This window comes from Streptomyces zingiberis, from assembly GCF_012034935.1.
GTDB classification, from domain to species: domain Bacteria; phylum Actinomycetota; class Actinomycetes; order Streptomycetales; family Streptomycetaceae; genus Streptomyces; species Streptomyces zingiberis.
The window spans coordinates 402,885-460,555 of the sequence record NZ_JAATEN010000002.1 but is presented as its reverse complement, the minus strand read 5'-3'; the positions used below and the strand labels follow the sequence as shown (position 1 = coordinate 460,555).

Here is a 57,671-nt window from a genome sequence, read left to right as displayed (position 1 = left end):
GGCGGCCTGACGGGAGCGCCACCGGCATCCGGCCCGGGCGCACGGCAGGGGCGATCCGGGCCCTGCCCACACGGACGAGCCCAAGGGCGGGCAGAGGGCGGCAGTGGGGCGGGCGCGGGTGACGGTACCCGCCCCGCGCCCGCCGCCCGCCCCGGTCAGAACGCGGCGACCCGCTCCCGGTAACCGCGGACGGCCGCCGCGTCCCGGAAGGGCTCCAGCCGCCGCTCGAACTCCCGGACGTACTCCAGCGCGCGCGCCGAACGGATCTCGGACGCCTGGCGCGCCGCCTCCGCCCCCAGCACACACGCCTGTTCGAGATCACCGAGGCCGAGCCGGGCCGTGGCCAGCACCACCCGGCAGAAGATCCGGCTCCGGACGTAACCCGCGCCCCGGAGCTGGAGCGAGCGTTCGGCGTGCTGCGCGGCCGCCCGGTACTGGCCGAGGTCCCGGTGGCAGTGGCCGAACTCGTCGGCGAGCTGCGCCTCGTCGAAGAAGCGTGCCCAGTACGGCACCTCGTCCCCGGGCCGGGCAGCCTCCAGCGCCCGCTCCGCGCGCGCCAGCGCGGCCGTGCACGAGCGGGCGTCGCCCAGCAGGCCGTGCGCCCGGGCCTCCGCGGCGTGCAGCAGCGACTGCACGACCGGCGGCGGCCCGGCGCCCAGGCCCTGCTGCGCGACCCGGGCGAGCTGCGCCGCCTCCCGGCCGTGGCCCAGGTAGACGGCCTGCCGGCTCATCGTGACGAGGACGTAGGCGCCGTAGCCCCGGTCCCCGGCGGCCTGCGACAGCCGCAGCGCCTGGACGAAGTAGCGCTGGGCGAGCCCGTGGGCGGCGATGTCGTACGAGGTCCAGCCGGCGAGCCGGGTGAGGTCGGCGACGGCGCCGAAGAGGCGCCGCCCGGTCGTCTCGCCGTAGGTGCCGCGGAGCATCGGCTCGGCCTCGTGTTCGAGGTAGCGGACCAGGGCCTGACGGGCGTGACCGCCGCCGTACGCGTGATCGAGGGAGCGGAACAGCTCGCTCACCGAGCGCAGCGCCGCGATGTCGCCCGCCGTGACCCTGGCGCCCGCGGTGGGCTCCGCGCGCTCGCGCCGGCGGGGCACCGGCACGCCGGGCACTGCGCCGCGCGCGTCACCAGGGGCGGCGCCCGGGCCGGTGGCCGCGCGGAGCCCACCGCGGGGGACGGGACCGCCGTTGCCCCGGATACGGACGGCGCCCGGGACCCCGGGGGCGGGCCGCGGCCCGGGGATCGCGGCGTCCCCACCAGGCCCACCAGGCCCACCAGGCCCACCGGGCCCGCCCGGAGCGCCCGGCCCGCCGGGGGGCCGGGCCGCCGCGCCCTCGGCGGACGGCGCCGGCGGCGCGGGGCGGGCGACCCGCTCCTCCGCCCGCCCGATCAGCCAGTCCCGGCTGGGGACCACCAGCCCGGCGGGGGTGAAGGCGATCTTGCGCAGCTCGGCGTGGCTGCCGGAGTCCTTCCGCCAGAGCCCGCTGACGATGTCCACGGCCTCGGCGGGTGTCTCCGCGAACTCCAGGCCGGCGTAGACGGGCGCGCAGGCGTCCAGCCCGAGGTCCTGCGCGGTGAGGCGGCGCCCCAGGCGGCGGGTGAAGACCTCGGCGATCAGCGCGGGGGTGGTGCCGCGCGGCTGCTGGCCACGGAGCCAGCGGGTCACCGACGTTTTGTCGTACCGCAGGTCGAGGCCGTGCTCCAGGCCGAGCTGGTCGACCCGGCGGGCCAGACCCGCGTTGGAGAAGCCGGCTTCGGCGATCAGGGCGGCGAGGCGGCGGTTGGGGATGCGCTGAGGGATGGCCCCGTCACGCAGCCCGGGAGAGGGTCGATCCGTCATCGGTTGTGCGGTCTCCTGCCTTCCGGACCGGAGGGCGGACGGGGCCGCAGGCCAGAGGACCCACGCTCCCCCGAATCACCCTCGTCGGACCGGCGCGAATCTAGCGAGAGACGGCGCCTCCGCGCTGGCCTCGCCCGCCCGCCTCATCCGATCGTGTGAGTGGAACCGCTATTTCGCCGTGAAACGCCCCGATGTCAGGCTAGTGCCGTGACCCGGAAGGGTCCGCCGGGCGGCCCGGCGGCGCCCGGCACGGCGCGTCCCCGGGCGGGGCGCCACCGCGTCCCCCGCCCAGCCCCCGCGCCCACCCGGCGGCCGGCGGCCGGCGGCTCACCGTCCCCGGGCCGCCCGCCGCCGGGCCGTCGCGGCCCCCGGCCGCGCGTGGCCGGGGCGGCCCCCGGTCGTACAGTGGCGGTGGGCGCAGTGGGCGCCGTCTTGGGCATCCGGAGGGGAGCCACCGTGAGTGAGCTGCGCTGTGTCCGTCTCGGCTTCGGGGCGGACGCCGTCGAGTACCAGGCCGCCTGGCAGGAGCAGCGCCGGGTGCACGCCGCCCGGTTCGCGGACGAGATCCCCGACACCTGCCTGCTCCTGGAGCACCAGGCGGTCTACACCGCGGGCCGGCGCACCGAGGACAGCGAGCGCCCGCTCGACGGCACCCCGGTGATCGACGTGGACCGCGGCGGGAAGATCACCTGGCACGGCCCGGGCCAGCTCGTCGGCTATCCGATCCTGAAGCTGCCGCGCCCGGTGGACGTCGTGGCGCACGTCCGGCGGCTGGAGGAGGCGCTGATCCGGGTCTGCGCCGACTTCGGCCTGGAGACCACCCGGGTCGAGGGCCGCAGCGGCGTCTGGGTACTGGGTGACCCCCTGGACGCCGCGCCCGGCGGCCCCGGAACCTCCGGCGGCCCCGGCGGCCCCGGTGACCTGGGGGGCCTCGCCCTCGACTTCGCCCCCCGCCCCGCCCCCGTACGGGACGAGATGTTCGACCCCCGGCTCGCCGGCCCGGAGTACGCGCCGTCCAACGCCGGGCAGCGCGGCGAGGACCGCAAGCTGGCCCAGATCGGCATCCGCGTGGCCAAGGGCGTCACGATGCACGGCTTCGCGCTCAACTGCGAGCCGGACAACACGGCGTTCGACCGGATCGTGCCCTGTGGCATCCGCGACGCCGGCGTCAGCTCCCTCTCGGCGGAGCTCGGCCGGCCGGTGCCGGTCTCCGAGGTGCTGCCGGTGGCGGAGAAGCGGCTGCGGGAGGTGCTGGAGGAGGCGGCTCCGCTGCCGCGCGCGGTCTGACGGGCGCCCGGGCGCCCGCCCGGGGCGGTCCCGGGAATGCGCGCCCCCGCGGCGGAGGTTGCCGGTATACGGCCCGGCCGTTCCCGCACCGCGGTGACGGCGGCCCGGGCCCCCGCGGCCCGGGGGTCGGCCCCGGGGCGGCGGCCGTGGAAAACACGGGCGTACCCTGGTGTTCGCCGAAGATTCGAAAGTCGCACACGAGCCACGCGAGAGCCACGCAGGGCCCAGCTGAGAAAAGGGGAGTGCCGGACGTGTCCGCAGTCGCACCCGACGGCCGCAAGATGCTCCGTCTGGAGGTCCGGAACAGCCAGACCCCCATCGAGCGCAAGCCCGAGTGGATCAAGACCAGGGCCAGGATGGGCCCCGAGTACACCGAGCTGCAGGGGCTCGTGAAGCGCGAGGGCCTGCACACCGTCTGCCAGGAAGCCGGCTGTCCCAACATCTTCGAGTGCTGGGAGGACCGCGAGGCGACCTTCCTCATCGGCGGCGACCAGTGCACCCGCCGCTGTGACTTCTGCCAGATCGACACCGGCAAGCCGCAGGCCCTGGACCGGGACGAGCCGCGCCGGGTGGCCGAGTCCGTGCGGACCATGGAGCTGCGCTACGCCACGATCACCGGTGTCGCCCGGGACGACCTGGACGACGGCGGGGCCTGGCTGTACGCGGAGACGGTCCGGCAGATCCACGGACTGATGCCGGACACCGGTGTCGAACTGCTGATCCCCGACTTCAACGCCGTGCCCGAGCAGCTGGCCGAGGTCTTCTCGTCCCGCCCGGAGGTCCTGGCGCACAACGTCGAGACCGTGCCCCGGATCTTCCGGCGCATCCGCCCCGGCTTCCGCTACGAGCGCTCCCTCGACGTCATCCGGCAGGCCCGGGACGCCGGGCTGGTCACCAAGTCCAACCTGATCCTGGGCATGGGCGAGGAGCGCGAGGAGATCAGCCAGGCGCTGCACGACCTGCACGACGCGGGCTGCGAGCTCATCACCATCACCCAGTACCTGCGGCCCACGCCCCGCCACCACCCCGTGGAACGGTGGGTGAAGCCGCAGGAGTTCGTGGAGCTGCAGCAGGAGGCCGAGGAGATGGGGTACGCGGGCGTCATGTCGGGCCCGCTGGTGCGCTCCTCCTACCGGGCCGGGCGGCTCTACCGGCAGGCCATGGAGCGGCGCGGCGAGGCCCCGGCCCGGGGCGCGGGCGAGGAGACGGCGCGGCGCTCGGCCTGAGCGCCGGGCCCGCGGCTGCCCGGTCGCGGCTGCCCGGTCGCGGCTGCTGGTCAACGGCGGCCGCCCGTGGCCCGTTCCGCGCCGGCGCCGTGGCCGGCCCCCGGCGGCGGGGCGGCGGTGCGGTGTCCGCGCGGCGACGCGGGACGCCGCGCGGCGAGCCCGCCCGGACCCCGGTCACCGGGCGTTCACTCCGGCGAATCCCCACGGGCCGCACGGCCCCCGTGTGAGGGGCGCCACGGCCCGTTCCGTGTGATGTCCGTCCCTCTCACCGCCCTGACGTTTCCTGGGGTTTGACCCTTCGGTCACGCGCTGGTAACACCTTGGGGTGACGCTGGTTCAGTACACCGTGGCGCACGCGAACGCACGGGTCCCGGCCGCCTCCCCGGCCCAGGCCGGGTCCGGTACCCGCGAACGGCGCCCGGTGCGGCCCGTACCACCGGCCACGGCACCACCCGCGCCACCGCCTTGACCCGTTCCTGCCCGTCCGCACGCTCCGAGGTGATCCGAGACCATGCAGGGCACTCACATCCGCGCCACCGCGATCCCGTCCCTCACCGGCACCCTCCGCACCGTGGAGGGCCTGCTCCTGCGCCGTGGGCACCTCACGGCCCGCCGCAACGCGTGGACAGCGGTGCTGGAGGACCGGCGCCGGGCCAGGGCGCGCACCGAGGCCGAGCACGTACTGGAGGCCGTGGCGACCCGCGCTTCACAGGCGACGTAGACTCGCCCGCATGGCGCGGAAGGATTCAACCGAGAACCCGGGGCGGCTCAAGCAGATCGCCCTGACCTACAAGATGACCAAGCGGTCCGACCCCCGGGTCGGGCTGGTCGTCGCGGCTGTGGGAATCGTCACCCTCGGGGTGCTCCTGGGGATCGGTTTCCTCGTCGGCCACCCGGTCTACCTCGGCATCCTCGGCGCCCTGCTGGCCTTCCTCGCCATGGCGATCATCTTCGGCCGGCGCGCCGAGCGGGCCGCGTTCGGGCAGATGGAGGGCCAGATCGGCGCCGCCGCCGCCGTGCTGGAGAACATGAAGCGCGGCTGGTCCATCACCCCCGCGGTGGCGATGAACCGCAACCAGGACGTCGTCCACCGGGCCGTCGGCAAGGCGGGCGTGGTGCTGGTGGCCGAGGGCAACCCGAACCGGGTCAAGTCCCTGCTGGCCTCCGAGAAGCGGAAGACGGCCCGGATCGTCTCCGACGTCCCCGTGCACGACGTCCTCGTGGGCCACGGCGAGGGCCAGGTGCCGCTGAAGAAGCTCCGCACCCACCTGCTGAAGCTGCCGCGGGTGCTGCCCGGCGCCCGGGTCACCGCCGTCAACGACCGGCTGCGGGCCATGGGTGACCTGATGAGCAACATGCCGATGCCGAAGGGCCCGCTGCCCAAGGGCATGCGGATGCCCAAGGGCGGCCGGATGCGCTGACCGCCCGCGCCGTCCCGCTCCCGCGGGCGGCTCCGGAACACCTGCGCCCAGGGGCCCGGCCTCGGTACGTCCACCGAGAACCGGGCCCTTCGGCATGCGGGCCCCTCGGTTCGGAGACTCCCCCGGTTCGGTTCGGAGACTCCCCCGGTCCGGTTCGGAGACTCCCCCGGTCCGGTTCGGAGACTCCCCCGGTCCGCGCCGGACCAGGGCCGGGTGACCTGATGAGCGACGTGCCTGTGCCGAGGGGCCCGCCGGCCAAGGGCAGGCGGGCCCCTCGGCCCGGACGCTCCCCCGGTCCGCGCCGGACCGGGTCGTCACCGGCCGGGCCACCCGGGGCCGGGCCGCCTCAGATCCGGACCTGCACCGCGCGGGAGAGCCGGTCGTGGAGGCCGCGCCCGTCGCGGTCCCAGACCAGGGCCGGGACGACCAGCACCAGCAGCAGGGTCCGCAGCGCGGCCCACGGCGCGCCGAGCCGGCTGCCGTCCTCGGCGATGACCCGCAGCCCCAGCAACCGCTTGCCGGGGGTGAAGCCGAGCGTCCCCACGGTGGTCAGGCTGAGCAGCGCGAAGACGACGAGCGCCCAGTTGTTCGCGGACCGCAGGTCCCCGCCGGAGAGCAGGCCGTAGCCGATGAGGACGCAGAGCGCCCAGTCGATGAAGATCGCGCCGAAGCGCCGGCCGATCCCCGCGACGGAGCCGGGGCCCTCCCGGGGCAGCCCGAGGCGCTCCCCCCGGTAGCCGAAGTCCACACCCATGCCCTCGGCGGCCGCGCGGGGGCCGGAGATCCACGATCCGATTGCCTGCCTGTTGTCCACCCGTCCACGGTACTGCGGCCCGGTGGCAGCCCCGGGAGCGGCCCGCTGCGGCCCGCTGCGGCCTGTCGGGCCCCGTGCCCGTGCCGTGCGGGGAGCGGCCGGGGACGGGCCCGGCGGTCGGGCAGAGACGGCCGGGGAGCACGGGGCGGCCGGTCACCGGCGCCGGTGGACAGGGAAGGGAGAGGCCGGAGACGGAGACGGGGACGGGGCCGGGGACGGGGACGGGGACGGGCGGAGCGGGCCACGGCGAGGGGGGTGGGAAGGGCGCGGGCGACGCGGCACGGAGGGGCGCCGCGGGGTACCGGGAGGCGGCGGGGACCGCATACGTTCCGCACCGTCCGCCGGGCCCCGGCGAGGCGCCGCGGCGGACCTCGCGATGCCCGTCACACCGCGTTTCAGCAGGCATGACAGGCGGAAATCCGGTTAACCTCTGCGAAACAATCGGGTCACGCTCGGGAAATCCCCCGAACCTATGGTCGATGCCAGCGTGCCACCGCACTGGCCGCTTACCAGGCAATCCCGCCCACCCCCGGAGCGGCGGGCTAGGAGGAGTTGCATGTTCCAGAACGCCGACGACGCGAAGAAGTTCATCGCGGACGAGGACGTCAAATTCATCGACGTCCGCTTCTGCGACCTGCCCGGCGTGATGCAGCACTTCACGATCCCGGCCGAGTCCTTCGACCCGGCCGAGCAGCTCGCCTTCGACGGCTCGTCCATCCGCGGCTTCCAGGCCATCCACGAGTCCGACATGGCACTCAAGGCCGACCTCTCCACCGCCCGTGTCGACCCGTTCCGCCGGGACAAGACGGTCAACGTCAACTTCTTCATCCACGACCCGATCACGGGCGAGCAGTACAGCCGTGACCCGCGCAACGTCGCCAAGAAGGCGGAGGCTTACCTCGCCTCCACCGGCATCGCCGACACCGCGTACTTCGGCCCGGAGGCCGAATTCTACGTCTTCGACAGCGTGCGCTTCTCCACCGCCGCGAACGAGGCGTTCTACCACATCGACTCCGAGGCGGGCGCCTGGAACACCGGTTCCGCCGAGGACAACCGCGGCTACAAGGTCCGTTACAAGGGCGGCTACTTCCCCGCCCCGCCGGTGGACCACTTCGCCGACCTGCGCGCCGAGATGAGCCTGGAGCTGGACAAGGCCGGCCTGAAGGTCGAGCGCCAGCACCACGAGGTGGGCACCGCCGGCCAGGCGGAGATCAACTACAAGTTCAACACGCTGCTGGCCGCCGCCGACGACCTGATGCTGTTCAAGTACATCATCAAGAACGTCGCCTGGCGGAACGGCAAGACGGCCACCTTCATGCCGAAGCCGATCTTCGGCGACAACGGCTCCGGCATGCACGTCCACCAGTCCCTGTGGAACGGCGGCGACCCGCTCTTCTACGACGAGGCGGGATACGCGGGCCTCTCCGACACGGCGCGCTACTACATCGGCGGCATCCTCAAGCACGCCCCGTCGCTGCTGGCCTTCACCAACCCGACGGTGAACTCCTACCACCGCCTGGTGCCGGGCTTCGAGGCGCCGGTCAACCTGGTCTACTCGCAGCGCAACCGTTCCGCGGCCATGCGCATCCCGATCACGGGCTCCAACCCGAAGGCCAAGCGCGTCGAGTTCCGCGCCCCGGACCCGTCCTCCAACCCGTACCTGGCCTTCTCCGCCCTGCTCCTGGCGGGCCTGGACGGCGTCAAGAACAAGATCGAGCCGGCCGAGCCGATCGACAAGGACCTCTACGAGCTGGCTCCCGAGGAGCACGCGAACGTGGCCCAGGTCCCGACCTCCCTCCCCGCGGTGCTCGACGCCCTGGAGGCGGACAACGAGTACCTGCAGGCGGGCGGCGTCTTCACGGCCGACCTGATCGAGACCTGGATCGACTACAAGCGCACCCAGGAGATCGCCCCGATGGCCCTCCGGCCGCACCCGCACGAGTTCGAGATGTACTTCGACATCTGATCCCACATTTGCCGCCGCACCCCGTCCCGACCTGCTGTTCAGCCGGCCGGGACGGGGTGCGGCGGCATGTGTGGGACGTCTCGGGGCCTTCGGGTCCGCGGTCGGCCGCGAGGACCGCTCGACCGGTTCCACCGGCCGGCGACAGCCACGACCGTTCGAGGATCACGCGATGGCGCCGCGCTGTCCCGTGCCCCCGTGCGAGGGGGAAGTGACGCAGGAGCCCCGCCGGGGCAGGATGACCACGTGGGTCCCCTGCCCCGGCGGGGCTCGGCCGGTACGCATGGAGCACGGCGCGGCCTCGTGCCGGCGCCCGGACGCCCTCCTGGTACTCCGCGCGGATCTTTCCGATCGGCCCGGCCCCGGCCACCCACCGCGACCGGGTCACCGCGGGCCGGGGGCGCGGTCGCGTCCGGGGACGTGCACGCCGCCGGGGAGCCCGAGAGCCCCCGGGGGGAGACGTCGCAGTCCCCGGGTGGGCGCCGGATCACGGACCGTCCGCGCGCGTTCCCGCACATGCCGCCGGGAGCCGGCGCACCACGCGGGCGGCGGCGCCGGTGCCCCCACCGGGTGACGGCACCGGCGCCGGGAGACCCGGGCGAGGAGCGGGCCCGGGTATCCCCCGCGGCCGGCGGGCCTGCCGCCTCGCGCCTCGCCCGGACTCACCGGTCACACCGGGATGCCGCGCCCCCTGTCATGCGGCCGCGGCCGGTTCGCGGTCAGGGCCGCAGTTCGCAGGTCGAGAGCAGGCAGAGGTTGCCGCCCTGCACCAGCCCGACGCCGTTCCCGCCGCGGTCCTCCGATCCGGTCGAACAGGTGGAGAGCAGACACAGGTTGAATCCCTGGGTCCCCCGGTAACCGCCGGCGGCCTGCGTGAGATGGCGGGCGGAGGTGTCCTGGCGGGACACCGTGGTCCCGGAGGTGCCGGGCGCGTCGGCCGCCGACGCGGTTGTGGCGCCGGTGAGTGCCAGGGCCACCACGCCGCCGGCCACGGCCGCGCCACGGAGGGTTCTCACAAGTCCTGGACGTTTCATCTTCGGTGCTCCTTCACTCGCGGACCGGCGCGTGTGCGACACGCTCACCGGGTCCGGCTTCTTCGATCCGTACCAGGTGATCCGTAGCCGCTCCCCGGTCCGGATGGGCGCGTCACGGCCCGGCCGGCGAGGCGCCCGTGCGACGGCGGGGCGGCCCGTGAAGCCCGCCGGGCAACGGAGTGACCCGGCCCACATCGCCAATCCGCCATCCCGCGTGTTTCGGATCAACCATGACGGAGGGTGCGGCGACGTCATCGCGCCGGCACCTCTCGACGCGAGATCCGGAAGGGTGGTCGACGGTGTCGGCACGCATCACATTCGTACGGGGGCGGGCCCATGACTGAGCGGAACGCCGTACAGCTGCCCCTGACCGCCGCGCAGGAATCCCTGTGGTTCGCGCACCACCTCCAGCCGCTGAACGCCGACTTCACGATCGCCGAATACGTCGACATCGAAGGGGAGTTCGACCACGACCTGCTTCGGCGTTCCGTGGCCCGCGTGACCGAGGAGACCGGGGCACTGCGCGCGACAGTGTCCGACGGCGAGAACGGCTCCACGGGGAGTCAGTGGGTCCATCCCGGTCTCACCACCGACGTGCGCCGCGTCGACCTGACGGCCGCCGCGGAGGGGGAGGCGGACGCGCACCGGGCGATGCGACAGGACCTGGCCACCCCCCTCGACCCGGCGCGGGGCCCGGTGACGGCATTCACGCTGTACCGGCTCTCGGAGTTCCGCCATCTGCTGTACCTGCGGACGCACCACCTCGTGCTGGACGGTTACGGCGCGGCCGTGGCCCTCGGCCGGATCGCCGAGGTGTACGGCCTGCTCGCCGCCGGAGCCGGGGTCGCGCCCGCCCCGCTCCCGCTCGAAGACCTGGTGACCGAAGCACGCCGGTACCCGGATTCGCCGCAGTACGCCGAGGACGGGGCGTACTGGCGCGGGCAGCTCGACGGCGCCCCGCCCGCCACGCGGCTCGCGGACGGCACCGCCTCGCGGAGCACGGGCGTGGTGAAGCGGTCGGTCACCCTGGACGAGGCGCGGTGGCAGCGGCTGCGGGACGGCGCCCGGCGCGGCAGGGCGTCCTGGGCCGCGCTGTTCGTGGCCGGCACGGCCGCCTACACGCACCGCATGAGCGGTGTGCCGGACCTGCTGCTCGGCATGCCGGTGACCGGCCGCCGGACCCCCACCGCCAGGCGGACACCGGGAATGATGTCCCAGGTCGTGCCGCTGAGACTGCGTCTGACGGCGGCGGACTCGGCCCGGGACCTGCTGCGGCGGTCGACGGCGGTCATGCGCGGCGCGCTGCGGCACCAGCGGTTCCCGGCGGAGGAACTGCGCCGGGACCGCGGCCTGGTCCGGGGGGAACCGCTGACGGGCCCCTCGGTGAACGTACTGGCCTTCGACGGGAACCTGCGGTTCGGTGCGGCGACCGGCACCCTGCACCACCTCTCGCTCGGCCCCGTGGACGACCTCACGCTGGCCGTCCACCCGGCCCCCGGTGGTACCGGGTGCCGCGTCGACGTCCTCGCCGACGCGGCGCGCTACGACGAACGGGCCGCGGCCGGGCACCTGGAGCGGATCCTGCGGCTGTCCGAGGAGCTCGCCGGAGACCTGGAACGGCCGCTCGGCGCCCTGGAGCTCACCGGCCAGGGCGAGCGGCGCCGCATGCTGGCCATGGGGACCGGCGCACCGGGTCCGTCGCCGGGTACGGAGCTCTCCCCCGCTTCCGGGACGGCCGGCGACCCGACCCTGCCGGAGGTGCTGGCGCGGCTGGCGCGGGAGACGCCCGACGCGCCGGCCGTCGACGACGGCACACGCCGTCTGACCTTCGCCGAGCTGGACCGGGCCGTCGACGCCGCGGCCGCGGCGCTGCGGAGCGAAGGGGCCGGTCCCGGGACGACGGTGGCCGTCGCCCTGCCGCGCTCGGTCGACACCGTCGTCGCACCGCTGGCCGTGCTGCGCAGCGGCGCGGTCTACCTGCCGGTGGAGGTCGCCTACCCGGCGGAGCGCATCGCGTACCTCCTGGCGGACGCCGCCCCGGTGATCCTGATCTGCGCCCCCGACGGGCCGGTCGCGGGCATGGCCCCCGCCGGCACGGTGGTGCGCCCGCTGCCGCGGCACGACGGCTCCGCGCCGCCGGCCTCGCCGGCCGGCCTGCCGCGCGGGGGCGACGCCGCCTACCTCATCTACACCTCCGGCTCCACGGGACGGCCCAAGGGCGTCCTGGTCGAGCACCGGTCCCTCGGCAATCTGCTCGCTCATCACCGGCAGGAGTCGCACACCGCCGCGGAGGGGGCCGAAGGCCGGCGCCTGCGGGTCGCCCTCACCGCGGCCACCTCCTTCGACGCGTCCTGGGACCCGCTGCTGTGGCTGCTGGGCGGACACCATCTGCACGTCGTCGACGACGCCACGCGCCGGGACCCCGAGGCGCTGGCCGGATTCCTCCGCTCCGAGCGGATCGACGTCATCGAGACGACCCCCAGCTTCCTGCAGCAGCTGCTGGCCGCCGGCCTCACCGACGGTGGCGACCGCGCGGACGGCGGGCCCGGCCACCGGCCCACAGTGATCGCGCTGGGCGGCGAACCGGTGAACGACGAACTGTGGCAGCGCCTCGCCGCAGACCCGGACCTCCTCGCCCACAACTTCTACGGGCCGACGGAGACGACGGTGGACGCCGTCACCGCCCGGATCTCCGGTGAGGCACCCGTGATCGGGCGCCCGGTGCGCGGCACCCGCTGCTACGTGCTCGACGCGGCCCTGCGGCTGCTGCCCCGCGGCGCGGCCGGCGAGCTGTACCTGGCGGGCCAGGGGGTGGCCCGTGGCTACGCAGGGCAGCCGGGCCCGACGGCGGACCGGTTCCTCGCGGACCCGTTCGGTGAACCGGGGGCGCGCATGTACCGCACCGGTGACCTGGTGCGGTGGCGCGAGAACGGGACCCTGGAGTTCCTGGGCCGCGGCGACGGACAGGTCAAGATCCGCGGGCACCGGGTGGAGACGGGGGAGATCGAGTCGGCGCTGACCGCGCTGCCGGGGGTGGAGCAGGCGGCGGTGACGACCGCCGGCGCGGAACGCCTGGCCGCCTATCTGGTGCCCTCCCCCGACGAGGCGGGCACAGAGCTGAGGCGGGACCGGCGTCCCGTGCGGGACGCGCTGGCCGCGTCGCTGCCGGCCCACATGGTTCCCGCGCTGTACGCCGTCACCGGCCGGCTGCCCCTGACCCCGAACGGAAAGCTGGACACCGGCGCACTCCCGGAGGCCACGGCTCCCGCCGCGGGCCCGCGGAGCGCTCCGCGCACGCCCGTCGAGGAAGCGGTCGGCGCGGCGATGGCGGACGTCCTCGGTCTGGCCGAGGCCGGCCGGGAGGACGACTTCTTCGCGCTCGGCGGCCACTCCCTGCTCGCCACCCGCCTGCTGGCCCGGCTGGCCGAGCGGACCGGCACCCGGCTGCCGGTCCGGGCGCTCTTCGGGGCGCCGACCGTGGCCGGTCTCGCGGAACTCGTCGAAGCGGACCGCCGGTCCGGGCGTCCCGGAGCGGCCGGCGCCGGTCCGGCCGATGGCCCGGCCGATGGCCCGGCCGATGGCCCGCGTCCCGCACGGCTGCCGCTCTCCGCGGCCCAGCGGCGCCTGTGGCTGCTGGAACGCATGGGCGAGGGCGGCGAGCGGTATCACATACCCGTCACCGTCCGCCTCGACGGGGATCTCGACGTTCCCGCCCTGCGCGCCGCGTTCCGCGACGTGGTCGCGCGGCACGAAAGTCTGCGGACCGTCTACCCGGAGGACGCGCAGGGGCCGCACCAGGTCGTGCTGGCGGCCGCGGACTGCGGCGTGGAGCTGCGGTCCGCCCCCGTACGGCCGGACGACCGGCCCGGGGGCCTCCCGGCGCCAGAGTTCGACATCGCACGACGGCCGCCGGTACACGCCGTCCTGGTCCCGACGGCCGGGCACACGGGCCGCCCGGACTCGCATCTGCTGTCGCTGACGCTCCACCACATCGTCACCGACGGCTGGTCGATGAGGCCGCTGGTGGACGACCTGTGCGCGGCGTACCGGGCCCGCATCGGCGGGCACGGGCCGCGGTGGGCGCCGCTGCCCGCCCAGTACGCGGACCACGCGCTGCGGCAGCGCGCCCGGCTGGGTGACCGGGAGGACCCGGGCTCGCTCGCGGCGCGGCAACTGGCGGGCTGGCGGACGGAGCTGGCGGGCCTGCCCCCGGAGCTGCCCCTGCCCCACGACCGGCCGCGCCCGGAGCGCGCCACCTTCCGCGGGGGCCGGGTACCGGTGCGCCTGGACGAGGCCGAGCACCGCGCTCTGGCCGAGCTCGCCCGGGAGGCGGGCGTGAGCCCGTTCATGGTGCTGCACGCCGTGCTCGCCACGCTGCTGCACCGGCTGGGCGGGGGCGAGGACATCGTCGTCGGCACCCCCGTCGCGGGACGGGACGAGGAGGAGTTCCACGAGGTCGTGGGGTTCTTCGTCAACACCCTCGTGCTGCGCGTGGACACCGGCGGTGACCCCGCCTTCCGCGAGCTGCTGGCCCGGGTGCGGGAGGCGGACCTGAGCGCCTACAGCCGGCAGGACCTACCGTTCGAACAGCTGGTGGAGGCGCTGGCGCCGCCGCGGTCGCTCGCCCGGCACCCCCTCTTCCAGGTGATGCTCGCCCTGAACAACACCCGTTCTCCCCGGCTCGACCTGCCCGGCGTCCGCGCGGACGTGCTCCGGCCCGCCCGGACGACCGCGAAGTTCGACCTCACCTGGGACTTCACGGAGCTGCACGGCCGGGACGGCCGGCCGGCGGGGCTGGACGGCGAGGTGGAGTACAGCGCCGACCTGTTCGACGAGAGCACGGTCCACCGCTTCGCGGGCCACTTCGTCCGGCTGCTGCGCTCGGTGCTCGCCGACCCCGCCGCGAGGCTGAGCGCGCTGGAGATCCTGACGGAGGACCAGCGCCGCGCGGCCCTCGACACCCGGTGGCCGGACGGCTCCGCGAGCGAGCGGCACGGGCTGGTGCACAGCATCTGCGACGTGCTGGAGACCCAGGCCGCGGTCACCCCCGGCCGTACCGCGGTGACGGACGGGTTTCGCACGCTGTCCTTCGGCGATCTGACCACGGAACTGCACGGGACGGCCCGGCGCCTGGTGGCCGCGGGCGTACGCCCCGGTGACCGGGTCGCCGTCGCGGTGCCGCGGTCGGTGCGGCAGATCGCCGCCGTCTTCGGGGTACTGCGTGCCGGCGCGGTGTACGTGCCGCTCGACCCCTCCCACCCGGCCGCGCGCAACGCCCACATCCTGGAATCCGCGCGGCCCGTGATGATCCTGGCCGAGCGGGCCGGCACGGCCGCGCTGCCCGTCTCCGGCATCCCCGTGCTCCACCTGGACGACCCCTTCACCGCGGGCCCCGGGCCGGCGGCGGCGCCGCCGGCGGACGGGCCCCGGGGGTCCGACCCCGCCTACGTGCTGTACACCTCCGGTTCGACGGGCCGGCCCAAGGGCGTCGTCGTCGAGCACCGCGCGCTCGCCAATCTGCTGCGGCACCACGGGCGCCGGCTGATCGACCCCGCCGAACGGGAAGGCGGCGGACGGCCGCTGAAGGTGGCCTTGACGGCCGCGGCGACCTTCGACGCCGCCTGGGACCCCCTGTTGTGGATGACCTCCGGACACGAGCTCCACCTCGTGGACGACCGGAGCCGTCATGACCCTCAGGCGCTGGTGGAGCTGGTGCGCCGGCGGCGGATCGACGTGATCGAGACGACACCGTCCTTCCTCGAGCAGCTGCGCGCCTGCGGGCTCTTCGCGCCCGGCGGACCCTGGCCCCGGGTCGTCGCCCTGGGCGGGGAGCCGGTGCGGGAGAAGCTGTGGCGGGAGCTGGCGGAGCTGTCCGGCGTGACCGTGTGGAACCTCTACGGGCCGACCGAGGCGACCGTGGACAGCGTGACCGCCAGGGTGACCCCCGGCTCCGTCCCCGGCATCGGCCACGCGGTCAGCGGCATGCGGGCGCGGGTTCTCGACCCGCGGCTGGGCCCCACGCCGCCGGGCGTCACGGGAGAGCTGTACCTGGCCGGGGCCGGCCTGGCACGCGGTTACGACGGGGCGACGGGATTGACCGCCGACCGGTTCCTCGCCGACCCGTACGGCCCTCCGGGCAGCCGGATGTACCGTACCGGCGATCTGGTACGCAGACGGCCCGACCACTCCCTGGCCTTCGTCGGCCGAACGGACTCGCAGGTCAAGGTGCGCGGATTCCGCGTCGAGACCGGCGAGGTGGAGGCCGCCCTCACCGCGCATCCGGCCGTGCGGCAGGCGGTGGTGACGGTCCGCGCCACGGCGGACGGCGGCGGCAGGCTCGTCGGCTGGGCCGTGCCGGAGACCGGCACCGGGACGACGGCCGCGCGGCTGAGATCGTTCGTCGGCGACCGGCTCCCGGCGTACATGACGCCCTCACACCTCGCGCTGGTGGCGGACATTCCGCTGACCACGCACGGCAAGACGGACTTCGCCGCGCTCCCGGACCCCGGACCGGCGGTGGCGGACCAGGGCGAGCGCCCGCGCACCCCGCAGGAGGAGATCCTCTGCGAGCTCTTCGCGGAATGCCTGGGCACCGGGCCCGTCGGCCGCGACGCAGACTTCTTCGCTCTCGGTGGTCACTCGCTGCTGGCCACCCAGGTCGTCAACCGGATCCGGGGCGCGTTCGGGGTGGAGATCCCGGTTCGCGCGCTGTTCGAGGGCCCCACCCCGGCCGGACTCGCCCGGCACCTCGACGGCGCCGCGCGCGGCCGCCCCTCGCTGCGCGCGCGAGCCCGACGGCCGGCGGACCTGCCCCTGTCCTTCGCCCAGCGCCGGCTCTGGTTCCTCAACCGCATGCACCCCGGGGACGCCTCCTACAACCTCCCCATGGCGGTCGCCCTCCGGGGGCGGCTGGACGTCGCCGCGCTGCACGGCGCGCTGGGTGACGTGACCGGCCGGCACGAGAGCCTGCGCACCGTCTTCCAGGAGGCGGCGGACCGGCCGGGCACACCGGTCCAGCGGGTGCTGCCCGCCGGCGAGGCCCTCCCGGACCTCACCGTGACCACCTGCGGGCCGGACGACGTTCCGCGGTTGCTGCGCGCGGCGGCTCGCAAGGGGTTCGACCTCGCTCGCGACCTGCCGTTCCGCGCCGAGCTGCTGCGGACCGGCGAGGAGGAGCACGTCCTGTCGCTGACCCTGCATCACATCGCCGCCGACGGGTGGTCGATGGGTCCGCTGGCCCAGGATCTCGCCGCCGCCTACACGGCCCGGGCGGCCGGCCGGGCACCGGAGACGGCCCCGCTGCCGGTGCAGTACGCCGACTACGCCCTCTGGCAGCGCGACCTGCTGGGCGACCCCGAGGACCCCGGCAGCCCGCACGCGCGGCAGCTGGACCACTGGCGGGACACGCTGTCCGGTGCCCCCACCGAGCTGGCCCTGCCCGCGGACCGGCCGCGCCCGGACACCGGTTCGGGGCGCGGCGGCAGCGTCCCCCTGCCGCTCACGCGGGACGACGGCCTGCGCGTCGCGGAGCTGGCCCGGCGCGAGGGCGCCAGCACCTTCATGGCCCTGCACGCGGTGCTCGCCGCGCTGCTGGACCGGTACGGCGCGGGAGAAGACATCGTCATCGGCAGCCCGGTCGCCGGCCGCACCGACGAGGCGCTCACCGGTCTGGTGGGCTTCTTCGTCAACACCCTGACGCTCCGGGTGAACACCGGTGGCGACCCGGACTTCCGGGCCCTGCTGGCCCGGGCCCGGGAGGCCGACCTGGCCGCGTACGCGCACCAGGACCTGCCGTTCGAGGTGCTCGTGGAGGATCTGGCGCCGCCGCGCTCCCTCGCGCGGCATCCGCTGTTCCAGGTGATGCTCTCCCTCAACAACGCGGGGCGGCCGGCGCTCGACCTGCCGGGCCTGCGCACCGCGGTGCGGCCGGTGGACACGGCGGCCGCCAAGTTCGACCTGTCGTTCAGCTTCTCCGAGCAGGCCGGCGACGGAGAGCTGGCCGGAGAGCTGGAGTTCGCCCGGGACCTCTTCGACGAGGCGACGGCCCGGAACCTGGCCGAGTCCTTCGTCGCCCTGCTGCGGCTCGCCGTGGCGGATCCGGGGGCCCCGCTGTCCCGGCAGGACCCCCTCGGCCCCCGGCAGCGCGCGGAGTTGCTCGCGCGCGGCCACGGGCCGGAGGCCGCCCCGCGCCACCCGACGGTGACCGCCGGCTTCGCGGCCACCGTGGCGGCGGCGGGGAGCGGCGATGTCGCGGTGCGCTGCGGCGCGCACGCCCTGTCCTTCGCCGAACTGTCGCGGGACAGCGCCCGCCTGGCCCATCTGCTGCGCGCGCACGGCGTGGGGCCGGACCGCACGGTGGCGGTGCTGCTGCCGCGGTCCGCCGGCTCGCTGACCGCGCTGCTCGGTGTGCTGGCCGCGGGGGGCGCCTACGCCCCGCTCGACGACTCCCTGCCGCAGGCCCGGGTGGGCGCCGTCCTGGAGGACGCGCGGCCCGCCGTGGTGCTGGCGGACTCGGCGACCGCCGGCCGGGTCCCCGAGGGGCCCTGGCGGACGATCCTGCTGGATTCCCCCGGCACCCGCACGGCCCTCGCCGCGCTCCCCGGCGAGCCACCGCCCGGCGGCGCGCCCCACCCCCGGCACGCGGCCTACGTCCTGCACACGTCCGGCTCCACCGGCCGCCCCAAGGGCGTCGTCGTGGAACACCGGTCGCTGGCACAGCTGTGGGAGCACCACCGGCGGGCGCTGTTCGCGCCCGCGCGGGAGGCGACCGGCAGGCCGAGGCTGCGCGTGGCGCTGACCGCCTCGCTCTCCTTCGACGCCTCCTGGGACCCCGTGCTGTGGATGCTCGACGGGCACGAACTGCTCGTCGTCGGCAACGACACCCGCCGCGATCCGGCGGCGCTCGTCCGGGCCGTGCGCGAGGAGCGGATCGACGTGCTGGAGACCACCCCGAGCCACGCGGCGGTCCTGCTGGACGCCGGTCTGTGCGATGCCGGGCCGTCCGGCCACCGGCCCGCCGTCCTGGCGCTCGGCGGCGAGGCCGTGCCGCCCGGCCTCTGGCAGCGGCTGCGCGACATCCCCGGCCTCACGGTGTGGAACCTGTACGGCCCCACCGAGGCCACCGTCGACACCCTGTACGCGCCGCTGCACCACACCGACCGGCCCGTGCTCGGCGAACCCGTCGCAGGGACCCGCTGCCACGTCCTCGATCACCGGCTCCGGCCCGCGGCGCCCAACGCGACCGGAGAGCTGTATCTGGCGGGTGAGAGCCTGGCCCGGGGTTACCTGGGGCGGCCCGCCGAGACCGCCGCCCGTTTTGTCCCGGACCCGTTCGGCCCGCCGGGCGGGCGGATGTACCGCACCGGGGACCTGGCGCGCCGCGCCGCGGACGGGCGGCTGGAGTTCCGCGGCCGGGCCGACGGCCAGCTCAAGGTACGCGGCTTCCGCGTGGAACCCGGCGAGATCGTGGCCGTGCTGGAGCGGCAGCCCGGTGTCGCCCGGGCGGCCGTCGTGCTGCGCTCCGCGGGCCCGGGGGACACGGACGGGGCGGAACGGCTGGTCGCCTACACGGTGCCCGGCACGCGTGCGGCCGGCGCCGGAGGGACGGCGCCGGACCCCGACGCGCTCCGCGCGGCCGTCGCGGCCGAACTGCCCGGGTACATGGTTCCCGCCGCGTTCGTCACCCTCGACGCGCTGCCGCTCACCCCGAGCGGCAAGCTCGACGGCGCCGCCCTCCCGGCACCGGGGGACGAGCACCTGGCCCGGACGGCGGGACGTCCCCCGGGCGGACCGCGCGAGGATCTGCTGTGCGCCCTGTTCGCGGACGTCCTGGGCACCGAACAGTGCTGGGCCGACGACGACTTCTTCGCCCTCGGCGGCCACTCACTGCTCGCGGCCCGGCTGCTGGCCGGCGTCCGTGACGCCACCGGGATCGAGCTGGGCATCCGGACGCTGTTCGAAACGCCGACCCCGGCCGGTCTCGCGGCCGCGCTGGCGGCGCGCGAGGCGGACTCCGGCACCGCCCGTCCGGACGCGGATCTGGCCTCCCTGCTGCCGCTGCGCGTGAGCGGCGGCCTCCCGCCGCTGTTCTGCGTGCATCCGGCCGGTGGTCTCGCGTGGCCCTACTCAGGACTCCTCCAGCACGTCACCGGCCGGCCGGTGTACGGGCTCCAGACCCCCAACCTCGACGGCGGCCGGCCCTTCCCGGAGAGCATCGAGGCGATGGCGGCCCACTACGTCGCCCAGCTGCGCACGGTGCAGCCGCACGGGCCCTACCGGCTGCTCGGCTGGTCCTTCGGTGGAAATCTGGTCCAGGAGATGGCCGTGCAGCTCCAGGAGGCGGGTGAGGAGGTCGCCCTGCTGGCGATCATGGATGCCTTCCCCGTCCCTCCCGCCGACGGGCTGGAGGACGCCGGGCACGACATCGTCTTCCGGGCGCTGCTCACCGCTCTCGGTCTCGACCTGTCCGCCTGGGACGCCGACACCGCGCTGGACGCGACGGCCGTACGCGAGTCGCTGCGGGAGGCGGGCAGCCCGCTCGGCGCGCTGGAGCCGGAGACCATCGAGACCATGGTCGGCAACTTCGCCGCCCAGGCCCGGCTGATGCGGCGGCACGTCCCGCGTCCCTTCCGCGGCGGCGTGCTCTTCTTCCGCGCGACGGAGGAGGACCCGGCGAACGGTCTCGTCCCCGCCCTGTGGGACCCCTACGTGGACGGCGACCTGGAGGTGCACGACGTGCCGTGCGGCCACGCCCAGATGCTCCGTCCCGACTCCCGGGCCCTCATCGGCCCGGTTCTCGACGGCGCCCTCCGCGCCACATGACCCACGCCCCGGAAACCGACCGGTCGACCCGATCGACCCCTACCGAGCAGGAGAGCGACCTCACCATGACCAATCCCTTCGACGACCCCGCCGTCCTCCACCGTGTCCTGGTCAACGACGAAGGACAGCACTCCCTGTGGCCCGAGTTCGCCGAGGTCCCCGCGGGGTGGCACCCCGTCCACGGCCCGGCGTCCCGCGAGGCCTGCATCGCCTACGTCGACGCCCACTGGACGGACCTCACCCCGCGCAGCGCGCTGGCCTCCCGGTGAGCGCGGCCGGGGCGAACCCACGCGGACCCGGCGAGCAGCCTCCGCCGGGCCGGGGCGGGGCCGCCGGCCCCGCCCCGGGCGAGCGGGACATGATCGTGGCGGAGGGCCTCACCCGGAGCTTCGGCGGCCGGCAGGCGCTGGCCGGCGTCGACCTGCGGGCGCCCGCGGGCAGCGTGCTGGCCCTGCTCGGCCCCAACGGCGCCGGCAAGACCACCACCGTGAGGATCCTGACCACCCTGCTGCGCGCGGACGGCGGGCGCGCCACCGTCGCCGGGCACGACGTCGGTGACGCGCCGGAGGCCGTGCGCGAACGCATCGGCCTGTCCGGCCAGTACGCAGCCGTCGACGAACGGCTCACCGCGCGCGAGAACCTCCAGCTGGTCGCGCGGCTCCACGGCATGAGCCGCCGGGCCGCCCGGCGGCGCACCACCGGGCTGCTGGACCGCTTCGCGCTCACCGAGGCCTCCGACCGGCCCGCCGGCGGCTTCTCCGGCGGCATGCGCCGCCGGCTGGATCTGGCGGGCGCCCTGACCACACGGCCCGCCGTCGTCTTCCTCGACGAGCCGACGACCGGCCTGGACCCCCGCGGCCGCGCGGACACCTGGCGGGCCGTGCGGGATCTCGTGGCGGACGGCACCACCGTTTTGCTGACCACGCAGTACCTGGAGGAGGCCGACCAGCTCGCGGACTCCATCACCGTCATCGACCACGGCCGCGTCATCGCCCGCGGGACCGCCGCGGAGCTGAAGGCCGCGGTCGGCGGCGAGCGGATCACCCTCAGTCCCGCGGTGCCCGACACGCTCGGAGCGGTCGCCGGCGTGCTGGGAGGACTGGGCCCGTACCGGCCGGAGGTGGACCCGCGCGCCGGTCAGGTCACCGTCGCCACCGACGAGGGGGCCACCGCCCTGCGGCACGCCCTCGCGGCCCTGGAGGCGGCGCGGCTCACCGTACGTGACGTGTCCCTCGCCCCGCCCACCCTTGATGACGTGTTCCTCGCGCTGACCGGGGGCCCCCGGCGCCCCGCCGTTCCGGGGGCGTCGCCGGACGGCGCCGGTCCCGGCGGCCCCGGGCGTCCCGTGGCCGTGGACGGCGCGGACCGCGAGGAGGCGGCCGGCGGCGCGGGCCGGAGCGGTGGCCGGAGGAAGGGAGCCCTCGCATGGCGACGATGAGCCTCACCGCCCGGCGGCGCTCCGGGCCGCTGCGCACCGTGCGCGACGGCCTGCTCATCGCCGGGCGCAACCTGGTCAACCTGCGGCGCACACCGGGAGCGGTCATCGCCGCTCTCGTCCAGCCTCTGATGTTCGTCCTGCTGCTCGCCTACGTCTTCGGAGGCAGCCTCGGCGGCGCCGAGTACCGCACGTTCCTGATGGGCGGCATCTTCGCGCAGGCGGTCACCTTCAACGCCTCCTTCACGGCCATCGGGCTCGCCGCCGACATGGACAAGGGCATGGTCGACCGTTTCCGCGCGCTGCCCGTACCCCGTGGGTCCGTCATCCTCGGCCGCACCCTGTCCGACCTCACCATGAGCGCCGTGACACTCGCCGTGACCTCGCTGTGCGGGCTCCTCGTCGGCTGGCGCGTCGAGGGCACCGTGCCGGAGGCCGTCGCCGCCTATCTGCTGATCCTGCTGTTCGCCTTCGCCATGTCCTGGGTCGGGGCCACCATCGGCCTGCTGGCCCGCAGCGTCGAGGTGGCGCAGAGCGCCGGGCTCGTCTGGCTCTTCCCCGTCACCTTCGTCTCGGGCGCCTTCGTCTCCGTCACCACGATGCCCGGTCCGCTCCGCGCCGTCGCCGAGTGGAACCCGGTCTCCGCCACCGCCACGGCGGCCCGCTCCCTCTTCGGCAACGAGGCCCCGCCCCAGGTCGTCCCCCCGGATTCCTGGCCGGTCCAGCACGCGACCGGATACGCGCTGCTCTGCGCCTGCGCGATCATCGCGGTCTTCATGCCCCTGGCCGTCAGCCGCTACCGCCGTATCGCGCGCGGCTGAGGCGGCCGCGAGGGGGCGGGGGAGGATCCGAGGGAGCCGGGGGGTGACGGCTGTGCCGCCGGCCCCGGGGGCACCGGCCGACGATCACCACATCGGGTGAATCCGGCCCCCTCGTACCGCACCGGCCACCGATGCTGTTTCCGCAGGTCAGAGGCGTCTTATCGGAGATGACAACGGTCACCGGTGCAGCCTTTGCCCGGGTATGCCACCTCGTGCTTTCCTGCGGGGGACGAGCACGGGAAACACGAGGGGGAACCCGGTATGGGCAGCACGCACGGTCACGGCGGCGGTCACGGTCACGGCGGTGGCGGCGGTGGCGGCGGTGGCGGCGGTGGCGGCGGGGTGAGCGGTCACGCGGGAGGACGGCACCGCCGGCGGCTCGCCGTCTCCTTCGCCATGATCGGTTCCTTCTTCGTGGTCGAACTCGTCTACGGGCTGCTCTCGGGCTCGCTCGCGCTGCTGTCGGACGCCGGGCACATGGCCGCCGACGTCGTGGCCCTGGGCGCGGCCCTGGTGGCCACGCGGGTGGCCACCAGGCCCGACACCACCGGCCGCCGCACCTACGGCTCGTACCGCGCGGAGGTGTTCGCCTCCCTGCTCTCGGTGCTGCTGATGTACGGCGTGTCGGTGTACGTGGTCGTCGAGGCGATCGGCCGGATCGGCGGTGGCGCCGAGGTCGCGGCCGGCCCGATGCTCGTCGTGGGCGCGATCGGCCTGGCGGTCAACGTGGTGGCGCTGCTCCTGCTGCGCTCGGGCGCCTCGGAGAGTCTCAACGTCAAGGGCGCCTACCTGGAGGTGGTCGCCGACACGGCCGGCTCGGTCGGGGTGATCGTGGCGGGCTGGCTGGTGGCCACGACGGGCCGGCCCGTGTGGGACACGCTGGTCGCGCTCGCCATCGGCGTCTTCGTCGCCGTCCGCGCGACGGTGCTGGGCCGGGAGGTCCTCTCCGTCCTCGGCCAGCACGCGCCGGCGGGTATGGACCCGGCCACGGTCGCCGACGACCTGTCCGCCGTGGACGGCGTCAAGGACGTGCACGACCTGCATCTGTGGACCCTGACCTCGGGCATGCACGTGGCGACGGCCCATCTGGTCACCACCGACCGCGCCGACGGCCACGCCGTCCTGGACCGGGCCCGCGACGTGCTGCGGGACCGGCACGGCGTCGAGCACGCCACGCTCCAGGTCGAACCCGCCGACCACGCCGGCTGCGACCGCGTCGGCTGGTAGGCCCGGCCCGGCAAGGCCCGGCAGGACACCGAGCCTCCCGGGGCGTCCCGCGGATTCCCCACCCCGTCCCCTCCCACCTGGGAAAGTTCCCCTCCTGGCCAATCCGCCCCCGCCGTCACTCCGGATTACGCGCGAGACCGCGTAACCGCGGCGGCTGGGAGGAGTGGCGATGGCAGGCCGGTCAGGAGAGAGTTCACCGGAGCGGGAGGGGCCGCCGGACGGCGCACGGCGGCGCACGGCCGTGATCGGCAGCGGGGTGGCGGGGCTGACCGCCGCCCACGTACTCCGCCGCGCGCACCACGTCACGCTCTACGAGGCCGACAACCGGCTCGGCGGGCACGCCCACACCCACGAGCTGACCTCGTCCGACGGCCGGACCCACCGGGTCGACTCCGGCTTCATCGTGCACAACCGGCGCACCTATCCGCATCTGCTCCGCCTCTTCGGCGAACTCGGCGTGGACACCCGGGAGTCGGAGATGAGCATGTCCGTGCGGTGCGAGGGCTGCGGTCTGGAGTACGCCGGGGCCCGCGGCCCCGCGGGGCTCCTCGCCCGGCCCGGCAACGCCCTGCGCGGCGCCTATCTGCGGATGCTCACCGAGGTGCCGGCCTTCCACCGGGCCGCCCGGCGGCTGCTGGCGCGCGGCGCGGCGGACACCTTCACCCTGGACGCGTTCCTCGACCGCGAGGGCTTCTCCCGGTACTTCCGCACCCACTTCATGACCCCGCTGGTGTCGGCGGTGTGGTCCTGCGACGCCACCACCGCCGGGCGCTATCCGGCCGCCTACCTCTTCCGTTTCCTGGCGCACCACGGGCTGCTGTCCGTGAGCGGCTCCCCGCTCTGGCGCACCGTGACGGGCGGTTCGGGGACCTACGTCGGCCGGGTCGCCGAGCGGCTGGACGCCGTGCGCGCCGGGACGCCCGTCCGGGCCGTGCGGCGCCACCCGGACGGGGTGGAGGTCACCGCGGACGACGGCACCACCGACTCCTACGACGCGGTGGTCGTGGCCGTCCACCCCGGCCAGGCGCTGGAGCTGCTGGCCGACGCCACCCCACGGGAGAAGGAGGTGCTGGGCGCCTTCCGGTACGGGCGCAACAGCACGCTGCTGCACACCGACACCGGGCTCCTCCCCCGCTCCCGCGCCGCCCGCGCCTCGTGGAACTACCTGATGCCCTCGTGCGGGGCGGGCGCCGACCGCGTCCGGGTCAGCTACGACATGAACCGGCTCCAAGGGCTGGACGCCCCCGAGACCTACGTCGTCACCCTGGGCGGTGGTGACCGCGTGGACCCGGGGCGGGTCCTCGCCCGCATGGAGTACGAACACCCGGTCTACACCCCGGAGTCGGTCGCCGCGCAGCAGTTCCTGCCCGAGCTGGACACGGCCGTCACCGCGTTCGCGGGCGCCTACCACGGCTGGGGCTTCCACGAGGACGGCTGCCGCTCCGGGGTGCGGGCCGCCGCGGCGCTGGGGGTGCGGTGGTGACGACCGCGCCGGCCCTGTACCCGTGCACCATCGGCCATGTGCGGACGACACCCTTCCGCTACGCCCTGCGGCACCGCACCCACCTGTGGCTGATCGACCCCGACCACCCGCCCCGGCTGCCCTTCTGGCTGCGCCCGCTGGCGCGCTTCGACGCCCGGGACCACTTCGGCGGCGAGGGGCCGTCCCTCCGCGCGGGGCTCGACGCCTTCCTCGCCGCCCACGGCGTGGAGCTCGACGGCGGGTCCGTGCTGATGCTCACCCACGCCCGGGTCTTCGGCCACGTGTTCAACCCGCTCACCCTCTACTGGTGTCACGGTCCCGGCGGCGAGCCGCGCTGTGTCGTCGCCGAGGTGCACAACACCTACGGCGGGCGCCACTCCTACCTGCTCCGCCCGGACGCGACGGGACGGGCCGAAGCCGGCAAGGAGCTCTACGTCTCGCCGTTCTTCCCCGTCGACGGCCGCTACCGGATGCGCGTCCCCGTCCCCGGCGACCGGCTCGACCTCACCGTGCAGCTCGAACGGGACGGCGGGCGGCCGCTCACCGCGACCGTGCGCGGCACGCGCCGCCCGGCCCGCGCGGGCACGCTGCTGCGGCTGGCGCTGCGCCGGCCGTGGTCGACGCTCGCCGTCTCGGCGGCCATCCGGATGCACGGCATCCGGCTGTATCTGCGGGGACTTCCCGTACAGCCCCGTCCCGCCCGGAGCCGCCCGGACCGGCCCGGTCCCGGTGACCCCCGCCCCGCGCGACGCCCCGGCCACGATCACACCCCGGAGAACGTGACATGAGTACCACCCGTCCCCGGCCCGCCGTCCCGCCGCGCGCCGTCCCCGTGGGCCGCGCCACCGTCGACGCGGCCCGCTGGCCGGACGTGGCCGCCCCGCCGCGGTCCTCCGCCGCGCGGACCGCCCTCACCGCGGCCGTCCTCCGCCGCTCCCTGGACCGGCTGCCGCTGCGGGTGCGGTTCGCCGGCGGCGCCCCGGCGGGCAAGGGCGGGCCGCTGCTGGACGTGCGCGACCCGGCGGCGTTCCACGGCCGGATCGGCAGCCAGGGGCTGGTCGGTTTCGGCGAGTCGTACATGGCCGGCGAGTGGGACTCCCCCGACCTGGTCGCCGTCCTCACCGTGCTGGCCGGCCACGCGGACCGGCTGATCCCCGGCCCGATGCAGCGGCTGCGCGGACTGTGGGCACCGCGCCGGCCGGACGCCCAGCGCAACACCCCGGGTGGCTCCCGGGACAACATCAGCCGCCACTACGACCTGTCCAACGAGCTGTTCGGGCTCTTCCTCGACGCCACCCTCAGCTACTCCTCGGCCGTCTTCCGGGGGTTCCCCGCCCACCGGGACCTGCTCGCCGCCGCCCAGCAGCGCAAGATCGACCGGCTGCTGGACCTGGCGGAGGTGCGGGAGGGGAGCACCGTGCTGGAGATCGGCACCGGCTGGGGCGAGCTGGCGATCCGCGCCGCCGCGCGCGGGGCCCGCGTCACCTCCGTCACCCTCTCCCGCGAGCAGCGCGACCTCGCCCGGGAGCGCGTCGCCGCGGCCGGTCTCGCGGACCGGGTCACCGTCGAACTGCGCGATTACCGCGAGGTCCGCGGCCGGTACGACGCCGTGGTGAGCGTGGAGATGATCGAGGCCGTGGGCGTGGAGTTCTGGCCGGCCTACTTCCGTACCCTCGACGCGCGGCTGGCCCCCGGGGGCCGGGTGGCCCTGCAAGCCATCACCATGCCGCACGCGCGGATGCTGGCCGCCCGGTCCACCTTCACCTGGATCTCCAAGTACATCTTCCCCGGCGGCCAGATCCCCTCCACCGAGGCGATCGAGCGGACCGTGGGCGAGCACACCGGGCTGGCCCTCGCCCACCGGGACGCCTTCGGCCCGCACTACGCCGAAACGCTGCGGCTGTGGCGCGAACGCTTCACCGAGCGGGCGGACGAGGTGGACGCCCTCGGCTTCGACGCCACCTTCCGCCGCATGTGGACCTTCTACCTCGCCTACTCGGAGGCCGGGTTCCGCTCGGGCTACCTCGACGTCCAGCAGTACGCGTTCACCAAGGAGGCCGCCCGATGAGTGCCGTTCCCGCCCCCCGGCCCGCCGGTGCCGCGTCCCGGCTCGCCTCCCTCGTCGAGACCGCGCTCGGCGGCCCGCTCCCGCTGCGGCTGCGCGCCTGGGACGGCAGCGAGGCGGGGCCGCTCTCCGGCCCCGTCGTGGTGCTCCGCTCGCGCCGCGCCCTGCGCCGGCTGCTGTGGTCGCCCGGCGAACTCGGCCTGGCCCAGGCGTACGTGACCGGCGAGCTGGACCTGGACGGCGATCTCGGCGAGGGGCTGCGCACCCTGTGGGCCGCCGCGCGGGAGCGGCGCGCGAGCGCCTTCCGCCCCGGTTACGGCGACCGGGCCCGGGCGGTCCGCACGGCCGTGCGGCTCGGCGCCGTCGGACCGCGCCCGGCGCCGCCGGCCTCCCAGGCACGGCTCCGCGGCGGCCTGCACAGCAAGGCCCGTGACCGGGCCGCCATCAGCCACCACTACGACCTGTCCAACGCGTTCTACCGGCTGCTGCTCGACGAGACCATGGCCTACTCCTGCGGTTACTGGCCGGACGGCGAGCCGGACCTCACCCCGGCCGCCGCCCAGTACGCCAAGCTGGAACTGATCTGCCGCAAGCTGGGCCTCTCGGCAGGTTCCGGCAGCTCCGGCGGCAGCCGCCTCCTGGACATCGGCTGCGGCTGGGGCTCCCTCACCCTGTACGCGGCCGAGCGGCACGGCGCCCGGGTCACGGCCGTCACCCTCGCCCGGGAGCAGGCGGCGTACGTGCGCGAACAGGTCCGGGAACGTGGGCTGACCGACCGTGTCGAGGTGCTGTGCCGGGACTACCGGGACCTCGCGGCCGGCGAGCGGGGCGAGCACGGCGCCCGCACCGGTTACGACGCGGTGGCGACCGTCGAGATGGGTGAGCACGTCGGGGACGCCGAGTACCCGGCGTTCGCCGCGGCCCTGCACCGGCTGGTACGCCCGCGCGGCCGGGTGCTCGTCCAGCAGATGTCCCGCGGCCGGCGGGCGCCGGGCGGCGGGGCGTTCATCGAGGCGTACATCGCGCCGGACATGCACATGCGCCCGCTCGGGGAGACGGTGGGGCTGCTGGAGCGGGCCGGGCTGGAGGTTCGCTCCACCGAATCGCTGCGCGAGGACTACGTCCGCACCATCAGCGCCTGGCACGGCACCCTGGAGAGCCGCTGGGCCGACGTCACCGCGCTCGTCGGTGAGGAGACGGCCCGGGTGTGGCGGCTGTACCTGGCCGGCGCCGCGCTCGCCTTCGAGGAGGGACGCATGGGCGTCGACCAGATCCTGAGCGTGCGGCCCACGCGCGCGGGGCGCGGCGGTGCCACACCCACGGCGCCGGCGGACTGGTACCGGGGACTGGTGGCGCGGTGACCGGCTTCCCCTGGGGCGACTTCGCCGTCAACCTCGCCTGGGCCGGGGCGGCGGCCCTCGCCGTCATGCTGCTCACCTTCGCCGTCGCCGTGCGCAAGGGCGTGCACCGGATCGTCGACGTCGCGTGGGGGCTCGCGTTCACCGCGGTCGCCGGGGTGAGCTGCTGGGCCTCCGCGGGCACCGGCGACCCCGGGCGGCGCCTCCTGGTGACGGCGCTGACCGCGGTGTGGGGGCTGCGGCTGGCCCTTCACATCGCCCGCCGTGGCCGCGGCCACGGCGAGGACCCACGCTACGAGCGGATGCTGGCCCGGGCCCCCGGCGACCGGAACCTCTACGCGCTGCGCACGGTGTATCTGCTCCAGGGCGCCCTGGTGTGGCTGGTGTCGCTCCCCGTGCAGGCCGCGCAGTACGTGCCCGGGCCCGTGTCGGCGGTGGCCGTGGCCGGTGCCGGTCTGTGGGCGCTCGGCCTGTTCTTCGAGGCCGTGGGGGACGCCCAGCTGGCGCGGTTCACGGCCGATCCGGCCAACCGGGGCCGGATCATGGACCGCGGGCTGTGGCGCTACACCCGGCACCCCAACTACTTCGGCGACTTCCTCGTGTGGTGGGGTCTGTACCTGATCGCCTGTGACTCCGGTGCGGTGGCCGCGCTGACGCTCGTCTCCCCGCTGGTGATGAGCGCCCTGCTGATCAAGGGCAGCGGGAAGCGGCTGCTGGAGCGGCACTTGGCGGATCGTCCCGGCTACGCCGCATACGTGGCGCGGACCAGTGGTTTCGTCCCTCTGCCGCCCCGGAGGGCAGCCGGGCGGGACGGGGCACGGTCCGGATGAGGAGCGAGACGGTGACCGGTGACGGACGGGGACCCGCCCCCGCGGCGGTGCGGCCGGCGCCCGCCCTGGTGATACGCCGGGCGCCGCGGGTGGCCCGGGTGGCCGTGGTGTTCCTGCACGGCGGCCGGTCCGACAGCCGCGCCCCGTCCCGGCCGTGGCATCTGGCGGCCCTGCGGATGCGGCCCTTCGTGCGGGCCGTCGCGGCGGCGACGGCGGGCGGGGACGACCGTGGGGTCCCCGGCGGTGGCGGTGTCCTGCTGGCGGAGGTGCGTTACCGGCTGCGGGGCTGGAACGGCACCGAGGCCGACGCCCTGCGGGACGCCCGGCGCGCCCTGACGGAACTCGCCGCCCTTGCCGGGGACGTCCCCGTCGTGCTGGTCGGCCACTCGATGGGCGGCCGGGCGGCGCTGGGCGCGGCGGCGGCGCCCGCGGTCCGGGCCGTCCTGGCGCTGGCCCCCTGGTGTCCCCCGGGGGAACCGGTGGACCATCTCCGGGGCAAGGACGTCGTCGTGGTCCACGGCGACCGCGACCGGATCACCGACCCCGGCGCGTCGGCGGCGTTCGCCCGCCGGGCCCGGGCCGCGGGCGCCCGGGCCTCCACCGTGCCGATGCCGGGCGGCGACCACGCCATGCTCCGCCGCGGCGGCGACTGGCACCGCCTCGTGAGCTCGACCGTCGTCACGCTGCTGGCCACCGGGGACGCCGGCGCGGAGGAGCCGGGGGCGGCCGGCCCGGGCGGGAACCCCGGCACCGGGCCGGGAACCCGGTAGCGAACGGCCGCGGCGGCGGCGCCCGGTCGGTGGACGCGAGCGCGCGGCGGCGCGAGGCTCTGTGTCCGCCGCGCGTGCGTGGCCGCCTCGGACCGGTGCCGGGTGAGCGCGGGACCGTGCGGGGAGCGGTGCGGGCCACCGCCGGCGCGCCGTGCGGGCGCGGAAGGCGTGCGGGACTTCCACCCCCGCTCCGGGGGCCCTTCCCCGGGATGCCCGAGGCCGGGCCGGAGACCCGGGACGGGCATCCCGGGGCCGGGCCGCGGAACCACCGGCGCGGCCCGGGGGCGGGTCCGCAGCCGGGTGGGCCCCGTCACGTCACGTCACGTCCAGCGTTCGGCGAGGCACCGCAGGTGCCGGTCCCCCTCCGCTCCGCCCGGGCCCCGGCCGAGGACGTGGATGAGGTTCCGGGCCCCGGCGACGGCCGCGCAGTCCACCGCCGCCCCGGCCAGGGAGGTCCAGTCCGTCCAGGCCGTGGAACCCGCGTCCGTCTGCGCGGACCGCCACAGCTCCCCGTCGGTGCCCTGGGCGAAGACCTGGAGCCGCCCGTCCTGGCCCAGGGCGGCGGCGGGGTCGCCGAGGACGGCGCCCGGCAGGGTCGCGCAGGGGTGGAACCCCTGGTGGTCGTCGGTCTGGCCGATCCGCCGGAGTGAGCCGTCCGCCCCGCGGTGGAAGACGCACACCCGCCCGGCGGCGTCGAGCACCGCCACGGGACGGCCGGTCACGTCGGCGGTGTGGCGCCGCCAGGACTCCCAGCTCCCGGAGTTCTCCGTCTTCTGGGTGAGGGTGCGGAGGACGCCGCCGCCGTCCCGCACGGCCACGGTGATCCGCCCCGAGGCGTCCAGCACGGGCGACGGGGTGGTGTCCGGTTCGCCGCCGAGCGGGGCCGGGCGCGTGTACTCCTCGGCGGCGAGTCCCTGGCCGCGGCTCCACCAGAGAGCGCCGTCGGCACCGCGGAAGAAGACCTGCGCCCGGCCGTCGGCGCCCAGGACCGCGGCCGGGTCACCGCCGATCCGCTCCACCAGGACGCGGGGCGGGCCGTAGACGGCGGAGTGCGGTGTGCTCTGGGTGAGGACGGCGAGGCCGCCGCCGGGGGTGCGGTGGAAGATCCGGTGCCGGCCGTCCCGGCCCCGGAGCGGGCAGGGCACCCCGGCGACCTGCACGCCCTCGTGGCGGAGCCAGGCCCCCCAGGTGGTGTCGCGGTTCTGGGCGCGGCTCCAGAGGGAGTTCGCGGCGCCCCGGACGAAGACGCGGACACGGTGGTCGGCGGTGAGCACCGGGGCGGGCGGCGAGAACAGGGCGCCCCCCAGATTCGTCCAGGCGCCCCAGCGCGTTCCCGGCGTCGTGGATACGGCCATGCCGGTGGTCCCTCCTGCTCGTCGGCGGGGTTCCGCACCCGCTCCCGCCGCGATCGTCGGGGGTTCCGGCGAGCCACGCCAAGACATTGGCCGCCATGTGGTGAAAAGTAGGTACGGGCCTTGACGGATGGGGCCCACGGGGGTGGTGAAGGACGGCGCCGTTCCGCCGCGGGCGGCCGGCGCGAAGGTGCCAGGAGCCGCCGTCACGGTAGCGGAGGGGGTTGAGGAATATCGGAACGAAAACCGGCGCCGAGCCTCTGGAGGGCTTGAGTGCGCTTTGACCTGGGGTTCGGCACGCTGACGGCCTCTCACCCGGACTCAAGCTGGAGGCGAATCACGAAACCTGACCAGCGGCCGCCGCCGCGTCGGCCACATCAGGGACGGTCGGCTTCGTGTGAGCAGGCGGTGTGCGGTAAGCGCGAAGGGGCGCGTTGGTCGCGGCCACGGCGGCGATCGCCAGGATGGCGGACAGTCCGCCGAAGACCAGGGAGAAGGAGGCGGAGGTGGCCGACGCCAGCAGGCCACCACGGAAGTTGCCGAGTTCGGGGCCCGCGACACCGATGACGTGTTCCACCGAGGAGACCCGTCCCCGGTAGGCGTCCGGGGTCTCCAGTTGAACCAGGGCACTGCGGGTGACGACAGACACGGTGTCGGCAGCGCCCGCCACGGCCAGGCATCCGAGGGCCAGCCACAACGGCCCCGCCAGACCGAAACAGGCCAGGGCCAGGCCCCAGACTCCGGCTGCGGACAGCTGCACCAGGCCGCCACGTCGCCGGCGCGTCACCGTACCGGAGAGCAGACCGGCCGTGATCCCCCCGACCGCGACGGCCGAGAGGAACAAGCCGAGGGTCTGCGGGTTTCCCCCGAAGCGGATCTCGTTGACCAGCGGGAAGAGCGCGATGGGCATGGCGAGCAGCGTTGCGGACAGGTCGGTGGCCATCGAGCCCCACAGCGTCGGGCGACGCAGGACGAGCCGCCAGCCCCCACGCTCCGGCCGGAGCCTGCCGCCCGCCGCGTCGGCACCTTCGGGCCGCATGGCAGGCAGGCGGATCACCGCGAGCATCGAAACGACCATGGAAGCGACCTGGGCTGCGTATGCGGCAGGGATATCCCATCGGGCGATGATCAGCCCGGCCATCGCGGGCCCGGCCAGCATCGCTGCCTGGAAGGAGACGTTGGTCAGCGCAAGACCGGCTGCGACCTGGTCGGCCGGCAACAGCCGGACCGGGAAGGTGCGCCGGGCAGGAGCTCCGAGAGCGCTGCAGCTCGTCCCCATGGCGACCAGGGCGAGCAGCAGCAGCACGTTCCGGTTGTCCGCCAGGGCTTGGGCGCACAGCGCGGCGGCGGCCAGCAGTTGGCCTGCGGTGGTGGCCCGCACCACCGCACGGCGGTCAACGGTATCGGCCCACGTGCCGCCGAGCAGCCCGAACAACACCATCGGCAGGCCGGTGGCGAGCCCGATGGCACCGGTGCCTACCGGGCTGCCGGTCAGGTCCCAGACCTGGGCCAGCACCGCCACGTTGGCTATCTGTCCGCCGGCTTGAGAGACCGAGGTGCCGATCCACAGGTCGCGAAACGGCTGACTGTGACGCAGCGGGCGGGTGTCAAGGAGCCGGAGACGGACACGCCCCCTCATTGCGGTGGCTCGACAAGGTGGTGGAGGATGCGCTGCCGCATCGACCGGTGTTCCAGCGCTCGCCGAACCTCTTCGACGACGGTGGTCATCGCGTAGGGGATCTCGCTGTCCAACTCGGCGACCGTCTCGTGGGTGGCGCGCCACTCCGCCTCCAGGAACGGCACCAGCGACCGGCCGCGCTCTGTCAGGTCGATCCGCCGGGTGCGGGCGTCAGGCCCCGGCTCGGAGGTGACCAGATCCTCCTTGCGCATGGCGGCGATGGTCTGGCTGATCGCGGAGTGCGAGCGGTCCAGCGACTTCGCAAGCTCGCGAATGGTCAGTGGTCCGGTGTGGGCGAGCCGGATCAGCGGATAGGCGAACCGCGGCCGCACCCCCTCGATGCCACGCTCGACGTATACCTGCTCGATCTCGGCATCCATGGCTGCCAGAAGCTCGTGCAGGGAGCGCCATGGGTCGGGGAGTGCTGTGGGATCCGAAGATGTCACAGCGCTAATATAACAGCGCTGTGATAATTGAGCTCGTGATCAACTGGTTAGCGCCAACGGCTGCACCCATGGCTCCAATACCGGGAAGGCGCCCTGCCCGCGGTCTGCGCCGGCGATCCGTGCGCGACGGGTAATCCATGGGCGATCCGTACACACCGCCGGTCCCTGCCGCCCGCCGGGCCGTCACCCGCCGGACGGAGCGGGGGCGGGCGGCACGCCCCGGGCCGGTCCAGCCCCTCCGGCCCGGACCGGGGCGGCGGAACCCGGCGGGACCCGGCGCGATCCGGCGCGATCCGGCGGAACCCGGTGTGGTCCAGCGGCGGAAGCCCGCCGGGGCCCCGGGGCGACTCGGCCGAGCCGCGGGGCTCAGCGGAAGAGGCGCAGCGGCACGGCGCGGCCCATGGCGGCCAGGCCCGCGTCGTTGGGGTGCAGGCCGTCGCCGCTGTCGTAGGCGGGGAGCAGCCGTTCGGGGTCCTCGGGGTCGCGGACGGCCCGGTCGAAGTCGATGACGCCGTCGTACGCGCCGCTGGTACGGATCCAGTGGTTCAGCTCCCGCCGGGCGGCGGCGTTGGCCTCGGTGTGGAAGCCGAGGGTGTCGCCCTTGAACGGGGTGAGGGTGGCCCCGTGGATCCGCAGGCCGTGTTCGTGGGCACGGGCGATGAGCTGGCGGTGCCCGGCGATGAGGTCGGCGGCGGTGACGCGCTCGGACTCGGGGGCGAGGGTCCCGGGGTGCCCCAGGTCGTTGACGCCGAGCAGCACCACCACGTGCCGGGCGCCCGGCTGGGCGAGGACGTCGCGGTCGAAGCGGCCCAGCCCGGCGGGGCCGAAGAGGGGCGCGTAGTTCTCGGCCTCGTGTCCGGCGGGCGGGTTGGGGTCGTGGAGCAGGCGGTTGCCGCTGATGCCCTTGTTGACGACACCGGTGTGGCGGAGCGCGGGATGCTGCTGGAGTCGCCGGGCCAGCACGTCCGACCAGCGGTTGTTGGCATCGCGGCTGGTGCCGGCGGTGATGGAGTCGCCGAGGGCGACGACCGCCGCGGGCTGCCGGGCGGCCACGCTCACGCCGCTGAGGAAGTACCAGCGGTCGGTGGTGGTGGCGCCGTCGAGCCGGGCCCGGCCGGTGACGTTGCCGTCGGCGATGTAGCCGGTCTGGTGGGCGAAGGCGGCCACCGTCGAGGCGGGGGTGCGGCGCGGTAGGTGCACGCTGATGACGAGGTCGGAACCGGCGGGGACGCGGAGCGACACGGGGTCGCTGAGAGCGGGGGCGCCCGCCAGCACGGTCACCGAGCGCTTCCCGCCGAAGGTGAGGGGCCGGTCGGTGCCCGGCGCGACGGCGGAACCGGACGCGGCGGCGCGGCGGGCGACCCGGGCCTCCCCGAGGACGAGGGGCGCGGTGCCGAACTCGTTGGTGAAGCGGACGCGCAGGCGCGTACCGGCCCGGCTGACGCGGACGATCTGACGGAGCGTCTGGTCCTCGAAAGCGGTGCGGTCGCTCGCGGGCACGGTGGTGGGGGCGGCACCCCAGGTCCCGGCCCAGCCCGCGCGGGCGGACCCGGCGCCGCCGGTCCCACCCGCCCCGGCGGACGTGTCCGGGCCCGGGGCGGCCGGGGTGTCGGCCGCGGTGCCGAGGAGGAGCACGGTGGCGAGCGCGGCGGTGGCACCGGCACGGACCCGGCGCCACAGGGCGGCCCGGGGACCGGACCGGGGGCCGGACCGGGGCGGGCGGAGTCCGGAACCCGCCGGGCCGGAGCCGCGCCGCGCCGCGCGCGGGCCGGAGGGCTCCACCGCCGCCCGGGCGGAGGAGGCGGCCGGCCCGGGGAGGGCGGCCGGCCGGTGGAGCCGGTCCCGCGGCCCGCCCCGCCGCCGGGAGCGTACGGCGGGCCGGGCCCCGGGCCCGGCCGTCCCGGCGGCCGCGCCGACCACGCCCGCCGCCGTGGTCGCGCCGGCTGCGGTGGCCGCACCGGTCGCCGTGGTCGCGGGGACCGCACCGGACGCGGTGGCCTCGGGGGATCCGGTGGGCCCGGTGGGTCCGGTGGGTCCGGTGGGTCCGGTGGGTCCGGTGGGTCCGGTGGGTCCGGTGGGCCCGGTGGGCCCGGTGGGCCCGGTGGGTCCGGGGGATCCGGGGGATCCGGTGGACCCGGTGGACCCGGTGGCCCCCGTGGATCCGTCGCGCTCGGCTGAACTGGTCATTCTCGGCCCCTCTCTGAGGCTCCGCCGGCGCGGCCCGGCCGGGAAGCGTCCGGGCGCCCCACGGGAAACCGGAACCACCGGGGGAAACCGGCGGCGAACCCGGCGAACGCACGGAGCGCAAGCACAGCAACAGCAACAGCAACAGCAACGAACTGAAGTACGTGTCGCCGCCCGTTGACGCTCCGGCGGACCGTCCCGGCCGCGCTCCGGGCGTCCGCGGACGTCCTCCTGCCGGGCGGTGGTGAATCTAGAAACGCCCGGCTGCCCCGTCAAGAGCCGAACACGTGAACGCACGGCGCACCCCCGAGCCCTGCGGGAGGAGCGCAGCTCAGCAGGGCGGGTGCCGCGCCGGCGGGCGTGACCGGCCCGCGCGGATGTCGGGTGACCGGGCCGTTTCTCCCGACACCTGTCGGATGACCGCGCCCCGGAAGCCGTGGCACCGTGCTGGAGGTTCCGCGCGACGCCACCCCCCACACCCGCGCGGAGCGGAGGAGCGGAATGCGTTACGCGTTCGATCCGGAGCTGGCCGCCGCCGTCGCCCTGATGTCCGAGGTGGATGTCTCCGACCCGGCGGCGGCCCGCGCGGCGCAGGCCGCGCAGGTGGCCCCGGTCGTCGCGGCGGCCGACACCACCGGGGTGTCGGTGGAGAACGTGTCCGTTCCCCGCGCCGACGGCGCGCCCGCCCTGCCGTTGCGGTTGTACCGGCCGGCGGGCGCGCCCGGGCCCCTGCCCGTGCTGTACGCGCTGCACGGCGGGGGCTTCCTCGTGGGTTCTCCCGATGTCGACCACGAGAGCAATCTGCGGTTCTGCCGGGAGCTCGGCGCGCTGGTCGTCTCGCCCGACTACCGGCTCGCCCCCGAACACCGGTTCCCCGCCGCCCTGGAGGACTGCTACACCGGCCTGTGCCGGCTCACGGACCGGGCCGGTGACCTCGGCCTGCGCCCCGACCGGATCGCGGTGTGGGGCGACAGCGCGGGAGCCGGCCTGGCCGCCGCGCTCACCCTGCTCACCCGGGACCGCGGCGGGCCCGGGATCGTCTTCCAGTGCCTGGTCTCCCCCGCGCTCGACGACCGGCTGCGCACCCCGAGCGCGCGCCGCTTCACCGACACCCCGGTGTGGAACCGGCGGAACGCGCGGCTGAGCTGGGACGCCTATCTGGGCCCGGGCGTCGCGGGCTCGGCGGGCGTCTCCCCGTACGCGGCGCCCGCGCGCGCCGGGACGGCGGAGCTCGCCGGCCTGCCTCCCGCGCACGTCACGGTGGCGCAGTTCGACCCGTTACGGGACGAGGGCATCGACTACGCACGGGCCCTGCTGGACGCGGGGGTCCCCACCGAACTGCACGTCCTGCCGGGGACGTTCCACGGCGCGGGCGTGGTGGAACACGCCTCCGTCATCCGTCGGATCACCGCCGAGGTCACCGCCGTGCTCGGCCGGGCCCTGAGCCGGTGAGCGGCGCGATGCGCGGGATGACGGGGCGGTGAACGCGACGGCGGCGCGCCGGACGCGGCCCGGGACGACGGCTTCGCGGTCGCGCCACGGGTCCGCCGGCCGCCCGGTCCGGTACCGGGGGGAGGCGGTCCGGCACCAGCGGCCGGACGGCAGCCCCATCAGGCCCGGAACCGGCGAACCCGCCCGGCGGCCCGCGCCACGGAGCGGTCCCGCGGGCCGGTGCGGGTCTCAGTCCGGCGCCTCCGCCAGCCGCCACGCGTACAGCGCCAGCTGCGCGTGGAAGCGGTGGCCCGGCTCGCGCAGCTGCCACCCCAGCGCGTCCTCGACCTGCGCCAGCCGCGCCGCCACCGAGCTGTGGTGGAGATGGAGTTCCGCGGCGGCCTGCCGCAGCGAGCCGGTGTGGCAGACGGCGGCGAGGGCGGCGATCCCCGTCCGGCCGCCCTCCGTGGCGGCGAAGGCGGCCAGCGCCCGCACCTCGGGCCGTTCGCGCAGCCGTTCGGCGGGGATCTCGGCGAGCAGGGCGGCGGGGCCCAGTTCGTCGTGGTCGGCCACGGCCTCCTCGGGCGCGCCCGCCACCGTGAACCGCAGCGCGGCCCGGGCCTGCCGCCAGGAGACGCCCGCGCCGAGTGCGTCCACGCGACCGCCGACCCCCGCGCGGATGCCGCCCGTCCCTGCCGTCGATCCCGGTCCCCCGGCTCCCACGGCCCGTCCCGCCCCTCCCGCTCCTCTCGCTCCTCCCGCTCGTCCCGCCGCCCGTGCCGGTCCTCCCGCCGAGGGGGCGGGCGCGCCGGCACGGGTCGCGGCCGCCGCCCGCAGCTCGCGGGCGGGGGAGGTCGCGCCGCCGTCCGGGTCCTGGACGAGCACGGCGCCGAGCGGGCCGAGCCGGGCGATCCGCGCGGCGGAGCGCAGGGCGCTCCGGCCGAGCAGCGCCACCGTCGCCACGCCGACATCCGGCCCGGGGCGGCCGGTTCCCGCCGCTCGGGCGGTGGGCAGCACCGCGCGGCCTCCCGGCGGTGCGCCGCCCCGGCCGTCCGCGGGGCGTACGGCGAGGGCCACCGCGACGACGCGGAGCGGCAGTTCGGGGACGAGGCCGAGCAGCCGCAGCGCCCGCGCCCGGTCGGCGACGGCCTCCCGCTCGGAGAGCACCAGCTCCACCAGCGCCGGATCGGCCGCGTGCGGGGGCTCCCCGGCCCGCCGGCCACCGTGGAGGGTCCGCGCGGCGAGCGCCATCCACTCCAGCACGAGATCGTCGAACGGACCGGGCGGCCCGGGGCGTTCCAGCCAGACGCGCCCGGCGGGCCCCGCATCCCCACCGCCGAACCGGGCGCTCCCCGAGATCCGCGCGGGCGGCCCCGGCAGGGCCGCGCCGCCCGGGCCGAACCGCACCGTCCGGCCGTCGGAGGACTCCAGTCCGGCGGGGCACCGGGCCAGGCCCGCCGTCGAGCGCACCAGCGCCACGGCGTCGGGACCGGCGCCCATGAGCGCCTCGAAGTGCGCGATCACCCGCACCGCGCCGGCCGCGTCCGCGTCCAGTGCCGACAACCGCAGCAACAAGCCCTTCACAACCGCAGTCTAGAAAGGAGAACGGCATGCCCGACAGCCCCGCGGACTCCACCGCCGCGACCGCTCCGTCCGCCGCGCGCCGCTCACGTCCGCCGCTCGCCGCCCTGCTCGCCGGGGTACTGGCGCTGCTGGCCGCCCTCGGCCTGGGAGGCGCGGCGGCCCCCGCCGCCGCGGCCGCCCCGGCCGCGCCCACCGCGCAGCTCACCGAGGTGTTCAACTTCGGCACCAACCCGACGGGCCTGCGCATGCACCAGTACGTGCCGGACAACGTCGCGGCCCGCCCGGCGTTGCTGCTCGCCGTGCACTACTGCACCGGCTCGGGGCCGGCGTTCCACAACGGGTCGGAGTTCAAGTCCTTCGCCGACCGCTACGGCTTCATCATCGTCTACCCGTCGGCGACCCGCAGCGGGCAGTGCTTCGACGTCTCCTCGCCACAGGCGCTGCGGCGGGACGGCGGCAGTGACCCGGTGGGCATCAAGTCCATGATCGACTACGTGAAACAGCGGAACAACGTGGACCCGGGCCGGGTCTTCGTGGTCGGGGCCTCCTCCGGCGCGATGATGACCAACGTCCTGCTCGGCAACTACCCGGACGTCTTCCAGGCGGGGACGTCCTTCAGCGGGGTGCCGCACAGCTGCTTCGCCACCACCGACGGCTCCAGCTGGAACAGCGAGTGCTCGGGCGGCCGGATCATCCGCAGCGCCCAGCAGTGGGGCGACCTCGTCCGGAACGCCTACCCCGGCTACAGCGGGCCCCGGCCACGGGTGCAGATCTGGCACGGCACCCAGGACACCACCCTCTCGTACCCCAACTTCGGGGAGCAGATCAAGCAGTGGACCAACGTCCACGGCCTGAGCCAGACCCCGTCCTCCACCGACCAGCCGCAGCAGAACTGGACCCGGACCCGCTACGGCGCCACGGGCAGCCAGGCGCCCGTGGAGGCCATCAGCATCGCCAACACCGGCCACACCCTGCCGCAGGGCGGCATGGCCCAGCGGATGATCACCTTCTTCGGCCTGGACGGCAGCACGGCCGCCGCCCGGTAGGACGACGACCCGCCGCCCGGCGGGGCAACGACCGTCGCCCGGGCGGGACGGCACGACCACGGCACGACCACGGCACGCCCGGCGGCACGCCACGGACGGCAGCCCCCTCGACCATGCCTCCCCGAGGGGGCTGCTCCGGCCGGAGCCACCGATGGCAGGATGCCGTCATGACATCGTCGACCCCCGAGCGGATCGAACCGCCGCTGACCGCCGGCGAGCGCGCCGGGCTGGAGTCCTGGCTCGACTTCCACCGCGAGACGCTCGCCCTCAAGTGCGAGGGGCTGACGGACGCCCAGTTGCGCGAGGCGTCCGTCCCACCCTCGAAGATGACCCTGCTCGGCCTGGTGCAGCACCTGGCCGAGGTGGAGCGGAACTGGTTCCACCGCGTCCTGCTGAGCGAGGACGCCCCCACCGTCTTCGGCGACCCCGGCGGCTCCGGCGCCGACCTCGCGGAGGCGGACGGCGGCTTCACCCTCCGCGACGACCTCACCAAGGACGAGGTGTTCGCCCGCTGGCGGGCGGAGATCGAGAACTCCCGCAAGGCCGCCGCCACCCGGGAGCTGGACGACACCGGCACGCTGCCGCCGAACCCGTCCCCGCTCCAGGGCCCCGTCAGCCTCCGCTGGATCTACCTCCACCTCATCGAGGAGTACGCCCGCCACAACGGCCACGCCGACCTCCTCCGCGAGGGCGTGGACGGCGTCACCGGGGAGTGAACCGGCCGCTCCCGGCGGGCAGCGGAACGCGCCCGCCGGGACGGCAGCCCCCCGACGGGCATGCCCCTTCCGCGCGTCCCGCACCACCCCTACCTCAGCCCCGCGACGGAACGGGCGGCTCCCGGTACACCAGCAGATACCGCCAGAGCACCAGCCGCCGCAGCGTGGCCCCGGGCAGCAGGCGGGCGGCCTCGGCCCGGGTCTCGCCGTAGCCCAGCGGCGGCGGCCACACCAGCGGGACGGGGACGTCCGCCGGACCGGGGCGGCGCCTGCTCAGCGCCCGGTGCGCCGTGTTGAGGGCGACGGCGGGGACGGACCACAGCGCGTCGGCCACCGTCCGCACCGGGTAGAGCCCCAGGACGGCCGGCACCCCACCCGGCGCCAGTGCCTGCCGCAGCCTCGTCACCGTCGCGAACTCCATGTGGTGCAGGCTGGCGACGCAGGAGATGAAGTCGTAGTGCCCGCCGGGCAGTTCCGTGTCGCGCACGTCCGCGTGGCGGTAGCGGGGCCCGCCCCCGGCCGCCCGCGCCGCCGCGAGGGCCTCCGCGTCGGCGTCCACCGCGTCCACGTCCAGCCCCGCGCAGCGAGCAGCCGCGCGAACCGCCCGCCGCCGCACCCCACGTCCAGCGCGGCCCGCGCCCCGCGGGGCACCTGCCGCAGCAGCAGGGGGTGATAGTGATCGTTGTGGTTCACCGGCATGGAGGGACCCTGGCCCTCCGGGCGGGCGCCGCTCGGAGGGCCGCAGCCGTCTCCCGCCTGGGTTCTTAGACCACGCCAAAAGGACGTTGTTCCTTCGAAGCCGCGTTGGCCACGCTGTGAGGCATCCGGAAGGACGACCGTCCTTCTCCGCACAGGGGAGGAAATATGCGTTTCACCGTTCCGCGACGGTTCGCCGCGGCAGCCGCCGGTGTCGTCATGACGGCCGGCGCGGGAATCTTCGTGACCGCCCCGACCGCCCAGGCCGCGTACGCCGACTGCCCCCAGGAGAGCGGGTACCTCTGCTTCTGGAAGGACGCGAACTACGCGGGCAGCCCGGGCAAGCTGTCCGGCAGCAACACCCGCTGGTCCGCCTTCGCGCACAGCAGCTGCCAGACCGGCACCTGGGACAACTGCGCCTCGTCCATCGCCAACGAGGGACTGAGCTGTGAGGCCGTCGTCTACGAGAACCCCAATTACGGGGGCTCCTCCTGGGTCATCAACCGCGACACCTCCGCGGCGAACCTGGTCAACTGGAGCAAGCCGAGCGGGGGCAACTGGAACGACGCCATCAGCTCCAACAGCTGGTGGTGCGGGTAGGCGGTGACGGCATGCGACCGATAGGCCGACACACCGCGGTCGGAGCGGTCATCGCCCTGCTGGTCACAGGTGCCGCCGGTTGCGCGCAAGCGCGGCCGGCGGCCTCGGGCCGGGCGCCGGCCACCGCCGAGCTCAGCGATGCCGCCCTGGACCTGGCCGTCCGTGCCGGGCCCTACCGGGAGGAGCAACTCTCCCTCCAGCAGGCCGAGTACGAACTGACCAGACGCTGCATGGACGAGCGGGGATTCGACTACCCGACCTGGGAGGGCGGTACCACCGGCATCGACGACTCGTGGCAGCCGGACCTGGAGAACCGGCGCAGCCACGGGTACGGGTTCGCCGGCCCGGCGGCGTCACCGGAGAACCAGTACCCGTCCGGCCTCTCGGCCACGGAGCGGAAGGCCTACGCCCGTGCCCTCTCCGGTGATCCCGGGAAGCAGGCGGTGCTGCGGTTGTCCAGCGGACCCGAGTTCACCTTCGGCACCACCGGCTGCATCGCCGAGAGCCGGATCGGCCTGTACGGCGACGCCGTCGACGCGGCCCGGGTCTTCTACGTTCCGCAGGAGGCCCGCAACGCCCTCAACGGACCGATCGGGAGCAGTCCCGCCATGCGCGCGGCCACGCGGGCGTGGAAATCCTGCATGAAGGACAGGGGACAGCCCTACGGCTCGATGGCGGAGGCCCGCGCCGACGCCCACCGGGCCCATGAGGCGGCGGACGCGGACACCGCGCGGCGGACCGAGGTCCGCATAGCCATGGCCGACGGCGCATGCGCGCTGGCCGCGGATATGCCCGAGGTGGCCGACAGGGTGGGCCGCGAGCAGGCGGGCGGACTCACCTCACGGCAGCGCACGGACCTCAACCGTGCCGCGGAACTGCGCGCGGCGGCCTTGGAACGCGCCCAGGACATCGCCGGTGACCGCCCGTAGCGGGGGGCCTCCGCCGGAGAGCCCCCGTGCGGCGAAGGGGGCGGCGAACCGGTCGAGCGCATCCTCGGCCTTGGCGCCACCAGGGGAGCCAGGCACCGCCCGGCGGATCATGGCTGCTGGCATGGTCGTCGCCGTGGGTAGGAGTCAGGGTCGGTCTGACCGTGGGGGTGGTGGGGGAAGGCTTCAGGGTTCGGTCAACCGTCGTGGTCAGGGCTCTGCTGAGGCACCCCTGGGCCCTTCTGATGTGGTTGCTCCTCGCAACCCTGACCGTGGTCGCGCAGAAGGTCGTGCCGCAACCGTGGTCCGCGGGCGTCTACCCCGCTGCTCTGTTTGTCGCCCTACGTGTCTTCTCCCGGGTCTCGCCTGGCGAGGGGTGAGGCATTCCCGTGCCACACCGACTCGCCGGCCGGCCGGCAGCCGGCCTTTCCCACCGTGACCAACTGGCGAGTTCGAAGGCGGCGACAGCACGGTCGACGGCGGTGATCCGGGTGGTGCCACAGGGGGCGGTTCGGGCAAGCACGCGGAAGCTCCCGCCAGACTGGCGATCTTGGTTGTGAATCCGCCCACCGGGGGTGTTCTCCGTGTCCGCCGCCGGGGCCCGCGTGCCCGACTTCCCGTCAGGGCTGGAAAACCTCCCTGCGGACAACCAGGTGCAGCGACATTTCCCTATGCCACCATGTGAGGATCGAGCCGGGCCGATTCTTCGAGGGGGACCAGCCATGGCAATGGTGGCGTGTCGCGAATGCGAGCATCGCGTATCGGACAGTGCGGAGACGTGCCCCAGCTGCGGCATCGGGTCACCGGGCGGTGTGACGCAACTGGAGATCAAAAGGGTTTCCCGGCTGATGGGCGCCGCGGTGCCCATGGCGGTCTGGATCGACTCCAACCACGTGGGAACCCTCGCCTCGGGGAAAAGCCTTACGCACACCGTCACTCCTGGGACCCACCGCGTCGAGTGCGGACTGCAGCAGGCAGGCAGTAAGGACGGCGCGCAGGAGTTCGACGTTCCTGCCGGGCGGCGTCTGGTGATCGTCGTGACCACCAGCAAGTGGAACGGAAAGCCGATCTTCAGCGCGGAACTCGCGTAGGGGGATTACCGTGACGCGCCGGCCCGGATCCTCATGCGCAGTGCGGACCCGAGCACGCCGACACAGCTCGCCGCGGGACAGACCCACCAATCCCCCGGCTCCGGCCCGCGCCTGGTGAACGCCACGACCGCCCAGAGGAGGCCGAAGGCATAGCCGCCCACCATTCCGAGGTAGGGCGCCCAGTAGGGGTCGCCATGCTTGGGGCCTTGTGACGGCGTGAGATAGAAACAGCCCGCCACCGCGAGCGCGCCGAAAAGCCCGGACCACAGCAGTAACTCTTTCAGCCCGCCTCCCTGACCGGGAGAGTACCGGGATCCGGCCCAGATCTGCGTCACGACCGACGCCGAGGCGTAGCACACGGTCCACGCCACGGCGATCCGCCAGCTCGCCCTCACCTTCAGGGTTTGCCGGCCCAGCCGGTCCTGCGAGCGGTTGAACACTATCGCCGCTGTCACCACCGCACTTCTCCCGAAGCTCCACCACGCCCACAGGCCATTCGCCAGAACGAAGGTGGTGACGACGAAGGAGGGTGATCCAAAAATCAGCCCGAGCAGCCACGCCTGAACCGAGTCCGGCGAAGGGATCGTCATCGCGAGCCGCCCGGAACGCCGCCAGGCATGATCTTCGATGATGCCGCTTCCGCGCAGAACGAAAACACTCCGCGTATCCCCATGCAGTGATGCTAGAGCCACCATGACGGTGAGCGCGGAGCTTTCTTGATGTCACCCACGCTTCGTTGTTGAGTCTTCATCATCGCCACTCCCCGCCGGCCAGATGCCAGGACTGGTGCGCATTTCCGGGAATCCTGGAAACGCACCGAGGCCGCCGGGCGAACCCTTCCGCGGGCAGGTGGGCCGTCAACCGCTCCCACGCGAAGCCCGCACGCTCGTCGAGCGGACCATGGCCATCCCCACGTGCATGGAGGCGCCCGGTCGCGGGCATGCCGCGCATCGCCCTGATCGAGGGCAACAGGCTCACGGAATGACCTTCCGCGGGAGATGTGGGAGCGATTCCATGGAATTGCCCCGTTTTACCGGGGGTCGCATCGGCGACGCCGCGGAAGCGGGCAAGGAAGCCGCCACGCCACCTCCCCCTGCCGGCCGTTCGGGAAGTGACCAGAAAGCATGCGTGTGGCCGGTGAGGGGAGATTTTCCCGTGCACCGGGCGCCACCTGGCCTCTAGCATCCCCGCGTATGAATGCCTTGCAGCGCAGAACACTGGGACGCAGCGACATCGAGATCGGAGCACTGGGATTCGGGTGCTGGGCGATCGGTGGTGAATGGCAGGACGCCGACGGCAATCCGCTCGGCTGGGGCAAGGTCGACGACGACGAGTCCGTGGCCGCGGTGCACCGGGCCCTGGATCTGGGGGTCACCTTCTTCGACACGGCCGACACCTACGGCGCCGGCCACAGTGAACGCGTCCTCGGGCGGGCCCTGCGGGGGCGGCGGGACGAGGTCGTCATCGCCTCCAAGTGGGGCAACGTGTTCGACGAGCGCACCCGGACCCTCACCGGGACCGACGACTCGCCCCAGTACGTCCGCCGGGCGCTCACGGCCTCCCTGGAACGCCTCGGCACCGACCACCTGGACCTCTACCAGCTCCACCTGTCCGACGCGCCTCTCGACCGCGCTCTCGAACTGCGGGACGCCTGCGAGGAACTGGTGCGGGAGGGGCTGATACGCGGCTACGCCTGGAGCACGGACGACCCCCGGCGGGCCGCCCTGTTCGCCGACGGGCCACACTGCTACGCCGTCCAGTACGCGGCCAACGTGCTACAGGACGCGCCGGAGCTGTTCGCGCTCTGCGACGACCGCGGGCTCACGAGCATCAACCGCAGCCCTCTCGCGATGGGACTGCTGGCCAAGCCCGCCCAGGGGAAGTCCGGGCCTGCCGGCGCCGGCGACATCCGCGCCGTTCCGCCGGCCTGGCTCACCTGGTACGGCGAGGGAGGGGTCCCCGCACCTGCCTGGGAGGAGCGGGTGACGGCCGTCCGGGAGGTGCTGACCAGCGGCGGACGCACGCTGGCGCAGGGCGCCCTGGCCTGGCTGTGGGCCCGCAGCCCGCACAGTCTGCCGATTCCCGGGTTCCGCTCGGTGGCCCAGGCGGAGGAGAACGCGGCAGCCGTCGCGTACGGTCCGCTGCGGGAGGACCAGATGAAGGAGATCGAGGAACTGCTGAACGGCTGATCGCGACGGGGGTTCCGGCCGGTGGCGCCGATGACGGCCCCGGCCACCTCGCCCGCCTCCTCGGTGATCTTGAGGATCTGGAGGAGGCGGCGGGCCTCTCCGGTGGAGCCCGCCGTCTCCGTGCCGTTCGAGCCGGCCGGCCAGACCTTCGATCACACCCCCGGTGGGGCCCGGTCCTCGCGCGGGACCCCCTCCGGGGAGAGTCGTGAGCGATCAGGGCGCCACCGCGTGAACGAGGAACGCGCTCCACGCGGAGGGGGACACGGTGAGTTGGGGGCCGCTCGCGTGCTTGGAGTCGCGGACGTGCACGGTGCAGGTGCAGGCGGCGACTTCTACGCAGTCGCCGTCGCCGCCACTGCTGTGGCTCGACTTGCGCCAGGGGAGGGCGACCTCGACGCAGTCACCGTCACCGCTGCTGCTGTGGCTCGACTTGCGCCAAGGAAAGGCGACTTCCACACAGTCGTCGCCGCTGCCGCCGCTGTAGCTGCTCTTGAACCAGACCAGGCCATTGCCGCTCATAGGGCTCCTCGCATCCGCTGCAACAGGCTCAGGGAGTCTTCGAGGGAGAGAGCCTGTGAACGCATCCTGGCATAGCGCATCTGCAACATGCTGACCACCTTTGCGTCAGAAATGAGCTGACCGCTCTCTTGGCCTTCGCAGTACGCGACCCGTCGGTTGTCGGGCGACTCAACGAGCCGCATCGGCCCATCGAGCCCAGCATGAGCCTCTCGAACCAGGGGCATCACCTGGATCTCGACATTGCGCAGTTGTGCCAGTTCCAACACGTGCCCGATGAGTTCCCGCGTGACCTCCGCCCCGCCCATGCGCCGCAGGAACAGGTGCTCCTCCAGGATGAAGCTGAACGCCGTGTTCGGGCGCTCGCGCAGCAGGCGCTGGCGTTCCGAGCGGGCCGCCCACTGGGCCTCGATCTGGTCGTCGTCCAGGGGCGGCAGCTGGTTGGCGAACAGCGTGCGCGCGTACGCCTCGGTCTGGAGCAGGCCCGGGATCAGGCGGCACTCGTAGGTGGAGAGGCTGATCGCCTCCGCTTCGAGCTGGGCCCACTGGCGGAACCAGTTCGCCAGGCCCTTCTGGCGGGACAGGTGCCGGGCCGCGCCCCGGAGCGTTCCGAAGGCGTCCAGCGCGTCTTCCGCCGCCTCGATGAAGTCCAGGGGCGGGAAACGTCGGCCCTGTTCGATGGACGCGACCGTGGGCACGGAGTACCGCACCAGCGGCGCCAGTTCTTCCTGGGTCAGTCCGGCCCGGTGGCGGAAGGACTTGACCACCGCCCCGAACGCCCGGAGGCTGTCCTGACTCCGGGGCTCCTGGCGGCTGCCGTCCCGGGCCGCGTCGGGCCCGTCCACACCGTCCGGCCCTTCCGGCCCGTCCGCACCGCCCCTGCCGTTCACCGCGTCGTCGCCGTTCACCGCGTCGTCCGTCATCCGGCGCCTCCTCCCGCTTCCCTGCCGGGACATCAACAACTCGGCGATGGTCACCGGCGGCGACACGAACCGTCCACTCTCCGTACCGGTACGCGCACTCCGCGTACCGGTACAGGGTCTGGCCGGGCGGGAACGTCGCAGGTCACGGCGGGGCGGCCGGGGTGGCCACCCCCATAAGGGGGCGTCACCGTACGCACGTTCCCCACGTCGCGGCGGGAGCGGGAGGGCCCGAGGCGGCATTGTGGGTGCCTGCCGGGAGTCCTACATTGGGAGCGCTCCCATCACCGCATCGGTTCAATCCCCCACACCCCCACCCACACCCGCACGGCTCGTCCGCCCCCGCCCGGCGCCCCTCCGCCCCGCGGGGCGGCGCGACGGCCACCGTCCCGGTCGTTCCGCCGTCCCGGTCCGCTCCCCGGACCGGGCGCGCCGGCGCTCGTCCGGGGCCGGCCCGCCGCGGCCACTCCACCGCCCGCCACGCGCCCACCGGCGTCCTCCGGTGGCGGGAGCCCGCCGACCGTATCCCGGGCCCGGCGACGGACCCCCCACGAAAGGAATCACCATGCGCAGAATGAGGCGCCTGTTCTCCGCCCTGCTCACCGGAGCCGCGATGATCGCGGCGACGGCCGCCGCGACCGGTACCGCGCAGGCCGCGCCCGAGGACGGAACCGCCGCGCCCAGCGCCACCGTGCGGGTCATGCCGCTCGGCGACTCGATCACCGACGGCTACAACGTCCCGGGCGGCTACCGCATCGACCTGTGGCAGAAATTCGTCGCCGGGGGCCACTCGGTCGACTTCGTCGGCTCCGCGTCGAACGGACCGGGGAACCTCCCCGACCGCAATCACGAGGGTCACTCGGGCTGGACGATCGCGCAGATCGACGCCAACATCACCAACTGGCTGCGCGCCTACACCCCGGACACCATCCTGCTGCACATCGGCACCAACGACATGTACGGCTCTGACCCGAACGGCGCCGCCGGCCGGCTCAACACCCTGATCGACCGCATCACCGCGCAGGCCCCGAACGCGCACCTGTTCGTCGCGACGATCATCCCGATCCCGTGGGCGGACGGGACGGTGCGGTCCTTCAACGCGCAGATCCCGGGCATCGTGCAGAACAAGGTCAACGCCGGCAAGAAGGTCCACCTCGTCGACATGTACTCGGCGCTGAACGCCTCCGACCTGGCCGACGGGGTGCACCCGAACGCCACCGGCTACAGCAAGATGGCCACCCGCTGGTACGAGGCGCTGCGCTCCGTCCCGGGCAGTCTCGGCACAGCCGCCGTCCCGGCGTCCGCCGGTCACGGCCTGGCCGCCTGACGCGGCGGGAGCCGCGGAGGCGGCAGAGGCGTAGGGACGAGACGCCCGCCCGCCCCGAGCACCGGGGGCGGGCGGGTGTGCGGGGTGACGCCGCGCTCCCCCGAACGTGCCGTCACCCCCGGGGCACCGCGGTGTTCCGCCGGGGCACCGGTGTCCCAGAAGCGTCCCGGAAGCGTCCAGGGGGCGCCCGGGACGCGCCCGGCCCGGACCCGCGCGGACGGGTGGCGGCGGGGTGCGTCTGCGAGCATGGTCCCGTCCGGTGCGGAACACCGTGCACGGCCGGAACGCGGATGGGGTGAGCAGCCGGGATGGACGCCGAGGCGTGGGACGAGCGGTATCGCGGGACGGAACTCGTCTGGGCCGCCGGGCCGAACCGGTTCGTCGCGGCGGAGCTGGCCGGGCTGCCCGCCGGGCGGGCCGTGGACCTCGCGGCCGGTGAGGGGCGGAACGCCGTCTGGCTGGCGGAGCGCGGCTGGGAGGTGGACGCCCTGGACTTCTCCCCGGTGGCCCTGGCCAAGGCCGATCGGCTGGCGGCGGAGCGCGGGGTGGCGATCCGCACCGTGCGCGCGGATCTGACGGACCCGGCGGCCTGGGAGAGGGCGACGGCCGGGACCGACGGGTCGGCCGTAACCGACGGGACTGACGGAACGGGCGGGGCGGGGGCGGACGGCGGTTACGACCTGGCCCTCGTCGTCTATCTGCACCTGCCCTGGCCGGAGATGACCGGGGTGCTCCGGCGCGCGGCCACCGCCGTGCGGCCGGGCGGGACGCTGCTGCTCGTCGGGCACCACGCCGACAACATCGAACACGGGTACGGCGGGCCGCGGTACCCCGAGGTGCTCTCCACCGAGCGGCAGGTCGCCGGCGCCTGGCGGCCGTATACCCGGATCGTCAAGGCCGAGCGGGCCGAACGCCCGGTGGAGACGGAGGACGGGACGCGCGTCGCGCTCGACACCCTGGTCCGCGCCGAACGGCTCTGACGGAGACGCGCGGAAGGATCCGCGGCGGGTCCGCGCGGCGTGGTGCCCGGGCGGGCCACGTCCGTCAACTCCCGTGGATCGGCGCCCCTTTCGGGTGCCCCCGGCCCCTGCCCGCTTCCGTAGCGCGGCCGTCACATACCGGCCGTCCCGGACACAGCCGGTTCACCTCCGGGCAACGGACGGGAAACGGCCCGTTGCCATGCTGCCGCCAAGGGGACCGGGGCGGCGCCGCGGCGCGCGACCCGCGCGCGGGCACCGCACCACGGCGTACGCGTCGGCTCAACGGAGCGCCGGCGCCTGCGTCGGCGGGAGGACGCTTCGGGACCCGCACCCGCAGCCGTCCGCCCGCACCCGCGCAAGGAGACCCCGTGACCTTCAAGGCCGAGTACCTCTGGATCGACGGCACCGAGCCGACCGCGAAGCTCCGCTCGAAGACCAAGATCCTGGCCGCCGGGGCGGAGCCGCCCGTCTGGGGCTTCGACGGGTCCAGCACCAACCAGGCCGAGGGCCACTCCTCGGACCTCGTCCTCCAGCCCGTCTTCAGCTGCCCGGACCCGATCCGCGGCGGCGGGAACATCCTCGTCCTCTGCGAGGTGCTGCACACCGACCTCACCCCGCACCCGTCGAACACCCGCGCGCTGCTGCGTCCCGTCGCGGAGAAGTACGCCGAGCACGGGTCGCTCTTCGGTATCGAGCAGGAGTACACCTTCTTCGAGGGCAGCCGGCCGCTGGGCTTCCCGGAGAACGGCTTCCCGGCGCCGCAGGGCGGCTACTACTGCGGGGTCGGCGCCGACGAGATCTTCGGCCGCGAGATCGTCGAGAAGCACCTGGACAACTGCCTGGCGGCGGGGCTCGGCATCTCCGGCATCAACGCCGAGGTGATGCCCGGCCAGTGGGAGTTCCAGGTGGGCCCGCTCTCCCCGCTGGAGGTCGCCGACCACATGTGGGTGGCGCGCTGGCTGCTCTACCGCACCGCCGAGGACTTCGGCGTCTCCGCGACCCTCGACGCCAAGCCCGCCAAGGGCGACTGGAACGGCGCGGGCGCGCACACCAACTTCTCCACCCGGGCGATGCGCGAGGGCTACGACCCCATCATCACCGCCTGCGAGGCGCTGGGTGACGGGGACAAGCCGCTGCTGCACGTCAAGAACTACGGCACGGGCATCGAGTCCCGGCTCACCGGCCTGCACGAGACGGCGCCGTGGAACGAGTACAGCTACGGCGTCTCCGACCGGGGCGCCTCGGTGCGCATCCCGTGGCAGGTCGAGGTGGACCGCAAGGGGTACATCGAGGACCGCCGCCCCAACGCCAACTGCGACCCCTACGTGGTGACCCGGCTGATCGTGGACACCTGCTGCACGGCGCTGGAGAAGGCCGGGCAGGTCTGACCGGACCGGCCACCCACCGGACCGGCCACCGGCCGGCAACCGGCCGGCAACCGGAACTGCCGGGCCCGGTTCCACCGGCCCCGGCCGCCTCCCCGGCGCTCCCCACCCGTTGTCTCCCCCGTGGGGACGGGGATACGAAGGGCGCCCGCCGCACCTGACACCCGGCGGGCGCCCTTCGGCGTGTCACGGCACGCCGGGCCTCCGGCCGCCGGCCCCGTCAGGCGCCCGGGCCGGAGGCGCCGGTGGTCCCGCTCCCGGTGACGGCCTCGGCGGCGCCGGGGCCGGGGCCGGGGCCGGGGCCGGGTGCGGTCACCCCGGGCACGCCGGGCCCGGACGCGGTGGCCTCCGGCGCGCCCGTGCCGGGAGCACCGGTTCCGCGTACGGTGCCCAGGTCGCGTTCGGCGGCGGCGAGGATCTCCGTGACCCGCAGGCCGAACGGGGCGTCGCAGGCGTGCGCCACGCCGGTGCGGGCCGCCGTCAGCAGGGCGTCCACGGCCCGCGCGTAGCACTGCTGGGGCCCGGCGGCGCCGCCGGGGAGCGGGACGGCGCCCCGTTCGCCGCGGAGTTCGAGCGCGACCCCGGAGGCGGCGGGCGGCGCGGTGAGGCTCAGGGTGACGGTGGAACCGGCCCCGCCGGAGTGGCGGAGGATCAGGTGCACGGTGTCGCCGGGGCCGCGGGCGGCCCGTACCGCCGCCGGGTCCGTCTCGTCCACGTCGCCCAGGACGGGGAGCAGGAGGGAGAGGGCGTGCGGCCCGACGTCCCACAGGGCGCCGCGCTCACGGCGCCACGGGGAGTCGGCGAACGGGCTCGGCGCGGCGCCGGAACCGCCCGATCCGGCGGGCCCTGACGAGCCGGCCGGGGCGGCCGGTCCGGCGGGCCCGGCCTCGGCGAAGAGCGAGGCGAGCCAGCGCGCGTCCGCCGTGAACCAGCCGCCCGCGGCGGCCTGCTCGGCCGCCCAGTCGGCGGTGCCCGGGTCGAAGCGGGCGGTGAAGAAGACGACCGAGGCGATCCCGGTCAGCTCGGCGGCGGCGGCCACCCGGCGGGCGTCCTCGACGGTGGTGGCCACGGGCTTGTCGAGCAGCAGATGGCGGCCCGCCTCGGCGGCGCGGGTCGCGAGCGGCGCCTGCACGTCCGGCGGCAGCGCGACGGCGACCGCCGCCACGTCGGCGAAGAGGTCCTCCGGGGAGCAGTAGGAGCGGACGCCGTACTCCGCGGCGAGTCCCGCGGCCGCCTCGGGGCGGCGGCCCCATACCCCGGTGAATTCCACGTCGGGGTGGGCCGCCAGGGCGGGGGCGTGCGCCTGACGCGCCCAGGGGCCGGTACCGAGGAGTCCGATGCGCATGGGGGAACCTTTCGCCGTGCGTGCCGTCGGGCGCCGCGCGGGCACCGTCGGGCCGACTCCCGGCGGGGCCCCGCGACGGGCGGGACCGGTCCGCCGGCCGGGCGTTCCCGGCGCGTCGTGCGGAGCTTCTACCCCCGGACGGGGCGGACGTGCGCGTCCCCGCCCTGCGCGCCACCGGGGGCCGGCGCCGCACAGGGCGGAGGGGACCGTCAGCCCGCCGGTGTCCCCGTGGCACGGCGGCGGCGGGAGCGGGCGATCGCGCCGAGGACGAGGTCCACCGCGAGGAACAGCAGCAGCCCCAGCCCGAACAGCGGGACGAACCAGCCGACCAGCACCGCCGCCACCAGCAGCACGGCCAGTGTGGCGGGCGGGGCCTTGCGCCAGGCGCCGCGCGGTATCGGCCGGCCGAAGGCGAAGGCGGCACCGCGGGTGGGGCGGCGCTGCCACCACATCCGGTAGCCGTAGACGATCAGGGCGATGAGCCCCACCATCAGGGCGGCGAGCAGGATCTGGTTGAACAGGCCCAGGGTCTGCCCCATGTGGGCGTCGATACCGATCTGGGTGAGCTGGGCGAGGACCGGGTAGTCGGCGAAGGCGAGGGTGTCCACGGTCTCGCCCGTCGTCGGGTGCACGGACACCGCGTCGAAGTGCACCGGCCACTGCGTGTCGTTCTCGGTGACGACGTAGGCGCCGTTCTCGTCGGCCGGCATGGTGATCACCAGCTGCTCGGTGACGCCTTCCGCGCGGGCGGTCTCCACGACCCGGTCGAGGCCGACGTCCCCGCCCGCGCCCGGCTGGTGGCCGGTGTCGCCGTGCGCGCCGCCGTGCCCCTCGTGGCCGCCGGCCGCCCCGTCCGCCGACGGGTCCACGGTGGCGGTGATCGCCGGGGTCGCGCCGCGGAGCTGCTCGCGCAGCACGCCGATGTTCTCGCCCGCGTACGCGGACCAGGTGAGCCCGGTGGCGGAGAGGAACAGCAGGCCGGGCAGGGCCCAGACGCCGATCGCGCCGTGCCGGGACATGGTGCGGCGACGGCCCGTCGCCCCGCGCTCCGGCAGCAGCACACCGCGCGCGCCGCGGGTGGCGCGCCTGCGGCGCAGCCACAGCACCAGCCCGCCGAGCGCCACCACCCACAGCCAGCTCGCGGCCAGTTCGCTGTAGAGGCGGCCGGGCTCGCCGAGGTGCAGATGGCGGTGGAGCTCGGAGATCCAGGCGCGCACGGGCAGCGCGCCGGAACCGCCGTAGCTGACCAGCTCACCGCGGACCTCGGCGGTGTACGGGTCGACGAAGACGGCGTCCGACCTGGACTCGCCGAGGGCGGGGTTGGGGAAGAGCACACGGGTGGTGGTGCCGTCGCCGGGGGACGCCCAGACGCTGCCGAGGGTGCCGTCCGGGTTCGCCTCGACGGCGGCCCGTACCTGCTCGTCGAGGGGGAGCGGCTTCCCGCCCTCGGGCACGGGGGCCGTCAGCTCGTCGGCGTAGACCACCTTCTCGATCTGGTACGAGGCGGCGTAGAGCAGCCCGGTGACGGCGGCGACCAGCAGGAACGGGGCCACCAGCAGGCCCGCGTAGAAATGCAGCCGCAGCACGAGGGGGCGCAGACCGGCCCGGGAGGCCCGGGGCGAGGGCGCCGGGGAGCCCGCACCCTCGGGAGGGGACGGAGGAGGGCCCGCAGGGGTGCCGTCGGCGGCCGGAGGGACGGCCGGACCGCCGTCGTCCGCGCCCTCGCCTGTGTCCTCGCCCTTGCCGTCGCCGGGACGGGCCGTGGGGGTGGCCGGAGCGGCGGTGGCCGTGGTGGCAGCCGTGGTGGCGGCCCCCGTGCCGACCGTGGTCGCAGCCGTGGTGGCGGCCCCCGTGCCGGCCGTGGTGGCGGCCGTGGCGGGCGCGGGCTCCGGGGCGCGGGCCGCGGGCACGGCCGGGGCGGTGGCCGTCCCGTCCGCGCGGGCCGGGTCGCCGGCGCGGACCGCGGGGCCGGACGGGCCGTCCGGCGGGGCGGGCCGGGGGGTCTCCGGCCGTGCGGGGTCGTCGATGGACATGGGGGTGGCCTCACTTCGGGTTCGGCCGCGCGGCGGGCGCGGCCGGCACCCCGGGCGTACTGCCGGGTGCCGGGGCGCGCGGGCGCGGCTCGGGGCGGTGGGGCGGGCCGTGGCCGGAGGCGGGCGGTGGATCCGGGGTGCGGGCGGCCGGTCCGGCCCGGCGGCGGGGCGTTGCCAGGGCGGGGTCCGGTCTCTCCACCGCCGGGCCGCCGTCGCGGTGCCCGGAGGTCTCGCGGGCGCCGCCGGTGGCGGGCCCGTGGAAACGTCACGCCCCGTCCGTTCCGGTGGCGCCGTCCGCCCGGGGTGCCGCCGGGCACCCGGCGGGCGGTCAGGCCGCGGCCGGAACCGCCGTGGAACGGGCGGTGGGCGTGGTGGTGCGGGGGACGGCGGCCGGTGGCGGCCCCCGCCGGGAGAGCACGTAGGAGGGCGGCGGGCCCGGCGGCGGGACGTCCGCCGCCGGGGCGGGCAGCGGGGGCCGGACGGCGGCCGGGACGGACGGCGGCCCGGAGCGCGCGGCCAGCGCCCGCAGCAGCGGGGTCAGCGCGAGGGCGGCCACGCAGCGCAGCAGCCGGAAGAACGCGGCCTCGCCGCGCCACAGCCAGCAGGCGCAGCAGAGCGCGGCGACGGCGTGCGCGGCGAGCATGGCGAGCGACGCGGTGGCGGGGCCGGCGGCGCCGTCCGGCATCGGGCCTCCGGCGGCACCCGCCAGGTGCCCGGCGCCCGCCGTGCCGGTGGCGCCGTGGCCGGCCCCTCCGGCGCCGCTGAAGAACCAGTGCAGGACGGCCTGCCCGGCCAGCAGCGCCCCGGCGATGGGGAGCGGCCCGCGGGCCTCCGCCCCGCCCAGCCAGGCGGCCGCGCCGGTGGCGCCGAAGGCGGCCAGGAGCGCGGGGAGCGGGATGTCGTGGCCGGATGTCATCGCGTGGCCGGTCGCGGCCAGCACGACGGAGACGGCCGCGAACAGCGCGGCACGCAGCGCACGTGTGAGCGATCGGTCTCCCGTCATGGCATCCATGGCGAGATGCATGGTCCCACGCATGTTCGAACGTGGGTAGCGCCAGGGACGCCACACCTCGGGGAGCGGTCGGACTTCAGCCATGTCCACGGGGGTACGGACGCGCTCCCCGCCGCGTTCACCCGCGTCCGCCCCCGTTCACCCGCGTCGCGGCCCGACGCGCGCGCCCGGCGGGCCGTGGGGGGACACGGGCACCCCCGCGGGGTGGTGCCGGGTACACCCCCCTGGGGGGCCGGGGCCCCGTGCCCCCCGGGCGCGCCGCCGGGAGACTGGCCACACGGGCGTCCGAGGGGGACGCCCACGAGATCCGGGGATCCACGTGGTGACGAAATTCTCTGCGGCCCTCCCCGCGGCGCTGGCCGCGGCGGGACGGGGACTGCTGCTGGCGGGGGCGGCCCTGCTGGTGTCCACCTCGCTGCTCATGCTGACCCTGCTGTCGCTGGGGCTGATCCCGCTGGGGATCGGTGTCGTGACCACCCCGGCGGTCCTGGGCGCCGTGGTGAGCTACGCCGACCGGCGGCGGGAGGCGGGACGGGCCTGGACCGGGGTGCCGGCGCCGACGGTGCGCCGCCCGCTGCCGCCGGAGGAGGGCGGTTTCCTGGGGGCGCGGGCCCGGCGCTGCGGGCAGCTGCTGAGCGATCCGGCGACCTGGCGCGACGTGCTGTGGCTGTGGTTCGACATGGTGGTGGGGTTCACCACCGCGATCCTGGCCGGACTCCCGCTGATCCTCCCGGTGGTGGGGGTGGCCCTCGCGGCGGGGCTGTGGCGGGTGGTGGAACGCACCGGCGAGACCGTCACCTTCCTCTTCCTCCCGGTGACCGGGCAGCCGAGCGCCCTGCTGGCCGGCGCGCTCGGGCTGGCGTTCCTGGCCGCCGCGCCGCTGATCGCGCAGCCGCTGCTGCGGCTGCACGTCCGGGTGAGCGCCGCCGTGCTGTCGCCGCCGAAGGCGGTGCTCGCGCGGCGGGTGCAGCGGCTGGAGGAGACCCGCGGCGACGCGGTGGACGTCTCCGCCGCCGAGCTCCGGCGCATCGAGCGCGACCTGCACGACGGGGCGCAGGCCCGGCTGGTGGCGATGGGGATGAGCCTGGGCACCGTCGAGGCGCTGCTGGAGAAGGACCCGGAGCAGGCGCGGCGGCTGCTGGCCGCGGCGCGGCAGTCCTCGGCGGAGGCGCTGACCGAACTGCGGGACCTGGTGCGGGGCATCCATCCGCCGGTACTGGCCGAGCGCGGCCTGGGGGACGCCCTGCGGGCGCTGGCGCTGCGGCTGCCGCTGCCGGTGGACGTGGCGGTGGAGCTGCCCGGGCGGGCGGCGGCGCCGGTGGAGTCGGCGGCGTACTTCGCGGTGAGCGAGGCGCTGACGAACGCGGTGAAGCACTCGGGGGCCGACCATCTGTGGCTGGACGTGCGCTACGACGGGCCCGCCCGGGCCCTGCGGATGACCGTCACGGACAACGGCCGCGGCGGGGCCGACCCGGCCGCGGGCTCGGGCCTGTCCGGGGTCGAGCGCAGGCTCGGTACATTCGACGGCGTTCTCGCCGTCAGCAGCCCGGCCGGCGGCCCGACGATGGTGACGATGGAGCTGCCGTGCGTGTTGTCCTCGCAGAAGACCTCTTCCTCCTGAGGGACGGGCTGGTCCGGATGCTGGAGGCGTTCGGTTTCGAGATCGCGGCAGCCGTGGCCAGCGGCCCGGAGCTGACCCGGGCCCTGGCCGAGCTGCGGCCGGACGTGGCGGTGGTCGACGTCCGGCTGCCGCCGTCGTTCTCCGACGAGGGGCTCCAGTGCGCGCTGGCCGCCCGCCAGGAGACCCCCGGGCTGCCGGTG

Annotated in this window: 44 protein-coding genes (2 of these 44 cut by a window edge); 29 read left to right on the top strand and 15 right to left on the bottom strand. The window is 75.2% G+C overall.

What is annotated here, in order from left to right; all coding sequences use genetic code 11:
• Positions 1–10, top strand: partial view of an FAD-dependent oxidoreductase gene (locus tag HCK00_RS04080; protein WP_168100411.1) — the end only. The gene continues 1,286 nt to the left of window position 1, outside the view; the window shows 10 of its 1,296 coding nt (coding positions 1,287–1,296); its start codon lies beyond the left edge, outside the window; the stop codon is at positions 8–10.
• A gap of 145 nt (positions 11–155) precedes the next feature.
• Here the strand turns inward: HCK00_RS04080 and HCK00_RS04075 are convergent, their stop codons facing one another.
• Complete coding sequence (locus HCK00_RS04075; RefSeq protein WP_168100326.1) at positions 156–1,838, bottom strand: NsdA family TPR-like regulatory protein; 1,683 nt, start codon at positions 1,836–1,838, stop codon at positions 156–158.
• Between the two features lie 456 nt (positions 1,839–2,294).
• Here HCK00_RS04075 and lipB point away from each other — a divergent pair, with 456 nt between their 5' ends.
• The 4 genes from lipB to HCK00_RS04055 all read left to right on the top strand — a co-directional run bounded on the left by lipB (position 2,295) and on the right by HCK00_RS04055 (position 5,772).
• The gene (gene lipB, locus HCK00_RS04070; protein ID WP_168100325.1) at positions 2,295–3,125 is read left to right on the top strand and encodes a lipoyl(octanoyl) transferase LipB; all 831 of its coding nucleotides are present in this window, start codon (positions 2,295–2,297) and stop codon (positions 3,123–3,125) included.
• A gap of 251 nt (positions 3,126–3,376) precedes the next feature.
• A complete protein-coding gene (gene lipA / locus HCK00_RS04065) occupies positions 3,377–4,351 on the top strand; it encodes a lipoyl synthase (RefSeq protein ID WP_168100324.1) in 975 nt (324 codons plus the stop codon).
• 511 nt (positions 4,352–4,862) lie between these two features.
• A complete protein-coding gene (locus HCK00_RS04060; RefSeq protein ID WP_168100323.1) occupies positions 4,863–5,072 on the top strand; it encodes an SCO2195 family GlnR-regulated protein in 210 nt (69 codons plus the stop codon).
• A 10-nt stretch (positions 5,073–5,082) separates the two neighbouring features.
• Positions 5,083–5,772, top strand: a complete 690-nt coding sequence (locus HCK00_RS04055; RefSeq protein WP_168100322.1) for a DUF4191 domain-containing protein — start codon at positions 5,083–5,085, stop codon at positions 5,770–5,772.
• Positions 5,773–6,118: 346 nt separating this feature from the next.
• Here the strand turns inward: HCK00_RS04055 and HCK00_RS04050 are convergent, their stop codons facing one another.
• Positions 6,119–6,586 (bottom strand): RDD family protein, encoded by a 468-nt coding sequence (locus HCK00_RS04050; RefSeq protein WP_168100321.1) that lies wholly within the window; start codon positions 6,584–6,586, stop codon positions 6,119–6,121.
• 556 nt (positions 6,587–7,142) lie between these two features.
• On the opposite strand from HCK00_RS04050, the gene glnA reads away from it, so the two are divergent.
• Positions 7,143–8,552: a type I glutamate--ammonia ligase gene (gene glnA / locus HCK00_RS04045; RefSeq protein WP_168100320.1), complete on the top strand. Its 1,410-nt coding sequence runs from the start codon at positions 7,143–7,145 to the stop codon at positions 8,550–8,552.
• Positions 8,553–9,268: 716 nt separating this feature from the next.
• Here glnA and HCK00_RS04040 read toward each other — a convergent pair.
• Positions 9,269–9,583 carry a hypothetical protein gene (locus tag HCK00_RS04040; RefSeq protein ID WP_168100038.1) on the bottom strand — a complete coding sequence of 105 codons (315 nt, stop codon included), beginning with the start codon at positions 9,581–9,583 and terminating at the stop codon, positions 9,269–9,271.
• Between the two features lie 336 nt (positions 9,584–9,919).
• On the opposite strand from HCK00_RS04040, the gene HCK00_RS04035 reads away from it, so the two are divergent.
• The 11 genes from HCK00_RS04035 (at position 9,920) to HCK00_RS03985 (ending at position 30,393) form a co-directional block, all read left to right on the top strand.
• A complete protein-coding gene (locus HCK00_RS04035) occupies positions 9,920–20,404 on the top strand; it encodes a non-ribosomal peptide synthetase (protein WP_168100319.1) in 10,485 nt (3,494 codons plus the stop codon).
• A gap of 65 nt (positions 20,405–20,469) precedes the next feature.
• Positions 20,470–20,673, top strand: a complete 204-nt coding sequence (locus HCK00_RS04030) for an MbtH family protein (protein ID WP_168100410.1) — start codon at positions 20,470–20,472, stop codon at positions 20,671–20,673.
• An 89-nt stretch (positions 20,674–20,762) separates the two neighbouring features.
• Positions 20,763–21,842, top strand: coding sequence for an ATP-binding cassette domain-containing protein (locus HCK00_RS04025; RefSeq protein ID WP_168100318.1), 1,080 nt, complete (start codon positions 20,763–20,765; stop codon positions 21,840–21,842).
• Positions 21,830–22,660: an ABC transporter permease gene (locus HCK00_RS04020; protein WP_168100317.1), complete on the top strand. Its 831-nt coding sequence runs from the start codon at positions 21,830–21,832 to the stop codon at positions 22,658–22,660. Before HCK00_RS04025 ends, HCK00_RS04020 begins: the two co-directional genes overlap by 13 nt.
• A gap of 261 nt (positions 22,661–22,921) precedes the next feature.
• Complete coding sequence (locus HCK00_RS04015) at positions 22,922–23,887, top strand: cation diffusion facilitator family transporter (protein ID WP_168100316.1); 966 nt, start codon at positions 22,922–22,924, stop codon at positions 23,885–23,887.
• 169 nt (positions 23,888–24,056) lie between these two features.
• Positions 24,057–25,370: an NAD(P)/FAD-dependent oxidoreductase gene (locus tag HCK00_RS04010; RefSeq protein WP_168100315.1), complete on the top strand. Its 1,314-nt coding sequence runs from the start codon at positions 24,057–24,059 to the stop codon at positions 25,368–25,370.
• Complete coding sequence (locus HCK00_RS04005) at positions 25,367–26,158, top strand: DUF1365 domain-containing protein (RefSeq protein WP_168100314.1); 792 nt, start codon at positions 25,367–25,369, stop codon at positions 26,156–26,158. The genes HCK00_RS04010 and HCK00_RS04005 overlap by 4 nt, the downstream gene beginning before the upstream one ends.
• Positions 26,155–27,438: an SAM-dependent methyltransferase gene (locus tag HCK00_RS04000; RefSeq protein ID WP_168100313.1), complete on the top strand. Its 1,284-nt coding sequence runs from the start codon at positions 26,155–26,157 to the stop codon at positions 27,436–27,438. Before HCK00_RS04005 ends, HCK00_RS04000 begins: the two co-directional genes overlap by 4 nt.
• Positions 27,435–28,796 carry a class I SAM-dependent methyltransferase gene (locus tag HCK00_RS03995; protein WP_168100312.1) on the top strand — a complete coding sequence of 454 codons (1,362 nt, stop codon included), beginning with the start codon at positions 27,435–27,437 and terminating at the stop codon, positions 28,794–28,796. The genes HCK00_RS04000 and HCK00_RS03995 overlap by 4 nt, the downstream gene beginning before the upstream one ends.
• Positions 28,793–29,623, top strand: a complete 831-nt coding sequence (locus HCK00_RS03990) for a DUF1295 domain-containing protein (protein ID WP_168100311.1) — start codon at positions 28,793–28,795, stop codon at positions 29,621–29,623. Before HCK00_RS03995 ends, HCK00_RS03990 begins: the two co-directional genes overlap by 4 nt.
• An 11-nt stretch (positions 29,624–29,634) precedes the next feature.
• Positions 29,635–30,393: an alpha/beta fold hydrolase gene (locus HCK00_RS03985; RefSeq protein ID WP_311765128.1), complete on the top strand. Its 759-nt coding sequence runs from the start codon at positions 29,635–29,637 to the stop codon at positions 30,391–30,393.
• A 320-nt stretch (positions 30,394–30,713) separates the two neighbouring features.
• Here HCK00_RS03985 and HCK00_RS03980 read toward each other — a convergent pair whose 3' ends face one another.
• From HCK00_RS03980 to HCK00_RS03965, 4 genes are all read right to left on the bottom strand, one after another.
• On the bottom strand, positions 30,714–31,748 hold the full coding sequence (locus HCK00_RS03980) for a DUF8189 domain-containing protein (protein ID WP_168100309.1): 1,035 nt from the start codon (positions 31,746–31,748) through the stop codon (positions 30,714–30,716).
• Positions 31,749–32,082: 334 nt separating this feature from the next.
• Entirely contained in the window at positions 32,083–33,384 is a 1,302-nt protein-coding gene (locus HCK00_RS03975) for an MFS transporter (RefSeq protein ID WP_168100308.1), read from the bottom strand.
• A complete protein-coding gene (locus HCK00_RS03970) occupies positions 33,381–33,869 on the bottom strand; it encodes a MarR family winged helix-turn-helix transcriptional regulator (RefSeq protein ID WP_168100307.1) in 489 nt (162 codons plus the stop codon). The genes HCK00_RS03975 and HCK00_RS03970 overlap by 4 nt, the downstream gene beginning before the upstream one ends.
• Positions 33,870–34,235: 366 nt before the next feature.
• A complete protein-coding gene (locus HCK00_RS03965; RefSeq protein ID WP_311765127.1) occupies positions 34,236–35,504 on the bottom strand; it encodes an SGNH/GDSL hydrolase family protein in 1,269 nt (422 codons plus the stop codon).
• Positions 35,505–36,554: 1,050 nt separating this feature from the next.
• On the opposite strand from HCK00_RS03965, the gene HCK00_RS03955 reads away from it, so the two are divergent.
• A complete protein-coding gene (locus HCK00_RS03955; protein ID WP_168100306.1) occupies positions 36,555–37,505 on the top strand; it encodes an alpha/beta hydrolase in 951 nt (316 codons plus the stop codon).
• Between the two features lie 228 nt (positions 37,506–37,733).
• Here HCK00_RS03955 and HCK00_RS03950 read toward each other — a convergent pair whose 3' ends face one another.
• Positions 37,734–39,068: a helix-turn-helix domain-containing protein gene (locus HCK00_RS03950; protein ID WP_168100305.1), complete on the bottom strand. Its 1,335-nt coding sequence runs from the start codon at positions 39,066–39,068 to the stop codon at positions 37,734–37,736.
• A gap of 26 nt (positions 39,069–39,094) precedes the next feature.
• Between HCK00_RS03950 and HCK00_RS03945 the strand changes: the two genes are divergently transcribed.
• Both HCK00_RS03945 and HCK00_RS03940 read left to right on the top strand, forming a co-directional pair.
• On the top strand, positions 39,095–40,114 hold the full coding sequence (locus HCK00_RS03945; RefSeq protein WP_168100304.1) for an extracellular catalytic domain type 1 short-chain-length polyhydroxyalkanoate depolymerase: 1,020 nt from the start codon (positions 39,095–39,097) through the stop codon (positions 40,112–40,114).
• 167 nt (positions 40,115–40,281) lie between these two features.
• Positions 40,282–40,830 (top strand): DinB family protein, encoded by a 549-nt coding sequence (locus tag HCK00_RS03940; protein WP_168100303.1) that lies wholly within the window; start codon positions 40,282–40,284, stop codon positions 40,828–40,830.
• A 94-nt stretch (positions 40,831–40,924) separates the two neighbouring features.
• On the opposite strand, the gene HCK00_RS03935 is transcribed toward HCK00_RS03940, so the two are convergent.
• Positions 40,925–41,398: a methyltransferase domain-containing protein gene (locus HCK00_RS03935; RefSeq protein ID WP_311765126.1), complete on the bottom strand. Its 474-nt coding sequence runs from the start codon at positions 41,396–41,398 to the stop codon at positions 40,925–40,927.
• Between the two features lie 296 nt (positions 41,399–41,694).
• On the opposite strand from HCK00_RS03935, the gene HCK00_RS03930 reads away from it, so the two are divergent.
• The 3 genes from HCK00_RS03930 to HCK00_RS03920 all read left to right on the top strand — a co-directional run bounded on the left by HCK00_RS03930 (position 41,695) and on the right by HCK00_RS03920 (position 44,143).
• Entirely contained in the window at positions 41,695–42,126 is a 432-nt protein-coding gene (locus HCK00_RS03930; RefSeq protein WP_168100302.1) for a peptidase inhibitor family I36 protein, read from the top strand.
• Between the two features lie 11 nt (positions 42,127–42,137).
• Positions 42,138–43,055, top strand: a complete 918-nt coding sequence (locus tag HCK00_RS03925) for a hypothetical protein (protein ID WP_168100301.1) — start codon at positions 42,138–42,140, stop codon at positions 43,053–43,055.
• A gap of 809 nt (positions 43,056–43,864) precedes the next feature.
• Complete coding sequence (locus tag HCK00_RS03920) at positions 43,865–44,143, top strand: hypothetical protein (protein WP_168100300.1); 279 nt, start codon at positions 43,865–43,867, stop codon at positions 44,141–44,143.
• A 5-nt stretch (positions 44,144–44,148) separates the two neighbouring features.
• On the opposite strand, the gene HCK00_RS03915 is transcribed toward HCK00_RS03920, so the two are convergent.
• Positions 44,149–44,838 (bottom strand): hypothetical protein, encoded by a 690-nt coding sequence (locus tag HCK00_RS03915; RefSeq protein ID WP_168100299.1) that lies wholly within the window; start codon positions 44,836–44,838, stop codon positions 44,149–44,151.
• A 498-nt stretch (positions 44,839–45,336) separates the two neighbouring features.
• Here HCK00_RS03915 and HCK00_RS03910 point away from each other — a divergent pair, with 498 nt between their 5' ends.
• Positions 45,337–46,332, top strand: coding sequence for an aldo/keto reductase (locus HCK00_RS03910; protein ID WP_168100298.1), 996 nt, complete (start codon positions 45,337–45,339; stop codon positions 46,330–46,332).
• Between the two features lie 213 nt (positions 46,333–46,545).
• Here the strand turns inward: HCK00_RS03910 and HCK00_RS03905 are convergent, their stop codons facing one another.
• Together HCK00_RS03905 and HCK00_RS03900 are read right to left on the bottom strand one after the other, a co-directional pair.
• Complete coding sequence (locus HCK00_RS03905) at positions 46,546–46,851, bottom strand: DUF397 domain-containing protein (RefSeq protein WP_168100297.1); 306 nt, start codon at positions 46,849–46,851, stop codon at positions 46,546–46,548.
• On the bottom strand, positions 46,848–47,771 hold the full coding sequence (locus HCK00_RS03900) for a helix-turn-helix domain-containing protein (RefSeq protein ID WP_168100408.1): 924 nt from the start codon (positions 47,769–47,771) through the stop codon (positions 46,848–46,850). The genes HCK00_RS03905 and HCK00_RS03900 overlap by 4 nt, the downstream gene beginning before the upstream one ends.
• 562 nt (positions 47,772–48,333) lie before the next feature.
• Between HCK00_RS03900 and HCK00_RS03895 the strand changes: the two genes are divergently transcribed.
• The 3 genes from HCK00_RS03895 to glnII all read left to right on the top strand — a co-directional run bounded on the left by HCK00_RS03895 (position 48,334) and on the right by glnII (position 51,463).
• A complete protein-coding gene (locus HCK00_RS03895; RefSeq protein WP_168100296.1) occupies positions 48,334–49,095 on the top strand; it encodes an SGNH/GDSL hydrolase family protein in 762 nt (253 codons plus the stop codon).
• 308 nt (positions 49,096–49,403) lie between these two features.
• Entirely contained in the window at positions 49,404–50,075 is a 672-nt protein-coding gene (locus HCK00_RS03890) for a class I SAM-dependent methyltransferase (protein WP_168100295.1), read from the top strand.
• Positions 50,076–50,443: 368 nt separating this feature from the next.
• Entirely contained in the window at positions 50,444–51,463 is a 1,020-nt protein-coding gene (gene glnII, locus HCK00_RS03885; protein WP_168100294.1) for a glutamine synthetase, read from the top strand.
• A gap of 217 nt (positions 51,464–51,680) precedes the next feature.
• On the opposite strand, the gene HCK00_RS03880 is transcribed toward glnII, so the two are convergent.
• The 3 genes from HCK00_RS03880 to HCK00_RS03870 all read right to left on the bottom strand — a co-directional run bounded on the left by HCK00_RS03880 (position 51,681) and on the right by HCK00_RS03870 (position 55,934).
• Positions 51,681–52,805 (bottom strand): Gfo/Idh/MocA family protein, encoded by a 1,125-nt coding sequence (locus HCK00_RS03880; protein ID WP_168100293.1) that lies wholly within the window; start codon positions 52,803–52,805, stop codon positions 51,681–51,683.
• A 209-nt stretch (positions 52,806–53,014) separates the two neighbouring features.
• A complete protein-coding gene (locus tag HCK00_RS03875; RefSeq protein ID WP_168100292.1) occupies positions 53,015–54,838 on the bottom strand; it encodes a PepSY-associated TM helix domain-containing protein in 1,824 nt (607 codons plus the stop codon).
• A gap of 328 nt (positions 54,839–55,166) precedes the next feature.
• On the bottom strand, positions 55,167–55,934 hold the full coding sequence (locus HCK00_RS03870) for a hypothetical protein (protein WP_168100291.1): 768 nt from the start codon (positions 55,932–55,934) through the stop codon (positions 55,167–55,169).
• A gap of 229 nt (positions 55,935–56,163) precedes the next feature.
• On the opposite strand from HCK00_RS03870, the gene HCK00_RS03865 reads away from it, so the two are divergent.
• Entirely contained in the window at positions 56,164–57,471 is a 1,308-nt protein-coding gene (locus HCK00_RS03865; protein WP_375781909.1) for a sensor histidine kinase, read from the top strand.
• Positions 57,435–57,671 carry the 5' portion of a response regulator transcription factor gene (locus tag HCK00_RS03860; protein ID WP_168100289.1) on the top strand. 420 nt of this gene lie beyond the right edge of the window, so only the first 237 of its 657 coding nucleotides appear in the window; it begins with the start codon at positions 57,435–57,437; its stop codon lies beyond the right edge, outside the window. Before HCK00_RS03865 ends, HCK00_RS03860 begins: the two co-directional genes overlap by 37 nt.

Bases quoted from the DNA above. Each gene is read 5' to 3' on its own strand.
- HCK00_RS04075 (WP_168100326.1), bottom strand. From the start codon at position 1,838: ATGACGGATCGACCCTCTCCCGGGCTGCGTGACGGGGCCATCCCTCAG.
- HCK00_RS04060 (WP_168100323.1), top strand. From the start codon at position 4,863: ATGCAGGGCACTCACATCCGCGCCACCGCGATCCCGTCCCTCACCGGC.
- HCK00_RS04055 (WP_168100322.1), top strand. From the start codon at position 5,083: ATGGCGCGGAAGGATTCAACCGAGAACCCGGGGCGGCTCAAGCAGATC.
- glnA (WP_168100320.1), top strand. From the start codon at position 7,143: ATGTTCCAGAACGCCGACGACGCGAAGAAGTTCATCGCGGACGAGGAC.
- HCK00_RS04040 (WP_168100038.1), bottom strand. From the start codon at position 9,583: ATGAAACGTCCAGGACTTGTGAGAACCCTCCGTGGCGCGGCCGTGGCC.
- HCK00_RS04035 (WP_168100319.1), top strand. From the start codon at position 9,920: ATGACTGAGCGGAACGCCGTACAGCTGCCCCTGACCGCCGCGCAGGAA.
- HCK00_RS04030 (WP_168100410.1), top strand. From the start codon at position 20,470: ATGACCAATCCCTTCGACGACCCCGCCGTCCTCCACCGTGTCCTGGTC.
- HCK00_RS04025 (WP_168100318.1), top strand. From the start codon at position 20,763: ATGATCGTGGCGGAGGGCCTCACCCGGAGCTTCGGCGGCCGGCAGGCG.
- HCK00_RS04020 (WP_168100317.1), top strand. From the start codon at position 21,830: ATGGCGACGATGAGCCTCACCGCCCGGCGGCGCTCCGGGCCGCTGCGC.
- HCK00_RS04015 (WP_168100316.1), top strand. From the start codon at position 22,922: ATGGGCAGCACGCACGGTCACGGCGGCGGTCACGGTCACGGCGGTGGC.
- HCK00_RS04010 (WP_168100315.1), top strand. From the start codon at position 24,057: ATGGCAGGCCGGTCAGGAGAGAGTTCACCGGAGCGGGAGGGGCCGCCG.
- HCK00_RS04000 (WP_168100313.1), top strand. From the start codon at position 26,155: ATGAGTACCACCCGTCCCCGGCCCGCCGTCCCGCCGCGCGCCGTCCCC.
- HCK00_RS03995 (WP_168100312.1), top strand. From the start codon at position 27,435: ATGAGTGCCGTTCCCGCCCCCCGGCCCGCCGGTGCCGCGTCCCGGCTC.
- HCK00_RS03980 (WP_168100309.1), bottom strand. From the start codon at position 31,748: ATGGCCGTATCCACGACGCCGGGAACGCGCTGGGGCGCCTGGACGAAT.
- HCK00_RS03975 (WP_168100308.1), bottom strand. From the start codon at position 33,384: ATGAGGGGGCGTGTCCGTCTCCGGCTCCTTGACACCCGCCCGCTGCGT.
- HCK00_RS03955 (WP_168100306.1), top strand. From the start codon at position 36,555: ATGCGTTACGCGTTCGATCCGGAGCTGGCCGCCGCCGTCGCCCTGATG.
- HCK00_RS03945 (WP_168100304.1), top strand. From the start codon at position 39,095: ATGCCCGACAGCCCCGCGGACTCCACCGCCGCGACCGCTCCGTCCGCC.
- HCK00_RS03940 (WP_168100303.1), top strand. From the start codon at position 40,282: ATGACATCGTCGACCCCCGAGCGGATCGAACCGCCGCTGACCGCCGGC.
- HCK00_RS03930 (WP_168100302.1), top strand. From the start codon at position 41,695: ATGCGTTTCACCGTTCCGCGACGGTTCGCCGCGGCAGCCGCCGGTGTC.
- HCK00_RS03925 (WP_168100301.1), top strand. From the start codon at position 42,138: ATGCGACCGATAGGCCGACACACCGCGGTCGGAGCGGTCATCGCCCTG.
- HCK00_RS03915 (WP_168100299.1), bottom strand. From the start codon at position 44,838: ATGGTGGCTCTAGCATCACTGCATGGGGATACGCGGAGTGTTTTCGTT.
- HCK00_RS03910 (WP_168100298.1), top strand. From the start codon at position 45,337: ATGAATGCCTTGCAGCGCAGAACACTGGGACGCAGCGACATCGAGATC.
- HCK00_RS03905 (WP_168100297.1), bottom strand. From the start codon at position 46,851: ATGAGCGGCAATGGCCTGGTCTGGTTCAAGAGCAGCTACAGCGGCGGC.
- HCK00_RS03900 (WP_168100408.1), bottom strand. From the start codon at position 47,771: ATGACGGACGACGCGGTGAACGGCGACGACGCGGTGAACGGCAGGGGC.
- HCK00_RS03895 (WP_168100296.1), top strand. From the start codon at position 48,334: ATGCGCAGAATGAGGCGCCTGTTCTCCGCCCTGCTCACCGGAGCCGCG.
- HCK00_RS03890 (WP_168100295.1), top strand. From the start codon at position 49,404: ATGGACGCCGAGGCGTGGGACGAGCGGTATCGCGGGACGGAACTCGTC.
- HCK00_RS03880 (WP_168100293.1), bottom strand. From the start codon at position 52,805: ATGCGCATCGGACTCCTCGGTACCGGCCCCTGGGCGCGTCAGGCGCAC.
- HCK00_RS03875 (WP_168100292.1), bottom strand. From the start codon at position 54,838: ATGTCCATCGACGACCCCGCACGGCCGGAGACCCCCCGGCCCGCCCCG.
- HCK00_RS03870 (WP_168100291.1), bottom strand. From the start codon at position 55,934: ATGGCTGAAGTCCGACCGCTCCCCGAGGTGTGGCGTCCCTGGCGCTAC.